Annotated in this window: 36 protein-coding genes (1 of these 36 running past the window's edge); 6 read left to right on the forward strand and 30 right to left on the reverse strand. The window is 41.4% G+C overall.

Annotated features, from left to right (window positions below; translation table 11 throughout):
• Positions 1–415: 415 nt before the first annotated feature.
• From FNH22_RS26145 to FNH22_RS26160, 4 genes are all read right to left on the reverse strand, one after another.
• Positions 416–637 carry a cold-shock protein gene (locus FNH22_RS26145; protein WP_143401468.1) on the reverse strand — a complete coding sequence of 74 codons (222 nt, stop codon included), beginning with the start codon at positions 635–637 and terminating at the stop codon, positions 416–418.
• A gap of 229 nt (positions 638–866) precedes the next feature.
• A complete protein-coding gene (locus FNH22_RS26150) occupies positions 867–2,561 on the reverse strand; it encodes a DEAD/DEAH box helicase (protein WP_143401469.1) in 1,695 nt (564 codons plus the stop codon).
• A 133-nt stretch (positions 2,562–2,694) separates the two neighbouring features.
• Positions 2,695–3,951: a DUF819 domain-containing protein gene (locus FNH22_RS26155; RefSeq protein ID WP_143401470.1), complete on the reverse strand. Its 1,257-nt coding sequence runs from the start codon at positions 3,949–3,951 to the stop codon at positions 2,695–2,697.
• A gap of 103 nt (positions 3,952–4,054) precedes the next feature.
• The gene (locus tag FNH22_RS26160; protein ID WP_143401471.1) at positions 4,055–4,708 is read right to left on the reverse strand and encodes a CoA pyrophosphatase; all 654 of its coding nucleotides are present in this window, start codon (positions 4,706–4,708) and stop codon (positions 4,055–4,057) included.
• 407 nt (positions 4,709–5,115) lie between these two features.
• Here FNH22_RS26160 and FNH22_RS26165 point away from each other — a divergent pair, with 407 nt between their 5' ends.
• Positions 5,116–5,430, forward strand: a complete 315-nt coding sequence (locus FNH22_RS26165; RefSeq protein ID WP_185154422.1) for a carboxypeptidase-like regulatory domain-containing protein — start codon at positions 5,116–5,118, stop codon at positions 5,428–5,430.
• Between the two features lie 19 nt (positions 5,431–5,449).
• Here FNH22_RS26165 and FNH22_RS26170 read toward each other — a convergent pair whose 3' ends face one another.
• Positions 5,450–6,451 (reverse strand): tetratricopeptide repeat protein, encoded by a 1,002-nt coding sequence (locus FNH22_RS26170; RefSeq protein WP_143401473.1) that lies wholly within the window; start codon positions 6,449–6,451, stop codon positions 5,450–5,452.
• Positions 6,452–6,645: 194 nt separating this feature from the next.
• On the opposite strand from FNH22_RS26170, the gene FNH22_RS26175 reads away from it, so the two are divergent.
• From FNH22_RS26175 to FNH22_RS26185, 3 genes are read left to right on the forward strand one after another with little or no spacing between them, the layout of a single operon-like run.
• Positions 6,646–6,978: a PadR family transcriptional regulator gene (locus tag FNH22_RS26175; protein WP_143401474.1), complete on the forward strand. Its 333-nt coding sequence runs from the start codon at positions 6,646–6,648 to the stop codon at positions 6,976–6,978.
• On the forward strand, positions 6,975–9,572 hold the full coding sequence (locus FNH22_RS26180; protein ID WP_143401475.1) for an ABC transporter permease: 2,598 nt from the start codon (positions 6,975–6,977) through the stop codon (positions 9,570–9,572). Before FNH22_RS26175 ends, FNH22_RS26180 begins: the two co-directional genes overlap by 4 nt.
• A gap of 5 nt (positions 9,573–9,577) precedes the next feature.
• Complete coding sequence (locus FNH22_RS26185) at positions 9,578–10,849, forward strand: carboxypeptidase-like regulatory domain-containing protein (RefSeq protein ID WP_143401476.1); 1,272 nt, start codon at positions 9,578–9,580, stop codon at positions 10,847–10,849.
• Between the two features lie 87 nt (positions 10,850–10,936).
• Here the strand turns inward: FNH22_RS26185 and FNH22_RS26190 are convergent, their stop codons facing one another.
• Both FNH22_RS26190 and FNH22_RS26195 read right to left on the reverse strand, forming a co-directional pair.
• A complete protein-coding gene (locus FNH22_RS26190) occupies positions 10,937–12,250 on the reverse strand; it encodes an AarF/ABC1/UbiB kinase family protein (protein WP_143401477.1) in 1,314 nt (437 codons plus the stop codon).
• Positions 12,251–12,258: 8 nt separating this feature from the next.
• On the reverse strand, positions 12,259–12,933 hold the full coding sequence (locus FNH22_RS26195; RefSeq protein WP_255518162.1) for a TetR family transcriptional regulator C-terminal domain-containing protein: 675 nt from the start codon (positions 12,931–12,933) through the stop codon (positions 12,259–12,261).
• 124 nt (positions 12,934–13,057) lie between these two features.
• Here FNH22_RS26195 and FNH22_RS26200 point away from each other — a divergent pair, with 124 nt between their 5' ends.
• Positions 13,058–13,747 carry an SIMPL domain-containing protein gene (locus FNH22_RS26200; RefSeq protein ID WP_143401478.1) on the forward strand — a complete coding sequence of 230 codons (690 nt, stop codon included), beginning with the start codon at positions 13,058–13,060 and terminating at the stop codon, positions 13,745–13,747.
• A 105-nt stretch (positions 13,748–13,852) separates the two neighbouring features.
• Here the strand turns inward: FNH22_RS26200 and FNH22_RS26205 are convergent, their stop codons facing one another.
• The 6 genes from FNH22_RS26205 to FNH22_RS26230 form a co-directional block, all read right to left on the reverse strand.
• Positions 13,853–18,358: a S8 family serine peptidase gene (locus FNH22_RS26205; protein ID WP_143401479.1), complete on the reverse strand. Its 4,506-nt coding sequence runs from the start codon at positions 18,356–18,358 to the stop codon at positions 13,853–13,855.
• A 90-nt stretch (positions 18,359–18,448) separates the two neighbouring features.
• Positions 18,449–20,680, reverse strand: a complete 2,232-nt coding sequence (locus FNH22_RS26210) for a TonB-dependent receptor domain-containing protein (RefSeq protein WP_143401480.1) — start codon at positions 20,678–20,680, stop codon at positions 18,449–18,451.
• Positions 20,681–20,702: 22 nt separating this feature from the next.
• On the reverse strand, positions 20,703–21,086 hold the full coding sequence (locus FNH22_RS26215) for a heavy-metal-associated domain-containing protein (RefSeq protein WP_143401481.1): 384 nt from the start codon (positions 21,084–21,086) through the stop codon (positions 20,703–20,705).
• Positions 21,087–21,152: 66 nt separating this feature from the next.
• Entirely contained in the window at positions 21,153–21,467 is a 315-nt protein-coding gene (locus tag FNH22_RS26220) for a hypothetical protein (protein ID WP_143401482.1), read from the reverse strand.
• 93 nt (positions 21,468–21,560) lie between these two features.
• Positions 21,561–22,076 carry a hypothetical protein gene (locus FNH22_RS26225; RefSeq protein WP_143401483.1) on the reverse strand — a complete coding sequence of 172 codons (516 nt, stop codon included), beginning with the start codon at positions 22,074–22,076 and terminating at the stop codon, positions 21,561–21,563.
• A gap of 136 nt (positions 22,077–22,212) precedes the next feature.
• On the reverse strand, positions 22,213–23,955 hold the full coding sequence (locus tag FNH22_RS26230) for a tetratricopeptide repeat protein (protein WP_185154423.1): 1,743 nt from the start codon (positions 23,953–23,955) through the stop codon (positions 22,213–22,215).
• Between the two features lie 260 nt (positions 23,956–24,215).
• On the opposite strand from FNH22_RS26230, the gene FNH22_RS26235 reads away from it, so the two are divergent.
• Positions 24,216–24,755, forward strand: a complete 540-nt coding sequence (locus FNH22_RS26235) for a DUF1697 domain-containing protein (protein WP_143401485.1) — start codon at positions 24,216–24,218, stop codon at positions 24,753–24,755.
• Positions 24,756–24,827: 72 nt separating this feature from the next.
• On the opposite strand, the gene FNH22_RS26240 is transcribed toward FNH22_RS26235, so the two are convergent.
• The 17 genes from FNH22_RS26240 to FNH22_RS26320 form a co-directional block, all read right to left on the reverse strand.
• On the reverse strand, positions 24,828–25,877 hold the full coding sequence (locus FNH22_RS26240; RefSeq protein WP_143401486.1) for a lactonase family protein: 1,050 nt from the start codon (positions 25,875–25,877) through the stop codon (positions 24,828–24,830).
• A 335-nt stretch (positions 25,878–26,212) separates the two neighbouring features.
• The gene (locus tag FNH22_RS26245; RefSeq protein WP_143401487.1) at positions 26,213–28,489 is read right to left on the reverse strand and encodes a glycoside hydrolase family 3 N-terminal domain-containing protein; all 2,277 of its coding nucleotides are present in this window, start codon (positions 28,487–28,489) and stop codon (positions 26,213–26,215) included.
• A gap of 489 nt (positions 28,490–28,978) precedes the next feature.
• Positions 28,979–30,334 (reverse strand): endo-1,4-beta-xylanase, encoded by a 1,356-nt coding sequence (locus tag FNH22_RS26250; protein ID WP_143401488.1) that lies wholly within the window; start codon positions 30,332–30,334, stop codon positions 28,979–28,981.
• Between the two features lie 275 nt (positions 30,335–30,609).
• Positions 30,610–32,181: a hypothetical protein gene (locus FNH22_RS26255; protein ID WP_143401489.1), complete on the reverse strand. Its 1,572-nt coding sequence runs from the start codon at positions 32,179–32,181 to the stop codon at positions 30,610–30,612.
• Positions 32,182–32,257: 76 nt separating this feature from the next.
• Positions 32,258–33,514, reverse strand: coding sequence for a glycan-binding surface protein (locus FNH22_RS26260; protein ID WP_143401490.1), 1,257 nt, complete (start codon positions 33,512–33,514; stop codon positions 32,258–32,260).
• Positions 33,515–33,525: 11 nt separating this feature from the next.
• Positions 33,526–35,244: a RagB/SusD family nutrient uptake outer membrane protein gene (locus FNH22_RS26265; protein ID WP_143401491.1), complete on the reverse strand. Its 1,719-nt coding sequence runs from the start codon at positions 35,242–35,244 to the stop codon at positions 33,526–33,528.
• Positions 35,245–35,260: 16 nt separating this feature from the next.
• Positions 35,261–38,509, reverse strand: coding sequence for a TonB-dependent receptor (locus tag FNH22_RS26270; protein WP_255518163.1), 3,249 nt, complete (start codon positions 38,507–38,509; stop codon positions 35,261–35,263).
• A gap of 82 nt (positions 38,510–38,591) precedes the next feature.
• Positions 38,592–41,240: a glycoside hydrolase family 3 C-terminal domain-containing protein gene (locus FNH22_RS26275; RefSeq protein ID WP_143401492.1), complete on the reverse strand. Its 2,649-nt coding sequence runs from the start codon at positions 41,238–41,240 to the stop codon at positions 38,592–38,594.
• Positions 41,241–41,827: 587 nt separating this feature from the next.
• Positions 41,828–45,931 carry a hybrid sensor histidine kinase/response regulator transcription factor gene (locus FNH22_RS26280; RefSeq protein WP_143401493.1) on the reverse strand — a complete coding sequence of 1,368 codons (4,104 nt, stop codon included), beginning with the start codon at positions 45,929–45,931 and terminating at the stop codon, positions 41,828–41,830.
• A 427-nt stretch (positions 45,932–46,358) separates the two neighbouring features.
• The gene (locus FNH22_RS26285) at positions 46,359–47,516 is read right to left on the reverse strand and encodes an ABC transporter substrate-binding protein (protein ID WP_143401494.1); all 1,158 of its coding nucleotides are present in this window, start codon (positions 47,514–47,516) and stop codon (positions 46,359–46,361) included.
• Positions 47,513–48,292 carry an enoyl-CoA hydratase/isomerase family protein gene (locus FNH22_RS26290; protein WP_143401495.1) on the reverse strand — a complete coding sequence of 260 codons (780 nt, stop codon included), beginning with the start codon at positions 48,290–48,292 and terminating at the stop codon, positions 47,513–47,515. The genes FNH22_RS26285 and FNH22_RS26290 overlap by 4 nt, the downstream gene beginning before the upstream one ends.
• A 16-nt stretch (positions 48,293–48,308) precedes the next feature.
• The gene (locus FNH22_RS26295) at positions 48,309–49,523 is read right to left on the reverse strand and encodes a CaiB/BaiF CoA-transferase family protein (RefSeq protein WP_143401496.1); all 1,215 of its coding nucleotides are present in this window, start codon (positions 49,521–49,523) and stop codon (positions 48,309–48,311) included.
• Between the two features lie 50 nt (positions 49,524–49,573).
• The gene (locus tag FNH22_RS26300) at positions 49,574–50,350 is read right to left on the reverse strand and encodes an SDR family NAD(P)-dependent oxidoreductase (RefSeq protein ID WP_143401497.1); all 777 of its coding nucleotides are present in this window, start codon (positions 50,348–50,350) and stop codon (positions 49,574–49,576) included.
• A 1-nt stretch (position 50,351) separates the two neighbouring features.
• Complete coding sequence (locus tag FNH22_RS26305) at positions 50,352–51,734, reverse strand: sugar porter family MFS transporter (RefSeq protein WP_143401498.1); 1,383 nt, start codon at positions 51,732–51,734, stop codon at positions 50,352–50,354.
• 16 nt (positions 51,735–51,750) lie between these two features.
• A complete protein-coding gene (locus FNH22_RS26310) occupies positions 51,751–53,187 on the reverse strand; it encodes a glycoside hydrolase family 47 protein (protein WP_143401499.1) in 1,437 nt (478 codons plus the stop codon).
• A 381-nt stretch (positions 53,188–53,568) separates the two neighbouring features.
• Complete coding sequence (locus FNH22_RS26315) at positions 53,569–56,661, reverse strand: cyclic peptide export ABC transporter (protein WP_143401500.1); 3,093 nt, start codon at positions 56,659–56,661, stop codon at positions 53,569–53,571.
• Between the two features lie 5 nt (positions 56,662–56,666).
• Positions 56,667–57,671: part of a thioesterase domain-containing protein coding region (locus FNH22_RS26320; RefSeq protein WP_143401501.1), annotated on the reverse strand (this coding region is incomplete at its 5' end). The annotated region continues 575 nt past the right edge of the window; the window shows 1,005 of its 1,580 annotated nt.

Below are 57,671 nucleotides of genomic sequence, written 5' to 3' on the forward strand. Positions count from 1 at the left end.
AAAAGCTATTTTCAGCAAAATCAATATGTTATTTTCTCAAAGATTATCTGAAATATCTTCAGGGGTGGCTAAACAACTCCTCAGTACATTCTATGTTTTATCTAAAATCAGATTTCTTAACCCAATGAATAATGCGGGTTAAGACTGTTATAAGTTCTTTCCCGCGTGAGATGAAATTGATTTAGTTCACGTCTAAAAAAGAAATAAGGTATACAAAAATAGCGACCTGTTTCACTCAAGCCAAATGGTTATAAAGTGAAACAGGTCGCTATTGGTAGTATCTGATTTTCAGATATAATGATTTTTTGAGAGCTCTTTTTTGATGATATAGAGAATTTAAAGAGGCCTCACACTCAGGTTTCCATACGACTTAAAACAACCTGAAAGGATAAAATTGTAGCATCTTTACATTTTTTTATGTTTTAGAGCTATCCTTTTCGTCTTTAGCAGGCGCTTCTTCGGGAGGTTCAGAAACGATATTTCCATTTTCATCAATATAGGCCATCATATCTGCCAAATCGCTACCTTTATCATTATTCTCCTGTCGTAACTTCTTACGCTCTTCTTTCGCCTTCTTCTTCATCTGCTTCTGTTTTTCCTTTTGCTTCTTGATAAAGCTATTTTGCGATCTTGCCATAGTATAAGTGGGTTAGTTAAAAAAAGATTTAAACCTGGGAAACAGGTAATGAGAGATCATTCTGATGCACATAAACCACCAACTGGCTTGTCAGTGGGATCTCATAAAGTGCAAGTATATCACTGCCACCCAATTGCAAATATACACCCTTGAAGTCAAAAAGCCCATCAAGGAACAATTTTCTTAACCTTTAATGGGTCATGGGTCAAAAAAAGCATGTGCCACTTAATTAACGTCTTCCTCGACGTGAACGGCTAAATTGCTGTCTGGGCTTTTGACGTTTATCTTTTTTCCGGCCGTGTGACTGGTGTTGCGAACGCTTACTACCGCCACCGCTGTCATCTCTATTTACACGTATACTACGGCCCTGGATCTCGATATCATCAAAATTATTAGCCATACCGGAAGCCTGACTCTTATCTACTTCAAAAAAAGAATAGCTTTTTTGCATGGTAACCTCACCAAAGAGTGTACGCTCTACTCCCGAAACGTCTGAGAGAAAATGAATAAGGTCACCTTTAGTCAGCCCATCCATCATACCTACATTGATAAAATATCGGAGCATGTTGCCATTTGACTGAGTATTGGATGAACCATGCTTCTCATTTAAATCCGCCGGTTCACTTGCCTGTGTAGACAAGTGATCCAGTTGTGTAGTGATCAATCGCTTAATGAGATCCTCTTTACTCAACCCTGCAAATTGCTTTTCTACTTCACTGGCCAGTATATCAGCCTGTGCATCAACGGTAGTATTTTGAATGAGGTTAGCCCAGTTCTGAACCCGAATAGAAGTCAATGCCTCTTTTGTTGGCACTTCTACACGTTCAAATTTCACCTTGATCTTACCTTCGAGTTCTGAAATGCGTCTACTCTCTCTTGGATTAATAAAAACCAGTGAGATACCTTTATTCCCCGCCCGACCGGTACGCCCACTTCTGTGGGTATAACTTTCCAACTGGTCAGGAAGCGTATGATGAAAGACATGGGTCAGGTCATTTACATCAATCCCTCTCGCCGCTACATCAGTGGCAATGAGTAACTGCATGGACCTGCTCTTAAAACGTTTCATTACTGCATCCCGCTGACCCTGTGAGAGATCTCCATGAAGTGCCTCGGCACCGTAACCTTTTTCAGTAAGTTCATCCGAAATCTGTTGTGTTTCCCTTTTTGTCCGGCAGAACATTATGCCACGCATGTCTGGCTGAATGTCCAAAAACCTCCGGAGTGCAGCCAGTTTATTGCTGCTTTTGGTCATCACATATTGATGGGTAATATCCTTGTTACTTTTTTCCCTGGCATTAATGCTTACCTCTTTAGGGTGCTGCATATACTTTTTTACGATCCTTCTAATTTCGGACGGCATAGTCGCCGAAAACAGCCAGGTCACACGGTCTTGCGGTGTATACGAAAGAATATCATCAATGTCCTCTTTAAAACCCATGTTGAGCATTTCATCGGCTTCATCCAGCACCACATATTGCACGTTTTCAAGACTAATGGCCTTTCGTTTAATCAGGTCAATCAAACGCCCTGGCGTTGCTACAACGATCTGTGTGGTTTTTTTCAGGGCTTTGATCTGGGTTACGATATTAGCCCCCCCATAGACGACTTCTACATTCAGCGCCTTATTATTGCTTGTAAAGTCTATCAACTGCTTAGCTGTCTGCTGACTTAGCTCACGGGTGGGTGACATTACCAGGGCCTGAACGGCTGTATCTGACGTATCGATCAAGTCAATCAAAGGCAGTCCGAATGCCGCCGTCTTACCTGTACCCGTCTGAGCCAGTCCTATAAAGTCAGTAGGATCTTCCTGCAGCAAGATAGGAATGGCCTTTGTTTGTATATCCGTAGGGCGTTCAAAACCAAGTTTTTCAAGGACTTCAAGGACTGACGATGAGAGACCTAAGGTGTGAAAATCTGTCAAAAAGTTTTTATTAAAATGAGTTGCAAAGTTAGAATAACAATTGTTGAATCATGCAGAGATTTAATAAATTATAGCATTGCATGAATTTCCGATCATCTAACCAGAAGCAACCCAAAGAAATACGACGTATTGACTATTGAGAAGCTACCTGCATAAGGAGTCCACATAACCATGCTCCATACGTACCTAATGCGTATCCCAAAACTGCTAATAATACACCCACAGGTGCTAAAGACGGGTGAAAGGCAGCGGCAATAACAGGCGCAGATGCCGCGCCACCGATATTTGCTTTGCTACCTACTGCCAAAAAGAAATAAGGAGCCTTAATAAGTTTTGCCACAATTACCAACAGCGTTACATGGATAGCCATCCAAATCAATCCGACCAGAAAAAAACCGGGGTTATCAAAAATGGCTAAAACATCCATCTTCATTCCAATGGTAGCTACAAGAATGAAGATAAAAAGTGAGCCCACTTTAGAAGCCCCTGCTCCTTCCAACGTCCTGAATCTGGTGAACGACAGGATAACACCCAGTGTGGTAGCTACGACTATAATCCAGAAAAAACCGCTGTCTAAACTAAACTTGCTAAGGTATGGCGCATTATCACGAATATAAGGAGCTACGATATCGGCTACAAAATGAGAGAACCCGGTAACACCAAAACCCACCCCGGCAATTAACATAAAATCAGTAGTACTGGGTATACGAGCAATACTTTTACTGTAAGCTTCTATCTTATCCTTTAATGAGGTTATGGATGTAGTGTCCGCTTTGAAAAAGCCGTCTATCTGCGCTGATTTCCCTATTCCTAATAATAAAATTGTCATCCATATTTCAGCTACCAAAATATCCACCGTAATACTCATGGAATACAACTCATCAGAGGGTTTAAAGACCTCATACATCGCTGCCTGGTTAGCCCCTCCGCCTATCCAGCTCCCGGCTATGGTTGACATTCCACGCCATACTTCATCCGGTCCGGCCCCGCCAACAAAATCGGCATTCATAAAAGAAACGATCCAGATCGCTAAAGGGCCTCCTATGATCACTCCAAAAGAAGCCGTAAAAAACATGATCAACGACTTGGGTCCCAGCCTTATAATCTCTTTGAGATCCACGCTGATGGTAAGCAGCACTAAACATGCTGGTAAAAGATAACGTGACGCCACAAAATACAATTGTGAGCTTTCTACATCTACCAGGCCAAAAGTGTTAAGAAGGGATGGTAAAAAATAACTAAGCAAAATGATAGGAACGTACTTATAAAATTTTTTCCAAAAAGGACTTTCACTGGCGGCGGTTTTAAAAATAGCCGCAAGCATTAACATCAGAATTCCGAAAATTACAGCGTCGTTAGTGAACAGTGGTTGCAGGTGTTCTTTCTCCATTTGATAGTAGTTGTAACTGGAAAAGTACTGAATCGAAGATAGAATTACCAAACAGAGACCTGGCTATTCGAAACACCTGATATTATTCATGTTCAGTACGTTGTTACACGGTGGCACCGGAATCCCTGACTACAGCAATGAACTCACTTAACATCATAGCTGTGGCCCCCCAAACAACTTTATCAAAGACATCAAAATAAGGTACTTCTTTAAGTACGTTATTTCCCACTAACAGATCCTTATGTTTTATAGTAGCATTAGAAAGCAGAAGCGACAAGGGAACCTCAATGAGCTCCTTTACCTCATAACTGTCCATGACAAACCTAGGCTCTATCTCGATAAAACTAACCGTAGGCACTACATTGAAATTACTGACAGGCACATACAATGAAGACAATGCCCCTAATAATTTGACATGGTCCGGAGCGATGCCCACTTCTTCCTGGGCTTCTCTCAAGGCAGTAAATTCAATATTAGGATCTGTTACTTCCATTTTACCCCCCGGAAAACTTATCTGTCCACTGTGCACACCGCCATAGTCATGTCGCAATGTAAGGGGTATATGCCATTCACCATCTTTCAAATAAAGTGCGATCAAAACACCTCCCAAGCGGGCAGATTTTATTTTTTCCTGGTCAATACTATACTTCATTCTGTGCAATGGCATCATTAGTCTGTGTGCATCCACCCCCGGAAGAGGTAGCATCAACCTGCTTTCTAATGCCTCGATAAGATCATGGGATTGTTTTAAAGACATATATTAAATTCACTGACGATATTTAAGAAATGAGTAGACCATTGCAGCTTCAAATTTACATGACCTGATCCTGTTTTATTAACGCGTCCTCACATTATCCTATTATAAGATCACTATTAATCAATCATTGTTTTTTTTCTTTCTTTGCTCAAACTCAACTAATATAATAATTACGTGTATCTCAGAATTCAAATATCCCGGACGAGCACTCTTTCGATTATTTAAATTACTAAAAATCAAATACTTAAATTGAAAATTATGTTCTGAATTATTATCAACTATTGGAAAATCCATTACAATTAAACTAACGAGAATTACATCCTTGTTACTTAAATGATATAATTAAGGAGCATTTTTCCTGTAGAATGCATAATTTGCTTACGTTTGCCAGTAAACCAACTATTCCCATGAAAAAAACGTGTGTTTTTTTTGTAGTCCTGTTGATCCTATCAAGCTCAATATCGCTGCACTCTAAAAGTGTTAATGTATGTGGTAAAATTACACATGCCAGTACTGAAGAAGGCATTCCCGGGGCCAATGTCGTCATTAAGGGCACTTCGTATGGCACCATAACGGATAAAGACGGGAATTATTCATTAGAAGTAGAATTTGGCCAAACACTTGTAATATCTTTCGTAGGTTACCGTACCGAAGAGGTTCTGGTAAAAGCATGCAGGATCGATGTTTCCCTTCGGGAAGATGTCATCAGCCTGGAAAAATGAGTTTCCGTTAAGGCATCGTTCAGAGGCAAGAAAAACTTAAAGACTCTTTTACAGTTAAGGACGCTGCTTCCTTACAGGCCTGGTCTTTTTTTCCATCTGCCCAAAAGGTTTCAGCTAAAAACAATCGCCCTTTATCTACATAAGGATCTAATTTCAAAGCCTGTTGTAATAAACGGGCGGCCTCATCATACTGACCCGATAAATAATAATACCAGGCTTTATTGCGATAAGCCCAGGCATTGGCAGGGTCAAGGGTGATACTTCTGTCTATGTCTTCACGGCCTTTTTCCAGTTCTCCCGTCAATAAGAGTATAAAACCCCTGTTATTTAAAAAATAGGCCTGCCCCGGCTCAAAATCAAGCGCTTTATTCACAAGATTGAGTGCTTCATTATAGCGCTCTCGTTCTATTTCGAGCAATGCCAGCGCATTATATGCATTTGGCTCAAAAGCATCTATTCCAAGGGCGTGATCAAGATCTTGCCTGCTCAAGTCAAATTCCTTTTGGTAGTAGCGTATAGTCCCCCGGTTTATCCATATTTCGGCATTTCCACTATCCAATGAAATGGCTTTATCGAAAGAACTCACCGCTTCATCATAGTTGCGCATCTTCGCATGTACCAGTCCTTTCATAAAATGAACGGACGACGAATCCGGTTGCTGCCGTTCTACAAATTCGAGATCATCCAACGCCCGGTATAATTCATTCAACTCGTAAAATGCATTTGAACGGTTCATGTAGGCGTCCAAATTGTCTGGTTCACAGATCATGGCCTTTTCGTACTCTAATACGGCTTTACTGTATTGACCCAGCTCATATAAGGTAATACCAAGATTGTTCAATGCAGCAGCGTAACATGGGTCAAGCTCAATTGCCTCACTGTAAAATCGCCTTGCTTCCTGGTAACTCTGTTGTTTCAACGCCTCGTTTCCACGGATCAAAAATCGTTGCTTTTGCGTATTAACATCATTGCCACAAGCTAACATGAATAAAAGCCCAAATACTATCACCCCATTCTTCATTCAGCAAATCTAATTGAGAATGATCACCTACCCTACTATGAGTCCTTAATTAAGCCTTTCCGTAAAATGAAAAAATTAGTTATCTATTTGCATAACAAATACAATATTCTTTAGCTATCTTAGTTATTAGTTATGCAAATAGATATATAATAGAATATACTTTTATATATCGCATTATATCATCAGTTAGTCATATGAAAGGAACAAATCTCGGTGAATTCGAAGAGCTGGTATTACTGGCCGTAGCTGCAATGCAACATGAGGCTTACAGCCTGGCCATTACCAAGGAGATCAATCGCATTACTGAACGTAATATTACCTTTGGGGTGGTACACTCAGCTTTGAACCGCCTGGAAACTAAAGGGTTTGTAGAATCGGAAATGGGTGGAGCAACGAAAGAACGCGGAGGACGAAGAAAGCGAATATTCAATATTTCTACAGAAGGAAAGAAGGCGTTGGTCATAGTGAGACAGCAACGTGAAACATTGTGGTCAATGATCCCCAAATTTGTTTTCGAAAAGTCATGAAAAAGGAAGACTGCACACCACCGGCCTGGGCGGATGCATTACTGGAATGGTATTGTTCTCCTGACCTTCTGGAAGACCTGCAGGGTGACCTATACGAGCGGTACCATCAGCATGTACAGGACTATGGGCCATTTCGAGCCGCCATACTTTACATATGGGGAGTGCTACGTTTTATCCGGCCCTACACGATAAGAAGAAGGAGTACGCACTCTAAATCTAAAGCAAACCCATTCTTTCTGATTCCCAGCTACTGCAAAACGGCTTATCGCAGTTTGAAGAGGCAGCAACTCAACACTTTGATCAACATTTTAGGCTTATCTCTGGGATTATACTCATTTATTTTAATCTGTCTTTTTGTGAACGACGAGTCGAAATACGATCGGTACCTCTCTAATGCCGACCGTATTTATAGAATTACATTCAGCTATACCTCCCTTTCTTCTGCCGAACATTCAGCCTGGGTAGGGCCGGAAGTCGGAGAAGCACTAAAAGCAAATTACCCTGAAATTGAGGCGCATGTAGCATTGGTCAATGAAAAAGTGACCGTAAAAAATGGAAAGCACTCTTTCAGAGAAGAATACTTTTATTATAGTACTCCCAGCTTTTTCGATGTGTTCCCATACGAATTCAGGTCTGATAGCAGGGCACAATCCTTCTTACCGGGTAGTGTTATGCTTACTGAAAAAACAGCCAAAAAATATTTCCAAAAGTCAGATCCTACCGGCCAATCGCTTGAGATAGAAAATAAGCTCTATAAAGTAGCCGGTGTTTTGAAAGATATTCCTACCCATACCGATCTGAAATTTGATGCCCTGGTCTTAATAAAGCCAGAAAATCTGAAGTCCATCTCATGGTGGACCTTTAACTACGTTCTTTTTAAAGAGAAAACCTCTCCCCAACATTTTCAGCCTAAACTAAATGCCACCTATCAACAAGTATCGGCTCCCGAATTTGAAGAGCTGGGAATAGAGGGTCGTTATCATATGGAGGCATTGCCCGATGTACACTTCGGTGAAAAGAAGCTCTACGACACACCAAAGAGCAGTAGGTTAAATCTGTACATTTTTTCTACTGTAGCGCTTTTGGTCTTGTTAACAGCGGCCATTAACTACATCAATACTTCCCTGGGCAGTGCTGCTAAAAGGCAAAATGAGGTCGGGGTCCGTAAATCTGTTGGTGCACAAAACGGACAACTTAAAACACAGTTTTTGTTTGAATCTTTCATTATATGCCTATCCAGCCTTCTCATAGCGATAGTATTGGCCATATATAGCCTGCCTCACCTAAACTTACTTACCCAAAAAAGCATTCCTTGGTACGAGGTGACGTCACCATCAATGCTAACATTTTTGCTGGGAGTTACACTGGCCATATCACTTATTTCAGGCAGTTACCCGGCCTTTTACTTGTCATCAGTGAAGCCGGCAGACATTTTAAAAGGTAAAATGTTACTGCCTGGCAAAACACTCTTACGCAAAACACTTGTGGTGGTGCAGTTTTCAATTTCCATTGCCCTTATTATCTCAACCTTACTCATTTTCAGGCAAATGGAATTAATCCAACGCACTTCTCATGGATATATAAAGGATCAGGTCATAGCTATTGATATCCCCAGGGAGCGTACATTGAACACCACGTTACACTCATTTAAACACCAGGTAGAGACTTATCCATTTGTAAAATCAGCCTCTATGGTGGGTTTCAATTCCTGGCCTACTGCTGACAGAGCTGTAGAAGTTTATGAAGTTAACTCCAATCAAAAATGGCAGTTGAAGCCATTGAATGAAATATATGTTGATCAGGACTATTTTGATGTGTTAGGTTTATCATTAAGCGACGGCAGGACATTTGAAACAAGAGAAGTGCGGGAAGCTGAGCCAGTCGTAATTGTGAACCGGGCCTTATCAGAAAGCCTGGCCTGGAAAGACCCGCTCCTGCAAGTAGTAAATGATGAAGATGGCTACGAATACCAGGTAATTGGGGTATTAGAAGACTTCCATTTCAATTCTGTCCATGGCAAGGTAGAACCTATGCTGATCTTTCCCGGTTTGGATTATCCTGAAAAGCTGATGATTAGCCTTGAAGCAGATGATATAATTCAGACGGTCGAACATATAGAGCAGCTATGGAAAGAGAGCATACCAGAACAGCCATTTGTTTTTGAGTTCCTCGATCAATACTTCCAACAGCAATACAGTCATGAAAACCGCCTTAAACAAGTGTTTTTATTCTTCATGCTGATGGCAATTAGCATCGCATGTTTGGGGCTATTTGGTTTGATGGCGCTGATCATGAATCAAAAACTAAAAGAAGTGAGTATTCGAAAAGTATTCGGAGCCGATAAAAAACAGCTGTTAGTCGCATTATCCAAAGACTACATCTTGCTTATTCTCATTGCAATAGGTATCGCAAGTCCGCTGACAGCCTGGATAATGGATCGCTGGTTGGATGGGTTTGCATACAAAACTGCTCTTTCGTGGGATGTATTTATGCTCACCGGCGCACTTGTCCTTACTATGGCCATGATCACCATGTCCTATCATGTGCTAAAGGCTTCTTTTACCAATCCATCCTCTATCTTAAAACATGAATAACGCAAATGAAAATACGTACTGACTTTAGCGTCATATCCATTCCTTTCGGCTTGCTCGTTATTTTAATGCTATATTCTCTGAAGGTTGCATCCCAAGACCGGCTAACCATACAAGGGATGGTAATAGATAAGGTTTCGAATGAACGACTTCCGTTCGCATCAATAGCTTTAAAAAATTTGCCTTTGTCCACGGTTGCTAACCTGAATGGTGAATTCACTTTTCATATTTCTCCTAAACACCGTGAAGATACTTTGATGATCTCAATGCTGGGATACAAACAAAAAGAGATCCTTTTAAATGTTTTAACCTTTAGGCAAAAACAACGATTCTCCCTGAGTCCGTCTGAAAAAGTCCTGGATGGCATTGTGATAAAGGATAGCCTTACCGCTAATGAAATCATAAAATTAGCCATCAAACGTATCCCTGTTAATTACCCGAGCTATCCCGTATCAATGCAAGCCTTTTATCGAGAGAGTCAGTCGGTCAATGGCAACTATGTTTCGCTTGTGGAATCCGCCATCACCATGTACAATGAAAACCGTTTCAAACGCAATACCTTTTCAGGAAAAACCCGTGTAAGAGTGGATGAGTTGAGAAGAAGCTTCAGCCATGTACATAAGTACAACGATTTTTGGGATACGGAAAACCTTTTGTTACACGCATTGAACCTTAACCCTGTCCCTAACAACTCCAAAGCTCTTGAAAAAGGAAATTATCAACGAGAGCCTAACACAACCATGGATGGAAAAACAGTTTATGTACTTCGGGATACCGTTATGAGAATTGGGATCATGCGTTTTTTCGTTGAATCGCATTCTTATGCCGTTATACGTATCACTAATTCGTACAACGCAGACAATATGCCTAAAGTGACATGGGAATATGACGATTATGACTCAATGGTCATTCATCCAAAGCACAGAAACCTGGTGATCAGCTTCAGGAAATACAATGAACGTTATCATTTGAATTATTTATCCATGGATCACGCTCATCATTATGTCATTAACGGAGAAAATCGTGATGTTTTTGGAATTAAGCAAGACATTATTATCAACCAGATCAACACGAAAAACCCGGTCAAAATCGATAGAAAGGTAAAAGCCAGGCTCAACAAAACCCTGGAAAGCCATCAATATGATTTTAACAGGGAGTTCTGGAGTTCTTACAATATGCTTAAAGAAACACCCCTGGAGAAGAAACTAGTAGAAGATCTTGAAAAAGAGGTTTCTCTTCAAGACCAGTTCGAGCAACAGAGTACTAAAGAGAAGCAATAATATGAATGAAGAGAAATGATGACGGACTATTCAATTTAATAGTAAGCTATCATTTCTCAACCTGTTTAAGCGCTCAAATTAAAACGGTTAAAGCAAAGCTTCTACCACTGGTCTCCCGGTATTTACTGTTGCTTTGATGTCATTTAAAAGATTATACAACCCAAAATACGTCCGGTTCACATAAAGTCCGTGCCTGTTCCCTCTGGCCGTCTTGGAATTACGGATCTCCTTCATTTTGGACACTCTGTCCCCTACTTCAAATATCTTTTGAAAATACGTATCATCCCCGAAATTAAACGCATTACTTCGAAATGGTCTACCTAATAGTTCGATCATCTCCGTAAAAATATCCATGAAGAAAGCTTTCTCTTTTTTAGTATCCTGCACACTTAAAAAGCCTAATTCCAGGAATAGTGCTTCCAGATCATATTCTGCGTCCAGAATATCACTTTCCATCAACTTGAAATACTGTCCATAGAAATCATCAGGGATGACTTTGACACATCCAAAATCAATAATCCCCAGTTGATTGTCCGGGGTTATAATGAAATTACCCGGATGAGGGTCAGCATGGACCTGCTTCAGCACATGGATCTGGAAGGCATAAAAATCCCATAAGGCCTGACCTATTTTATCTTTCTCTTTCTGAGATGGGTTCTGTGCCAACCACTCTTTAAGATGTACTCCCTCTATCCAATCCATGGTCAGTACGCGTTCACAACTGAACTCAGGATAGTATTTTGGAAAAGCTACATGTGCTATATGGGCACTTTTGGAGGTCAGATCTATGGATCTTTCAAGCTCCAGGCTATAATTGGTCTCTTCAATCAGCTTTTGTTCCACTTCTCCTATATACTGTTCGAGCTCAGAAGTATTGACTTTAAACATCCGTGCGGCGATGGGCCTTACCATCTTCAGATCAGAGCTAATACTATCTGATACTCCAGGGTATTGTATTTTTACAGCAAGTCTCTTTCCATTTAGAACGGCCTGATGTACTTGCCCAATGGATGCGGCATTAACTGCTTTTTTAGAAAATGAGTCGAATATATCCTCCGGAGATTTGCCAAAATAGTTTCGAAATGTTTGCACGACCAACGGATAAGACAAGGGAGGAGCGCTGTATTGTGAAAGCGCAAACTTATCCTGGTAAGCAGTGGGTAATACATTTTTATCCATGCTCAACATCTGAGCAACCTTTAAAGCGCTGCCTTTTAATTCACTGAGCGAATTATAAATATCTTCAGCATTTTCCGCATCCAGTTCATCTCTGTTGAGTTCAGGGTTAAGGAGTTTTTTACTGTAATGTTTGATGTAGTTACCGCCTACTTTGGCCCCGGTTTTAATAAATTTAGACGCACGTTGTACTTTGGAAGTAGGTATTCTTATCTGCTCTTTCATTTCTTCACTTACCTGCTTTGATATAAAAATTTAGCGAAATCCACCATCATATCCAGCGGACCCCGACCCATTAATTCTATGGAAAGGTTTACCGTTTTTTCTATGGCAGCATCTGTTTGTTGAAAATTAGTGGTATCATCCCTCAGCCAAAAGTTAACAATAAAAACAAGTTGTATCCATAAGGCATCATGGTATCTGTCAGACAATATCGGCCGTTTTATAATCTCTTCTGAATCCAGACCCTCTGCGATAAGGTCGTGGATATAATCCTGGTACTCCTCTTTAAAGCTTTTCAAAAAAGAAGGTGAAAGCTCAGGCTTTTTAACACCTTTAAAGGAGTACATGATATAGCTTCGGTCTTTTTTCAACACCTCCATTAAGGTATAGTAAAAGGCCAGTAGTTTCTCCCTGACAGTATATTCCTGGTAGGCATTATCGTTTTTAAGTATCTCTAATGTGTGTATCATGTACGCTTTCCATATATGGGTTTTTATAGTTTTGAAAGACCCAAAATATTTGTAGAACTCTTCTTCAGGAAGTTTAAGGCCTTTCATGAATTGAAAAACCGAAGCAGGTTCTGAACCATTTGTCAAAACATAGTCCTTATAAGTATCCATGATCTTATTTCGACTGTCTGGTTTCTTTGTTTTAGTCGTTTTACTTGTTGCTTTTACAGTAGCCATATTGATAAACTTGATTAAGTATATAACAGTTAAACGTCAGGGTGTTCTAAATGAAGTTAAAAAAAGGAAAAACTTTTATGGAAATTTGCAGCTCACAACATCCCAATTCTAAAAGAAAAGAATTATGAAAAAGATATTGATTTTAGCCTTCATCGCCGTTTCCTGTTTTTCCTATGGGCAGGAACAAACTTCAAAAAAGAAAATTGAGGTAAAAGGTAGTTCAGAGAAAGAAATTATTCCTGATGAGATCTATTTAAGGATCACGCTCAAAGAGTACAAAGAAGGAAGCAAGAAGGTAACCATGAACCGATTAGAAGAGGGGTTGGTGAAGGTAGCATCACAGCTTGGCCTTCCCGAAGAAAGTGTCAAAGTGGATAATATATATGGCTACAACTGGAACTGGAAAAAGAAAAAATCCGAGGAGTATTTGGCGACTAAAAGTTTTCAACTAAAGGTTAGCGATGTAAAGTCGATCAACGATCTGGTGGATAAGCTAGACCCCAAAGGTATTAATAGCATGAATGTGGCCAAGCTAAGTCATTCCAAACTGGAAGAGCTAAAGTATGAACTAAAAGCTGACGCGCTTAAAGCAGCCAAAGCCAAGGCTAAGTATCTGCTGGACGCCATTGATGAAAAGCTTGGGGGCGCTTTGGAAGTACAGGAAGTGGATTATGGATATCAACCACCGATATATGCCCGTAGCGCATCTTTTGATGAATTTGAGTCAAAGGCTGCGGGAGGTTATCAATCACAATTAGACTTTAAAACCATCACCATTAAAGCAGAGTTTAGGGTAGTTTTTGAAATTGAATAGGTGAAACAATATAAAAAAGGGTGGTCTTCAACGTTGAAGGCCACCCTTCTTTATTGCTGACATATCAGAGCAGTGGTTAACATAAACCTTGTTTAAGTTTTACGCTCAATGCATCACGATAAACCTTAATTGTACATTTCGGCTCACTAAAGGAAGGTTTAAAAAATAAATGCCCCTATCAAAATGGCTCACATCTAATACGGTGGTGTTCGCACCTGCTTGTACATGGTGAGAATAGATCCTCTTACCGTGCAATGACCAAATGGAAACGTCATCACCGGAAAATGTGATACTTCCCGACGTAATATTTAGTGAATGATCTGTCGGATTCGGGTATATCATCACATCATTTACTGACAATAGATCTAAAGACGTTACTTCAGTTATATTCAAATTGAATGTATCGTTCGCATTATCACAATGGTTGTCAAATGCCTCAATAGTAATATTGACTGTCCCTGGGCCAATAGGACGTAAGCTTAAAATATCTTCATTTAATGCTAATTCGACCAGGCCGGTTGGATCAGCATAAACATTCCACGTGAGCTTTTCATCAGAGACAAAAACATCCTTCAGATCAATCCTTATCTTCTCATCCGTTAGTGTCATAGTTGCATCATCCGTTGGATTAACTACAATTGATGGGTTTGAAGACCCATCTCCACATACCTCCAGAGTAACCGGAATTTTAATCACAGGTTTTTGCGGGTCATTTGAGTGTAGGGCCAAACTATCACTATATGTGGCTCCAAATAGCCCGTGCGCATCAAATGACAGTGTTATTTCCTGGCTCGACCCAGGGGTTATAATAGCTTTTTCGGGCTCAAAACTTAACCAGTCATTTGCACCCGGACTGACTCGGGCTACTCTTGGCCCCTGCAACAAACCAAGGTCCAAATCAATTTCATTACCAACTGCTAAAAGTCCGTTTATATCTTCCTGTGATGCTACAGGATAAATTTGGTAAAAGGATATTCCTTCAGTGCCTATTTCATCGATAAGTATTTTTGCAAAACGCTCCTTCCGGGTAATCACCACCAGAACATCTCCTTCTTCAACCGTCACTCCCCGTGAATATCCGACTACAGGCACAGGAGATGAGTCAAAATCAACTTGCCCCATGTTCAAAACGCCCCTACCCCAGGGAAAGATAAAGAAGTCTTCTATTTCGAGACTGAAATCAGCTTGATTTTCAATGACTACCTGGATTGAATTCTCAGGTGTCATTTTCCGAAGTCCAAAATTCCAACCTAAAAATCCACTTGTAACCCCATCCGTTATACTATGAGGTCCGGAGAAATTCTCACTATCCAGTTTCAGCTCGACTACTAAATCACTCCTTCCCTGGTTTGATACCACCAGAAGCTGTTCAGAAGTTTCTCCAGTATCTAGATTTTCAACAAAAGCATCCTCACTTAGCGTCAAGGCTGGCGGTATGAGGCCGTTTCCTGAAACAGGTAGCTGTATTAGCCCATTATTAGGGTCATTACTGGTAACGCACAGCGTGTCGCTTATACTTCCGGGAAACAACGGGTTGAAAGATATTCCAATTAAAGCACTTTGGGATGGATCCAGTGATACACGATCGACGTTCACCTTGTATTCTTCTTTTGTAAATATCAAATCTGTAATGTTCAATGTCTCATCGCCGGTGTTTTTAACAGTGAAAAACAAACTATCCGTGGTATTTATATACTTATCACCAAAATCCAGGTTTTCAGGTGTGATTTGAATATTTGGAGCGCTGGTGACAGTTAATGTTGTAGATAGGGTTACCAATGGATCAGATAGTGCATTACTGGAAATTATAATATCATTCAAATACATATCCGGATCGGTGTCTCTCGCATTAAACAATACATTGATGGATTCAGTCTGTCCTGTGGCAATTTCTCCATTTAATTTCTCTAAATATAAGTTTGGGTCTTTGTCGATCACCTCAATGAAAGCAGACATTATTGACCCTGTAGTGTTGTTGTCAATATATCTTGCATTTTCACCAGCATACCCTGCGTATAACAAGTAGTAAATTCTGGAGATATCCGAAAGGTTGCTAATTTCGTGATAATCGTTATCGGTGCTAGTGGCAAACTTATGATTGACCGTTCCATTGTCCTCAACAACGATCATATGATTGATAGAAGGATCCTCTGTGTCATAAACACGCTTCACAAAGGCTACATAAGACTTCTCTCCTTTTTCCATCCTCAAAACAGATGTATCCATTGAACCTCGCCTATCTGCCCCCAGGTTACCGGTTATTCTAAAATAATTTACGCCTTGCGCCAGGTCTGCTCCCAAAACAAATAATCCGGGGAATTTAGCCGTGAAGTAAGCCGCATCGTTAAAAGCTGAGCTGTTAGAAAGCTGGTTATTTGTATAAGGAATGAAGTCACCAAGGTTTGTACTTAATATATTGCCTCTGTCATACATGTCATTGCCGCCGTCGGAAATATTTGTTCCGGAGAAACCTCCTGAAAAAAGATATTTACCCGGAATCAAAGAAGTAATGTCTTCATAAAACCCGGAAAGAGCATTAAGGTCATCCTGCAACTTTGAAACTGACTCGGACAGGAGTTTATTTGATCCGGCCTTCGACAATAAAACCTCAGAATCAGTAGCTGTTTCCAGTGAATATTCAAGAATACCATCACCTGTATTTGTTATGTCAAATTGTTGTACTGATGTTTCGCCGGTAAAGAGAGAAACCTCCAGGTTAGGGGGGCTTACCTCAATATCCGATAGATCAGAAGTAATGACAGACACTACGTTAGAGATGGTAGAGGTATTGCCGAAAAAATCATCCGACCTTAAAGCAAAAAAGTATTGTGTTACCGGCATAAGGCCAGTAATCAGCCTTAATTCCATAGTCCCTGCTGACCTTGCGGCTTCAGTTGCTACTAACCGGGCCAATTCAAAGTTGTTGTCATCAATAGGAGTATTACTCATTCTGATTTCATAAGAACCGGATAAAACATTATCCTTATCGCCGGGAGCCGTCCAGGTAAGTTTCAGCCGATCCTGACTGATCTCAACCGCCGACAGGTCCGTAACTCTGTCAGGTGGGATCCCTACATCCGTTACTAAAGAGGCATAAGCATTTACACGACCAGCCCCCAAAAGTCCTGCAAAAGACGGATTACCGGCATCGATATTATCTGCATTTTCCATTAACCGGGAACGCACCTGATCCGGTGTAAACCCTGATCCTCCAAATTGTGATACAATCAAGGCCACTATGCCGGAAACATGCGGACAGGCCATTGAAGTACCTTGTAGGAATCCATAAGTATCATTGGGTAGTGTGCTTAAAACCCCTCGAGCATCATTAATCCCCAGGTTTACTACGCCTCCCGGAGCTGAAATATCGACCCAGGCCCCATAGTTTGAATAGCTTGCTTTAACATCGTTATGGTCAGTGGAAGCCACGGCCAAAACCGGATCATAATATGCAGGATAACATTCTTCGTCGGTATGACTATTCCCTGCTGCAAAAATAACAATGCCGCCCTGCATTGGCCCGACAGGATTTCCTTCAGCATCATACCCCGCATGGGCTATAAAGTAATCGATACCGTCTAATACAGATTGCTCATAAACTCCGGGCTCAGGATATCTCCAGCTATTTTGAGAAATAACTGCTCCATTATCCGCTGCATAAGCATAAGATTCTGCCCAACCGGTGGTACCAGGTGTATCGGTAAGTATCTGGCAGGACATAAGTCTGACACCATCGCCCGTGCCGCTCCCTCCTGCAATGCCACTAACTCCTATCCCGTTATTACTTACTGCGGCTATGGTACCGGCCACATGTGTCCCGTGCCTGTCCGGAAGAATATTACTTGTATTGTCGGCTAAATTGTACCCATGTATATCATCAATATAGCCATTACCATCATCATCAACACCTGCTACACCGTTTAACTCTGCGGTATTTGTCCACATGTTTTTGGCCAGGTCTATATGATCAACATCGATCCCCCGATCATGGATGGAAACAATTACCTGGTCGCTTCCTCTTTGTATTTCCCAGGCTTCCTGTAAATCAATATCCGCATCTACCGTACCTCCACTTTGACCGGTATTATGATAATGCCATTGTTCACGGTAACGCGGATCATCAGGAGTAGAATTCAACCCCGGGTAAGTATAACTCATACCTCCTCTGATATCCGTTTTTAACTGCGTAAAGTTATTTTTTGGTATGTAATCCAGTTGCTTCTCCCGAAGCTGTTCTACCCGTTGAAAGGACTTATTTTGTGCATAATCTACTATAAGTTGTTGGATACCCGGAGACTTATCAGCATCAAAGGTTATTTCATACCATAAATGTAAGCCAAACGCTCTGCGGCGTTTGGCATACTTTCCTCCATCAGAAAATATTCTCTTAAAAGTTAGCGCTCCACAACGTGCATTAAGGACATCAATGGAAGGCACCCCTACCTGTACATAATTATCCGCCGTGCGAGTGAATAAAGATTGAGATACTCGAGAAGCAAAACTCTCTCTAAATTTAACCCTGATCACATTTTTTACAGGATTCTGTTGAGCGAAGAGACCCGTTGTCAGCAATGCAAGAATTACAGATAATAATGAATGTTTGGGGGACATGAGTGGTTTAAAATTCAGAATTAATGACAATTATAAAGCACATCCTCTAATGCTACTGTTTCAACGTAAATTTAGTTTCGTTTTATCTTTTCATTCCATCTTATAACGAAAACCGACGTAAGTCATCCTGCCAAATACTGGCCCCCAAATCAATGAACTATCAAAGTAAGGGCTAAAGGGCTGATCAGCGGAAATAATAGGATCATCCTGCCGATAGTTGGCAAGGTTTTCCATACCCACGTAAAATGCCCAGCCTTTTTTCAACGTTTTAGTTACCTGCGCATTCATTAAGGCAAAATCCGGTGATTCGCCTTCTCTTTGAAATTCCTCCAGGTTTGATAAGGTCTGCGGTATACGCTGTACTCCTGTCCACTGTAAGGTCCAATCGAAGTCCCATGCGTTCTTGGTTTCATACGCCAGATTTATGAATGCGCGATCTTTGGGGACAAGAGGCTTTCTTAACAAACCCTGGGTATAATCAACCTTGACATCGAGCCAGCGATAAGCAAGACGGACATCCAGCCGTTTCACAGGCTGATAATCCAATTGTAATTGAACACTCGTGGAATAAGAATCGCCTTCCAGGCCTGTAAAAACAGCCTCCTGGGGGTCTCGGTCCAAATCCAGCACCACTTGTTCCGAAAAATCCGTATGGTATACATCAAATGACACAATTCCGTCACGATAGTTTAGCCTGAAATCATGGGAAACGTTCAACCCAAAGTTCCAGGCTTCGTCCTGTTGAAAGCCATAACCTACATTCGCTGTTTGGTTGTCAAATAAAAGCCGCCGTGATGAAGCCAGAATACTTGTATTTTCAGCAATAACATTGGCGGTTCTTCTGCCTTTACCAGCAGAAGCACGCACTACGGTACTCTCAATCGGGCTATACCGGAGATGCAATCGGGGGATGAAGAATAGTTCTTCGAACAGACTGTTATAGTCCGCTCTTATTCCGGCTATAAGCGTGAATTTTTCCTGTTCTTCAAATGTATATTCGAAAAAAGTACCGGTTACATGTTCCGTTCTGTCAAATTCCAATTCATCCAATGACTCATCATACGTATCCAGCAAGTATGACAAACCTGTTTTAAACTTATGTCGGGTATTAGAAAATACAGATTGATAGATGACATTACCGTACAGCGATTTTTGACGCGCCGTATAATCGACCAGTCCAAAGTAATTATCCAGTTCTTGTCGGGTCGCTGAAAATTGCATACCAACACTTTTGTAAGGTTTACCGGGAAAAACATACCCAAGTTTCCCCCAGGCCTCATAGCGCTCTGAGTTGATCTCTAACCCATAGTTGTTTGTAGTGTTTCTATCAACTGACTCTTCGAAATCGGTTTCACCACCTTGCTTACGGTCCCTCAAAAGTTTCACCCCAAACTGTCCCAGCCAGCCTTTCTCCCCACGATAAACCCAACGATTGATCATGTTCAGCTGATTGGAAATCGGAAAATCCATAAAACCATCGTCGTTGACATCATTTTCTATGGGTCGTAAACTGCCATGAAGTAACATAGTAGTCGCCCAGTTTTTTCCCACACGTTGGCTGGTATTCAGATTTAACTCTGTTCTACCAGATTGGTTATAATACCCATTAATAAATAATTTTTCACTTTCAAACGGCTTTTTAAGCTCTACATTAATCTGACCGGCTATACTCTCATATCCGTTGATTACCGACCCTACCCCTTTGGTTACCTGAATGCTTTGAATCCACGTACCCGGGATATAGCTAAAGCCATAATTTGTGGCTAACCCCCGAATACCCGGCATGTTTTCAACAGAGGTCATAACATTAGCTCCTGACAGCCCTAACATCTCAATTTGACGTGTTCCGGTAATGGCATCCGTAAAAGATACATCTACAGAGGGGTTTGTTTCAAAACTCTCCGACAGATTGCAACAAGCTGCTTTGAAAAGCTCATCTTCATCCATTTCAATGGTATTGATACCTTCCAGGTAGTTCAGACCACTTGTAGGCTTCCAGCCTTCCACTACTACTTCTTCCAAAAGTCCATCAGTTTTGAGCTTCACCTTAATATTGGACTGATCTGTAATGGTTAAGGTATCAGTCTTATAACCTACAAAACTTACGATTAACTCGGTAATATCAGGTCGCCTTGGAATAAGAAAGGCACCATTAGTTCCTGTAATCGTCCCCGTATTGGTACCTGACCACACTACCACAGCCCCGGGTACGGGCACTTCCTGGCCATCAGGCTCTTCACTCACTACTAAACCGGTCAATTGATCCTGCCCGTTGCCCGTTAGGTATACTAACGACGTTAATATCAACAATACTTTTTTCATAACTTATTCAGTATTGTTGATATCAATGCTTTAACCTTGACTCAGAAGTATGCGGATCATGGTCTCTAAAGAGACAACAAAATGGTAAATGTGTATATACCGAATCCTGTGCTTTAATGAGTTCCGTATCGTGCCCTACTTTGGCTATACTTTGATGGATCTGTTGCTCTGATATTTTATCCGGACGATAGGCAATAAAAAGGTTTTTGGTGGAAACATTCCAGTCCACCATTTTCACCCCCTTTTGTTCAATAAGGCTTTTCTCAATCCGCCTTTTGCACATAATACAGTTTCCGTAGACTTTAATACTATCTTCTACAACCTTGACCTTACTTTGCGCTGATACTTTACTACTATTAAAAGCTAATGCTGTTGTTACAGCTAAGATAATTCCTAAAATTTTCATTGGTTAATCGTTTAAAAGTTCAAAATCACTGTAGTGCCATATTAATGACAAGGAAATGAACCCGTATTAACCGTAAAATGTAAAAGAAGAGTGAAGGATATAAATAGGAGTTTTATCAGGGGGAGGCAAGTCATAGGCTATGCCAGCACTATCTTTGACTGCCTTATTGCTAATTGAAAAAGGTAAAAGTTGATAAGCAGGAATAAAAGGGAAAGGAGTTACATCATTGATTTTATGAAACGTTGACAACGAGTGCTCATCGTCTAACTGCAAAACTTCAGTTTCATCTGAGCAACAACCTTTCATGTCACGGTCCGCCTCACCTTCAAAGCACTTCTTAGCCTCTTTAGCAAAGTATGCCACACTTTTCACCTTTCCCATACAATGGTGCTCACTTTTAAAAACACCTATAGAGAGGATAACATATAGAAGGGAAAACAGTATGACAGTGACTTTTTTCAAGGATAATGGCAGCTATTCGCTTTTACAAGTGGCTACTTTCTTACGTCCGGTGCTCAGGTCATTTTGATTGATCCCAATGTTACCTCCTGCTATTACAATATCAGCATCGGTACCTGTCGCTCCTAAATGGACTTTAACACTTCCATCAAATTCCTGTAACATATCAAAAGTAAACGTACTTTCGTCTGATAAGGTTTTAACTACTGTTACACTCTCTCCATCAGAACCTTTGAGGTCATTTAAAAGAAATGCTATATCAGCATCAGGCACATTAATATCACCATAATGCAGGTGAACAGGGTGGAAAACGTTTCCGTCCGTCCCATTCAACATAACGTCTACTTCCACTGCGTTATCCGTGCGCTCTTTGAAAGTAACATTACCGGAGATAGGAAAATCAGACGTTTGAAGGAGGTCATAAACTATTTCTCTGCCGGTGTATAAATCCTCCTCATCCTGAGATGATTTATTATCACATGACCAAAGCCCCAGAGAACAAAAAATAACTAATACGCCAAAATTTTTCATACAATCAAAACGAATTTTAAGCTTTACCAGTTCATAAACTTACGGCTTTTTGACTAAAAAAAAGGTTTAAATAATGCTATGAGTTCGCTTGACTGATTTAAAGACTATGAATGTATGATATATCACATATTATCGATCAGGGGAAAAGGCGACTTATGCGTCGAGTGATTTGATCCAGTTCATTCGTGGCAGCCGCCATCATATCAATTATGCCGTCCCTGTCAGCTTCTTTTATAGTGCCTTTTTCAAGCGATAAAATATGTATGAGCCCTATTAATCTTGTCACAGGCGCACGTACCTGATGTGAATTAGAATAGGAATATCTAATCAGCTTTTCATTTTGAAGTTGAATCTCCTTTGTGCGTTCACTAACCGTCTTTTCAAGAGATAAATTCATTGTACGAATTTCTTCATTTGCCTGTCTCAATGCATCAGCCTGAGATTTGATTTTTTCGCTTTGATCAATTATTTCTCTGTTAAGTTCTTCCAGTGATCTATGAGCGTTTTTTTTATCTCTGTAAAGCCTGTATACAAAATAGGCCACACAAGCAATGATTAACAGTAGTGCAAGCGCCGAATACAAAATATAGTTTTGCAACTCTAATTTTGCATGACTTTCTTCCAGTCTCAGTGCCTTCAACAGATTATCTTTTTGAAGCAATTCGTTTTCTTGATTTATTCTGTCTAACTCATATCGGGACTCTATTTTTGCAATCTCCTTTATCTTGTTTTCATTCAACAAACTGTCATTATAGCTTTTATGCAGCAATAGATATTTTAATGCTTCCAGGCTCTTGTTAAGGCCATTATAGTACTCATAGATGAACCACGAGACTTCGGCTGCATCCTTTTTATTTCCAACCTGAGTGAAGATACCCAAACTCCGTTCCGCGAAAATTATGGACAGCTTGGCATTTTCTATTAATCTATAAAGTTTGGCCAGATAAAAATAAGAAGTAGCCGCACCATTATTTTCATTGATTTGCAACTTAATTGTCAAAGCTCTGTTAAAATATTTATGAGCAGAATCGAGTTCATTTTTAGCAAGAAACACTCTCCCGATTTCGTTTAACACGTCAGCCACACCCGTTCGGTTATTGATCTGTTGATGAATGCTTAACGACTTCCGGAATTCTTCGTAAGCAGATTCAATGGAATCCTTATTAAACAGTATCACTCCAATATTTTGATAATCAATAGCAATGCCTTTTTGATCATTAATTTCCAAATTAACTTCTAAAGATTCCCTATAATAACGCTGGGCCTCTTCATATTCACCCAGTTCTGACTTTAACCTACCCAGGTTCAGATATGTCCTGGACAATCCGTTTAAATTACCAGAGGATTTTTTAGCCTCAATCGCCTCTAAATAAGTTTTTAATGCCTCAACATAATTGCCCATACTTTGATAAATAAGACCAATATTATTGAGGGTCATGCCCACACCTTCATTCGTGCTTAACTGTCTTTTGATCTCAAGAGATTGTTGGTAATATTCCAGCGCCTTAGGATAGTCTCCCAGGTTACGGTATACAATACCGATATTATTAAGTGCCTTATGTTTTCCCCTCAGGTCACCAACACGCTCCATGATTTCCAAAAACCTTCCATAGTGAATGAGAGCAGTTTCATAATCAGATTGAGAATAAGCGATAATGCCAAAGCTGTTATGGCTGCTACCTATTCCGTGTTCATAATTAAGCTTAGTTGCCAGACCCATAGCTTTATCTGCATAGGATCGCGCCGAATCAATGGAGCTTCTATAATACTTGAATGCGAGTTTATTCAATACGATCACGCTCATTGTATCATTGTCCAACCCCTCGAGTACAATTTTTAAACTATCTATCTCCCTTGTTTGAGCATAGTTTGGATGCAACTTTGAAGACAATATCAACAGAACCATTACTACGCAACGCACAACAAACTCCGTTTACTCATTCTTTTGAAAATTTATTAAGACTAGAATATATTGAATTATGCGATAAATATAAACTTGTTCATTATGAATATTACGAGAGAATTATAAAAAAAAGGTTGTAAATTAAGCTTTAAAATAAATCTTACACAAGAAAGATAATGTAGCTTAAACATCGATTACTACATCACATTTTCCACAAAAAATGAACCTACTAAAGCATGGCCTACATTGCACTATTGAGAGGCATTAACGTTAGCGGCCAAAAAATTATTAAGATGGCCGAACTCAAGCTAAACTTCGAAAAATGGGGTTTTAAAAAGGTGAAAACTTACATACAAAGTGGGAACATTATTTTTAATGCCACAGACAACGATCCAAACCAGCTTGCGGTAATGATAGCAGAAAAAATTTTAGATACGTATGGGTTTGATGTAAGTGTAGTGGTGAAAAGCCCATCAGACCTTGCCAAAATTATCCACGAAAACCCCTTTGCCAATGATGCTGACAAAGAAACGCACAGAGTGTATTTCACACTCCTTGCTCAGCCCCCCTCTGAAGGTAATATTCAAAAACTGAGTGAATATGATTTCAGCCCGGAGCAATATATTTTACAAGGAACGGTAATCTACTTTTACTCTCCCAAAGCTTACGGAAAGGCCAAAATGAATAATAATTTTTTCGAAAACAAGCTAAAGGTTGCTGCCACCACGCGCAATTTCAAGACCCTGAACAAGCTGATTGATATGACCAGCGAATAGATCCAATACGCAAATATGTTGTCATAAATAACTTATAATCATATATTTATCAGCACTTACTTCAAATTCATATCAATCAGCTATAAGAATACAACTCGGAGAGAACACGGAATCAACGGTCTTTAAGTAAGTCATTTTACCAGAATTATTATTCAAGCCATACATACTTATTGTGTGGGAATCCATTCCTGCCACCACGAGCACTTTACCTTCCGGGTCAATAGTAAAATCCCTTGGGGTCTTATCCCTGATCTTTTCGATCGCCAGCAGATCTAATTTTCCGGAAGATGTTAACTCGAATAGTGTGATTGTATCACACCCCCGGTTAGACACATATAGAAATTTACCGTTGGGGTGTATTCGAATGGCTGCTCCGCTGGGAGTTGAGTTATAAGAAGGAGGCAGAGAGTTAACCCTATGAAGCAAAGTGGGATGATCAGCGGATATATTGAAGGTATAAATATCTCCTGTCAATTCACAAAACACAAATACGAGTGGTTTATCGGGATGCGCCACCATATGCCTGGGTCCTGAACCTGGATCCATATTCAGATCCCATTCCGGGACAGGCTTTAGTCCATTCGACGCCGTCAACGCGTAGGCTTTACAACTATCTATTCCCAAATCAACTACGTAAATCAAATCAGTTCGTACAACACAAATCATATGGGCGTGTGGACTTTCTTGCCTTGACAAGTTTGGCCCTACTCCCCGGTGCCTGACTTCATGACTTTCAGGTAGTATTGCCCCGAATGCATCAATAGGGAATACCAACACGTTCCCCGACCCATAGTTAGCCACCAGCAAACAGTTATTATGAACCGTTAAATGACACGCCAGGGAGCCCCGGAACTCCCGGGAGTTGATGAGTGTTAACCCTCCCTGGTCATCTACTTTATAGGCATATATTTTTGGGTTTTCATCAGAGAAAAGTTCTTCTGCAGCGTAAAGAAACCGGCCATTTTCTGAGCGTGTGATATAAGCCGGGTTACGCTGAAAGATAGTGCTCAGGGGCCTTAGTTCCTGCAGCCGCTCATCGATATCATAACATTGGATCCCCTTACCCCTACCTACTATTTCCTCTGATAATTTCTGAGTATAACTTCCGATATAGATTTTCATGACAACTATAAATAGATATACCTTAACCGATGATCATGTTTTGAACGTAACTAAGATGATAAGGCCCTCAAAGAATACCTAATACTTCCCAGAATAATTTGTGAATTCGCTCTGTTCTTCAGGACCAATTCATTGAACCAGAAATATAGACATGATCCTTGATTGACCACTTATCTTTTCTTTTTTAATGGTCCTTGAAGCAAAGTGTATCTAATCAGGGGTTTTGCTCCAAGGGCCTTTTAGGTTTCAAAAGTGAATACGTGAGCATTCAACACTCATTAGCATAATGAATGCCAGATATTTCTTTTTGCTGCTACAGAAAAATATCTCTTTATTCATTCTTGATAATTAAAGGTACTGCTCAGGTCAGCAATGAGGACCTCAAACTCGCCTGGTTCAGTTACCCATTCATTGTTGAGCCCGACAAAGGATAGATCTTTTTTCGTTAATGAAAAGGTTACTTCTTCTGTGGCATTGGGTTCCAGATAGATCTTCTTAAATCTTTTGAGCTTTTTATTACTTGGTGTGACAGAAGCATACTGATCTCTCAAATATAGTTCTACTGTGTGATGCCCGCCTACCTTTCCGGCGTTGGTGACTTTTACACTGGCTCTGATGGTGTCATTTTCAGACTGTATGAATTCTTTATTTAGCTTAAGGTCCGAATAGTTAAAAGTTGAGTAACTTAATCCATGACCGAAAGTCCATTGAGGCCTGTAGGCATCTTTACCAAATAAATTAGGAATATCCTCACTTATTGTTTCTGAAAATTTATGATCGTAAAGCAATACATCACCTGTTGCCCGAGGGTAAGTAAAGGGAAGCCTGCCAGCCGGGTTAAACCGGCCTGTTACCACTTCTACCAGGGCAGATGCTCCCTGGCTTCCCGGCCGGTATCCGTATAGGATGGCATCCATCTTCTCTTCAATGGACGCGATCACTCTTGGCCTTCCCTGCAGAAGTATTAAAACAATTGGTTTACCTGTTTTTTCTGCTGCTTTAGCCAGTTCAAGCTGTCTATCATCCAGTGTCAGATCGTCAATACCACCTGGGCTCTCGGCGTAGGCATTTTCTCCCAGGCACAAAACAATTGCATCAACCAAAGCTGCGTCTTCCAAAAGCCCCTGGGTATCATAGTTATCGTTATGATCAAAGTCTGAATGTGACCTTGAGATAATATTGGACCTGCCATAGGTATTTTCAAATGCCTCCACAACAGTCTGAGTAGATTCCGGGTACCTGCTTGCATCGTCTCCCTGCCATGTAAATGACCAGCTCCCATGCAAGGCCGGAAGGCTATTCGCACAAGGACCTGCGATCAGCAGTTTTTTATTGACGCTCAATGGAAGTACGTCAGACTCATTTTTAAGCAAGGTGATAGATTCAAGAGCAGCTTGTTTCGCTACTTGTGTATATTTTTTTTCTCCAAAGTTGTCTTGGCTGTTTTTTTCCGGAAAAGCATTTTCGAATAACCCCAGCTCGATTTTCAGTTTTAGAATCCTTCCTACCGCTTCGTCTATACGTGCGATGTCCACTTCTCCTTCTTTCACCAACTCCACCAGGTAATCATAAAAGCTATAATCATATGGGATCATGCTCATATCGACCCCCGCATTCACCGCTATTTTCACTGCTTCTTTGAGTGTAGCAGCTATTTTATGCCGGGTATGCAAACGCTTGATGTCCTCCCAGTCTGAAACAGCAAGCCCTTCAAAACCTAATTCTTCACGTAAGATCGTTTTCAGGAAATAAGAACTGGCATGTACCGGCACACCATTGACCTCTCCTGAATTAATCATTACCGTAGAGGTACCTGCTTCAACAGCGGCCTGAAAAGGAGGTAGAAAAATTTCTCTTAGCTGTCGTTCGGGAATGTAAGACGGTGTTCTGTCTTTTCCACTTCCCGGAACCGAATAGCCAATAAAATGCTTCATACATGAGGCTACTGCATCTATTTTATTGAGGTTATCTTTTTCATAGGCACTAATCATTTTCGCACCCATTTTGCTGGTCAGGTAAACATCCTCCCCGAAAGTTTCCTCAAACCGTGACCACAGCGGTTCTCTTCCCATTCCCAGCACCGGGTCAAAGTTCCATCGTATGCCGGAAGCCCTGGTTTCCAAGGCCGTGATATGAGCAGTTTCACCTGCCAGATCAAGGTTTCTCGTAGCAGCCATACCAATATTGTGAGGAAAGAGTGTACCCCCCCGGATATAGTTTGATCCATGAATGGCATCTATCCCATAAAGAACGGGTATGCTATTGGGCGTTTCTTTTGTGGCCAGCTCCTGGATCTGGCTCAGAATGTTGTGCCATTCATCCAATGTATAAGCTCCTCCTTTTACGTTGAGAATGGAGCCTACTTTCTTTTCTATGATGGCTTTTCTGAGTTTCTGTGGGTCTAATTGTGTTGAAGAGTTATCTTTTAAAATAACATCGATAGCCACTTGTGACATTTGTCCTACTTTCTCTTCCATGGACATCCTGGAAAGCAGTTCGGTAACTTTGTGATCTATCTCTGTTTCATTTGAACTTTTGGGTGGTTGCGCCTCTGCTTCAAGGAGTATAACCAGTCCTGAAAAAAATACGATGAGTGGAAAATGGTTTAGCATATCTGTTAATAATTAAGTAGTTCTAAAAATTGGATCCCAGAATTCATTTTATGATGTATTGATATTCGCAAACTCCCCTTTTATTTGCTTAAGCTCTTTCACATATTTCTCCACCAAAAAAATCGAAGGATGTGCACGTAATGTGTGAATACTATGAACAAAGGATAATCCCAGGGAACCTGGAATGGTCGCAAAACTTAGCATGATCAGAAAGGTGGAAGTCTGCTATTCATATAACACACTCCCATTTATCTCCGAAGAGGAGAAACTCATTTTGCTCCCTCTACCCACCGAATAGGCAGGACTAAGAGGGAGCAAAAGGAATCTCACCTTTAAAAAGTCAAGGTAGCCCGGAGAGAAATTGGTCTCTTTTAAAAAAGCCGATGTATTGGATTGAACCTTCATTCAACCCGGGTGGCGTAGGTTTCTATTGATTCCATTGATAAACCCCCAGCAGAAAATGTACTGAACACGAACACACCTTCCATATTATTCTAAACCTTCTAAAAATCCGGTATGCGCTCTTTTGAAGGAAAAGTCTGCATTGTACAGTAATGGCCAATCAGGGTGTCCCCAAAATTCCAGCAGCCAGGTCTCATCATCTTTCATTCCCCAGATGGTTATCCCAAACTTACTTTCCTCTGGTATGGCATTGTAGACTTCCACCACTTCCCTAACCTTATTTTGCTGATAGTTAGCACGTTGAATTGTTAAAACCTCAAGGTCATTGGCCGGATTGGCACGAACATCCAGCTCTGAAAAGTGCAATAGCAAACCGAGGTCCGTTACTTCTTTGGCAGCCGATTCGATCGCTTCCTTAGAGGGGTTATCATGGGAGATATGCATTTGATAGCCAAACCCATCTATGGGTACCCCGCGGTCCAGGAAGTCTTTCACCATATTCAAGGCTGCTGTTCGTTTTACCGGATGAGTAACCATGTTATAGTCATTATAAAAGATCAGCACGTCGGGATCCGCTTCCCGGGTCCACCTATAGCACTTTTCGATATAGTCGTCCCCCATTTTTTCTCTAAAAACAGAGTTTCTCAACACACCACCGACATCTTCAAACGCTTCGTTTACCACATCCCATGATTTCACTTTTCCCTTATACCGGGTCACAGTGGTTTTAATGTAGTCTTCTATCATAGTTTCAAACTCCTGATCCGTACCGCTGAATTCTTCTACCCAAGTCGGAGTAGCATTGTGCCAGATCAGCGCATGTCCGTGTACATCCAACCCATTTTCTACTGCCCAATTCACTGTTGCATCTGATTGGGTAAAGTCTAAGTTACCTTCAGAAGGATACATAATGTTCATTTTCATTTCATACTCACTGGTAATCTGATCGTATTCCCTCAATAAGATCTCCTGATGCTGACCATTGAGTTTGTTTACCTGTACCGCCATTCCGACAGAAAATTCTGCTGCGTCTTTGAGTGGTGAACCTGGCTCTGAGCCTGAGGCATTAATGGTGGTCACACTCACAACATTGGAATTGTCAGACACCAAATCCCTCGATATCGACCTTACCCTTACGTAGTAGGTAGTGGCAGGTTCAAGGTCGGAAACGGTGAACTCTGAAAAATTGTGTCTTATTCCCTGATAAGGCTCCACAAAATCTGTGAAGGCTTCATCTCTGGCCACATCTATTTGATAACCATCAGCTCCCTCTATAAAAGGCCAGTCAACAAAAAAGGAACTGGCAGTAACCTCAGTTGGAGCGGAAAGATTGGGAGCCATCAACACTGCTGGCTCGTCTGCACCATCACTTTCGCATGCTCCAAAAAGTATAGGTGATCCTATAGCCCCTATTACCAATAATCTAATAAGTATAATATGCATTTTAGTTTTTCAATAATTGTGGTTAGTAACTTTATTTTAAACTGTTGAGCTATTGATAAATAGTTGATTCAACCAATCAATTGTGACCTTTTTGCCTTTGAACCAGGCTTAAAATCGTCCACGTAGGCATCCCCTGACCAGGCCTGATCCCGGAACCGGTGCTCAATCACTTTGATCAACTCCCTTTTAGTCTGACAAAGGAATCTCAATATCCGCCCATTTCCCTTTTTTTATCGTGATCAAAATTGCTCACCGTGTCCGGGACCAGGTTGCTTTTAGAGATCAAATCCCATTCGATCGACATACACCGTACCGGACCAACCCTGGTCCTGGAACCAGATTTCAGTAATTTCAGCAGGACTTCCAAAGTCAGCTATTGGTATTTCAAAATCTACCCATTCACCTTCCTTTATCGTAACTAGCATGGTATTATCGACGTCGGATTTTACATTAAGGTTCAATTGCTTACCATCGGTCCCGTCACCTCCAAAAAGTGAAAATGCAAAGACCTGGGAGCCTGCTATGGACACCGGAGATTTACCCCACGTACCTAGCTGAGCACCTCCACCAAAACCACCTTCATAGGTCACTTTTATCGAATTTTCACCTTCTCTAGGGTTTTCTGTATTAGCAAAATCGGTAGTAGAACTCCAGCCGCCACCTTCGCTCATGGCCTCATCAATAGCGTCCACATACAGGGGTATCAACAAAGCGCCCAAACCGCTGGACGGAAGACTGATTGCCAAGCCTAAAGGGCCGCTAAAGCCATGTATCGTTGTGTAGTTGATCACACCGAGTGATGCAGCTTCCGGCAGATCAAAAACAATTGATCCGGCCGTGTGACTTGTAAAGTCAGCCGCCAGCATTGTACCATGGCCGGGCAACTGTAAAGAAGCTACTAAATCCAAATCACTCCCCGTAATGGTAACTTCGTCTATTCCCGGTTTCTGCGTTTCGGGAGCAATACTGGTTCCTGCGGGCAAAACAATGACAAGCTCGCCTGATGATTCCACATCCACTGGCGCTGCCTGCTTCAACGTGACCTTTCCCTGCACTGCCGTAGCAGGCACCGTCAGTTCAATAGCAGTCTCTGATTGTGCAGTAAACGAACCGCTGGTTATTGAAACGTCTTCAGAGAATATAACTTCGGTCACCAAATCCAGGTTTGCCCCCTCAATGGTGAGCGTAGATTCATGCCTTACCGCCGTTGGGTTCAATGCCGAGATCACCGGTACCAGTACTTCAAGTTGTGAATCGTGTGCAAAGACCAAAGGTTCGGTCCCTCCGGCGCTAAAGGTTATAAACCCGGTCTGTGCCGCCATCGGTACAGTGACTTTCAATTCGGAAGAAGATTGAGTAACAAAACTTTCCTTAAGCACTGTAATATCAGAAGAAAAAATGATGCTTTCCACCCAATTTAGTTTATCTCCGGTTACTGTAATCTCCGTGCCTGGTTTAGCAGAAGGGGTTACACTGCTTATAGTCACCGGAACTTCCAAATTGAGTATCGTTTTAGTCTCAATTTCTTGTGTAGATGTTCTCAATATGAGTGTACCGGGCTCTGCTTCCTGGGGAACAGTCACCAGAATTGACCCCGGGCTATGCTCTTTGAAGTCAGATACTTCAACTGACGGTCTAAAGAGAATAGAACTTACCTTATCAAGGTTCGTTCCGATAATGATAATATCTTCTCCGTGTCTCACACCGGAAGGACCAAAGCTTAGCACTGCCGTATCGGTACTTGCCGTATCGTCATCGCCACATGCAACCAGCATGAATTGTCCCATTACCATGAGTAACATGATAACACGAACATGTGATTTTATATAAGATATATTATTTTTCATTTTATCCTTTTTTTGTCGATGAGATTTGGATTGACCTAACGTTCAATCCAAATCTCTAAATGTTGAACCTTATCTATTATGGTTCTACAATTCGAATATTATCCACGTAAAATTCAACTTCGTTATCGCTATTTTCAGGTGACCCTAAAAGCCACATGCTAAGTGAACCTGCCGCTGCTTCTACGAAAGCCTGACCGTCCTCGTAAAACACACCTTGATCGTCGTCATGTTCCATGAAATATTGGAAATCTGTCAGTGGTATGACCACTGTCATCCATCCACCGTCTGTATCAAACTCGGCATTCTCTTCTGCCCATGGGCCCCATATAGCCCTTGCATTCAGATTGTTGGTCCATATTTCCTGGTTATTTTGAGAATGATCGGGTGTTGAAAAACAGATGTTCAGGTATCCACCAAACCATTTATTTACTTTCGCTTCAAATTTTAATACATGATCTCTGTAAGCACCGGAATAATCAGGATAGAAGTTCCCTGTTCTACCAGGGTCATCACCTCCCCAATAATGGAATAACATTGGTGAATTAGCAGGAGCTCCAGGTCCTTCATCTCTCACATTGGCTCCAATATTCCCTCTGAAGACATTATAGTTACCGTTGATCTCACCATCACCCGTTTCAGGAGCACCGATCCTCCAGCCATTGGGCTGCAAATCGTCAAAATCTAAGATAATGTTCCTACTATCCCACAAGTGAAAACCGGAAACCGTCTCTCCAAAGTTTGTTGAAATGGTTACCGGGCCTTCCGTAGCCTCACCTGGTACGGTAAATTCTATTCTTTCCTGTGAAACAGATACCAACTCCCCGGTAACACCTCCGGAATACGTGATCGTGACGGGTTCAAAAAAGAAATTACCGGTCACCACAAGATTCTCTCCCGATTGCGGCCATTCGTTCACAGCTGCTTGAATTTCAGGAGCGCTAATGGATACTTCAAACGGATGTTCAAGGGTATCACTTCTATCGTCAATCAGGTATAGAATATTGGTCACAACGTTTGGGGCGTTGCTGGGAACCTGAACCACAATACTATGATTGGTCACCCAGGTTGGGCTTATGATCGCCTCCTGGTCGTTGAACCAAATGTGCCTCGTTCCTCCCAGGTTACTTCCCATAATGACCACCTCACTACCCAAATTTGCCCTGACGAGTAATGAGTCCGACTGGTCCGGGTCAGTTACACGTACATACGAGATTACCGGCGGTCCATCGGGTTCTTCCAGGCCTACGCCGTTTTCGTCTTCACATGATATGAGAACGACCGTACACAGTAGGACAATTAATTTTCCATTTATATATTCAGCTATTTTCTTCATTTTCCTGGCATTTATTCAAACTCGTATTCTACCGGTTCAGCCTGTGGCCTTAAAAGAGGGTTCATAACAACCTCATTTCCAGGTATAGGCAGTGACATTCTATTAGCCGTGAATGTGACCTGAGGTTCGGTATTCTGATTAGCCGGATTGGCTGTTCCGGATTCTCCTGCTCTTACTAATTCATAACCATCGGGATCGTTTTCCATGTTATCATTCACATCGATCCTGAAGTATTGATCCGACCGGCTTTGCGCGTTTAGCAGGTCTAATGTGCCCTGTGGATCACGATAATACTGTCGCTTAATATCTAGCCATGCCATGGCCTCCAAACCAAACTCGATCCTTCTTTCATTGAACAGATCACGAAAGCTCATTTCATTGTCAGAAGGAGTTGCCAATCCCGCCCGGCTTCTTACGGCCAGGTAAGCGTCATATCCGGGGCCGGAGGAGAGCGAACCGTCTTGTCCCATCAAGGCTTCGGCGTAGATCAGGTAAACATCTGCCAATCGCAGCATGTAGACATCAAACGGAGAATCCTGGTTGGATACAATGAAACCATGATCCTCCACGTTTCCAACTACATGTTTTTTCAAATTTGTCAAAGTAGGCGCCTGATTTTCGATTTCGGTCCCATTTTCATCTCTACCTATGATCTGATAGGTATACCCACCATTCACAACATTGATATAATCATAGAAATCACCATTCTGCATGTAGATTGCTCTTCTTCTTGCATCTTCTGCAGATTCAGCATTCGCTTGCAGTGTATTAATAAAATCAACACTCATCGATTTGCCTCCCCCCCAGGCTTGGGGGTCACCTGTAATGATCGAATTTCTGGCGAACCGTGCTTGTTTGGCATTGCCGAACCCCCAGCCTGCATTTATAAATCGAAGCGCAAACAGAATTTCAGGATTCTGCTCATTTTCTATCAGAAACATACTTTCATAATCAGGGAAAAGGACCAATCCGCTATTATTGATAACGTCTGCTGCATATCCGGCCGCCGTAGTGAAGTCTTCCAGTGAGCCCACACTATTACCACCGGCAGCTCTCTGACCAAGTGTGACATGAAGCTTTGCCAGCATCCCTTTTGCAGCCCATTCTGTCACTCTTCCTCCGGCATCTGCTTCAGGCAGGTTTTCGGCAGCAAATACGAGATCCCTTCTAATGAATTCATAGACGCTTCCCAGGGTGTTTTTAGGTAAAAACAGGTCCTGGTTCGCTACTTTTTCTGCAGGGCTTTCAATAATGGGTACTTCACCCCAGTATTCTACCAGGTAATAATAGGCTGCCGCTCTGAAAAATCTCGCCTCACCCAAACCAGCATTAATGTCTGCGTCGCTTACACCATTTGAACCGGCAATGCCCGGCATATCATCTATAATGAGATTGGCAAAAGAAACCACATCATAGAGGCTTTGCCAACCATTCGCTATATGCGTATTGTTCTCATTAAATGATGCGTAAAAAAACTGCCCTTCCTCGTCCCAGTTATGGAACATATCACCGGCCATCAGATCTCCGACGCACCAGCTTAATACGTCATTAAATTCAAACCAGGGACGACCATAAAGCGCTGCAGTAGCCTGTCTGATCTCATCGGCATCATTATACCAGCCATCAACCGTAGGCTGGTCTTCCGGAACAAAATCCAGGAATTCTTCACCACAAGAAGTTAATTGTATGGCTAAAAAAACCGTCAAAATGATTCTTATATATTGTCTCATTTTTTTAAAGTATTTTTTACATGTCTAACTTTATTCCAACCGTATACACCCTGGGAGCAGGATATCTGCCCAAATCAATATTTTGAAGTCTAGGGTTTTGATCAAACGATCCAATCTGTGGGTCCAGGCCTGAATAATTCGAGAACGTGGCCACGTTTTGTATGTTCACATACACCTGTGCGCTCGATAGTCTTATTTTTTGCAACCACCCGGGAGGCAAAGTATAGCCCAGTCTGACGTTCTGTATCCTCACAAAAGAACCGTCTTCTATCCACCGGGTTGACATAAAATGGTTAAAGTTTTCTGCCCCGTTGTCAAACCTTGGTATGGTGGTATTCGGATCTACCAGTTCCACATCATTGATGTTATTGAGATCCGTACCTCCTTCCACTAACCGGGTCCTGGCCCGGTTAATAATCGTCGTGGACTGATTATCAAAGTTGTTCAGCATCTGTTCGTTTCTGGCCCTGGAGTAATTCAACACATCCCCACCTATTGCTCCCATCACAAAAACATCCAACACCAAAGGCCCGTATTCAAATGTATTGTTAAGTCCAAATGAAAAGTCAGGATTTGGATCTCCAATGATGGTCTGATCATTGTTATCAATAACTCCATCACCATTAAGGTCCTTCCACTTTATGTCTCCTAACCATAATCCGGTGGTTCTATCAATTTTGTTTACCGCAGGGTCTTCATCCGAAGGGATCTGAACGGCATGATTGACAATTTCTTCCGCAGAGGTAAAAAGGCCTTCCATGACAAATCCGAAAAATTGACCTATCGGACGCCCCGGAACCGTTGCACTGGCGGTCTGGAACCCCGTGTACCAGTATATAGGGTCAAAAAGTTGTACCCCTCCTAAATCAACTACTTCGTTACGATTGACGGAAATATTTCCCCTGGATGACCAATTGAATTTGCCGCTTTCAATGTTAGAGGTACTCAGCGCCACTTCAAATCCCATATTTTCCATTGTACCTAAATTGGCCTGGGGGCCTTCTACCTGTCCGCCGAAAGTGGCTGGTAAGTTCACTTGAAGTAACAAGTTATCCGTTTTCTTTTGGTAGGCTTCAACTTCCAGGTTTGCTCTTCCGTTAAACAACTCCAGGTCCATTCCTAAGTTGACCATGGTAGTAGACTCCCACTGTACATCACGGTTGGAGTATCGTGCATTGACCACCCCAGCTCCAAATTGAGTATTCAAAGGATTCAATGAGGACCCAAAAGCGTAGTTACCAATGTTTTCGTTACCTACCAGTCCCCACCCTAATCTGAATTTCAAATCAGTAACCACATCATTTTCGGGCATAAAAGCCTCATTGGACGCTCTCCATGCTACGGCAACCGAAGGGAACCATCCCCACCGGTTATTGGGTCCAAACCTTGAAGAACCATCTCTTCTCATGGTGGCTGTTACTAAATAGCGATCTCCATAATTATAATTGACCCTCGCAAAAGTAGAAGCCAATGAATTCCATGCTTTAAAACCTGTATTTGGAATATTTGATATATCCCCCTGATTGATCACAGGTATATCATTGGGAAGATTGGCCTTATAAGCCGTCAATCCTTCATAATTACTTCTCTGTGCTTCCGTTCCAACTAACACGGTAAAATCATGATCACCAAAACTCCTGTTATAGGTAGCGAAGGTCTTCCATAACCAGAATGAATTTTGATTGGAAAGTTGTGCCAGTTGGCTCGTATTATTGACAATTTGTCCCCACTCATAGGTTGGCAGGAAAGCACTACTATTAAGCGTTGAAAAATCAGTTGCTAATTCAGTCCTGACTTTCAGTCCTTCGATGACATTAAGTTCGGCATACAGGTTATTAACAAATCGATAATCTAATGCGGTGTTGTTCCGCAGCAAGGCCAAAGCCACAGGGTTGGCACCTACCTGGGCCGAAACATTCTGAGCGTCCGGCCCGGCAAATGATCCATCAAAGTTTCTAACCGGAATGTGCGGCGCCATTTGGGCAGCTTGAGCAATAACACCATCTCCACCGTCCTGAAGAACAATTCTTTCATCTTTACGGGCAATGGACATGCTGGTTCCAACGGTGAGACGATCACTTATTTTGGCGTCGATATTAAGCCTTAAGCTTAGACGCTCAAAATCAGACCCTATAACAATACCATCCTGAGCGAAATAACCTCCGGATAACATGTACTTCACTGCATCAGTACCTCCGCTAAAAGTTAATGTGTGGCTTTGGGTCGGAGCTGTTTGATAAATGGCTTCCTGCCAGTCTGTACCCTCACCCAAAATAGATGGATCTGCAAAACTTGGATTTGGCTGAACTGATGACACTTCTTGCGCTACTTCGTTATTGTATTCCGCATACTCTCTCATGTTCATCATATCAAAGGTCTTATACACTTCCTGAACCGCGTAAAAACCATGATAGCTTATTTTACCTTTTCCTTCTGCTCCTCTTTTGGTAGTAATGATTACCACACCGTTCGCCGCCCTGGAACCATAGATCGCAGTGGCCGAAGCGTCTTTCAGTACCTGTATACTCTCAATGTCATTGGGATTCAGAAATGCCATGGGATTGATGTTATCACTCTGTCCGCCAGAACCTCCGGCCCAGTCAAAGCCAGCCGAGCTTTGGGCCTGACCCCCAATTTGAACTCCATCAACGACATAAAGTGGCTCACTACTTCCTGTAACAGAAGTTGTTCCACGTATCCGCACTGAAACCGCAGCACCAGGCCTCCCGGAATTCTGTGCCACATGCACACCCGCAGCCCTACCTTGAAGCGCCTGATCAACGCTGGAAGTAATGGCGGTGGTCAATTCATCTCCTGAAACCGAGGCCACAGCTCCTGTCAAATCGCTTTTCCGCTGTGTTCCATAGCCTACAACAACTACTTCTTCCAGGGATTGGACATCAAATTCCATCGATACATCAATCTCAGACTTGCTTCCAATTGGAACTATTTGTGATTGAAACCCGATAAAACTAAAAGACAGTGAACTCGATGAAGGGTCCGGGACCTCTATGCTGTACTTCCCGTTGATGTCCGTAACTGTTCCGAGGGTTGTACCATAGATAACCACAGAAACACCTACCAGCGGTTCACCCGTATCTCCCTCTAAAACTGTTCCAGTCACAATTGCTCCGTCCTGTTGTAAATCCATTCCGAACTCTGAGGCGAGAACAGATTGGAGTTGAACACAACAGAACCCAATCAACAACACTACTATTGTAAGATAGTGTTTAGACTTGTTCCTTTCAAGTAATGGTTTTTTCATAATTTTTTAAGTAATGGTTTTCTCATAATAGATTGGATTTTATTTTAAACATGATCAAATCACGGAATAGAAGCCGTTTCTTTTAATTTACAATTATTTGTTTCATTAATGTTTGGGTATTCGGCGAATCTGCTATCCCTGAAAAACCAGGTTGTTTTCCACCAACAGATAAGAAGATCCTTCCGTCCGGAGCGACTCTCCGGCCTTTATCATCTATAATTTTCAGGTTTTCTTCAGGGATGCGGATTGTTACCTCCCGCGACTGCCCAGGTTCAAAGTATTCTTTTTGAAAGGCCACAAGTGTACGCTTTGCAGAGCCAGCCATGTCCGGAGTGGACAGGTAGACCTGTACCGTCTCCAGACCCGCAGTTTCGCTTGAATTTTCAATAGTGAGTGTAATAGCAGGACGCTCGTTGTCATCGTAAGTCATGTCTGCATACTTGAAACTTGAGTAGCTCAGTCCATGACCAAATGGAAATAGTGGTTCTCCGGTAAAGTACTTGTAGGTACGATCTTTCATGTCATATGACTTGAAATCCGGCAGGTCGTCCACCGATTTGTAAAAGGTGACCGGCAGTTTTCCGGATGGATTCACGTCCCCAAAAAGAATTTCTGCAAGGGCAACTCCGCCAAACTCGCCCGGATACCATGCCTCTACAATGGCCTGTGCTTTATCTGCCGCATAATTAACTGCCAGGGCACTACCATTTAACAACACCAGAACAACTGGTTTACCTGTCTTAAGAACTTCTTTCAACAACATTTTTTGTGAGGATGGCAATACAATATCAGACCGATCTCCCTTATCAAACCCTTCCATGACCACTGGCATCTCCTCTCCTTCTATATCAGGACTGAGTCCTAAACAAAGCACAGTTACATCAGCGTTTTGAACCAGTTCCAGAGCCGGAGTCAACAAGTCTTGCTCCAGTTCCGACCACAAGAGTTGGACCTGAGGGTCAGCGTGAAAATTGTAATAATCTATTCGGACTGACACGGCTTTACCCGCTTCCAAAGTAGTGTCATGGTACTTCATTCTGGGATGGTGGTCATCCTCGAAATCCAGCACTAACTCGTCATTTAAATAAAGTTTACCAGCATTGCAAGCCCTGAGGCCAATCCGGTATTTCCCGGACCCATCCGGAAGGATCTGGCCTGTCCACCTTACTGTGAACGTGTCTGATTTCATTTCGAATGGCCTGTTTACCCAAATAAAGTCAATTTGATCATCAATTCTTTCCATAACGGGGGCACCGGACCATTTGTCATTGTTGAAATACATCCCTTTCAAACCTTCATCTGTGCCTGAACGCAGGTTTTGACTTGGGACCGGCGCTAACAATGGCCACTCTTTGGTGATATTACATCCCTTGGCATATTTCACAGTGGCATTCGGAAGTCTGTCGCTTATGGCCTTAAAAGGGGTGTTGTATTCTACTGAGGTACCGTGATAATTGCCGAGCAGAGGCTCCACGGCATTTGCGTTCGGGCCGATAACAGCCACCGATTTAAGGGCTGAACTTAGTGGTAAGAGATTATTATCATTTTTGAGAAGGACAATGGATTCTCTTGCCACTTGTTTGGCTAATTCCTGGTGCTCCTTACTCCTTACTACTTCATAAGGTATCTTCGACCAGGGTACGAGTTCGGGGTCATCAAACATGCCAAGTTTGAACCGGGCGGCCATGAGCCTGGTTAATGCCTGGTCAACTTCACTCTCATCTATAAGCCGAGACAGTACCGCTTCGCTCAGGTTAGGGTCGTACGTGTTTCCACAATTGAGGTCTGTACCTGACTTAACGGCTAAGACAGAAGCTTCCGGCCCTGTTTTACTTACTCCATGTCGATCCGGGAAATAAAAATCATTGATGGCCCAACAGTCAGATACAACGTATCCATCAAACCCCCACTCTTTTCTAAGTATTGAATCAAGCAGCACATTGCTACCACAGCAAGCCAGGTCATTGGTCCTGTTATATGCGCACATGACAGAATGAACTTTGGCATCTTTCACTGCCTTCTCAAATGCGGGCAGATAGGTTTCATTTAAGTCTCTGGGGGTCGAAATGTAATTGTCCTCGTGCCTTGATTTTTCCGGGCCGCTATGCACCGCAAAATGCTTAGCTGTTGCCACCAGCTTCAGATAGTGGTCATCATCACCTTGCAATCCCTTGATATAAGCTACTCCCAGTTCTCCCGTCAGAAAAGGATCTTCTCCATAGGTTTCCTGTCCGCGGCCCCACCTGGGATCTCTGAATATGTTAATATTTGGCGTCCAGAACGTCAGCCCCTGATAAATACCTCTTTTATTTTCTTTGACAAAACGGTGATGTTTGGCCCGGGCTTCATCTGACACGGCTACCCCCATCTTATGGATCAGGTCCACATTCCAGGTAGCTCCCATGCCTATGGCCTGAGGAAAAACGGTTGATTCTCCTGCTCTTCCCACACCGTGCAGGCATTCATTCCACCAATTGTAACGGTGTAAACCAAGTCTCGGAATGGCAGGCGCATCATAACGCATCTGTCCAACCTTTTCCTGAAGGGTCATGTGGGATACCAGATCAATGGAACGGCTTTCCGGCGAAAGCTCCGGATTCTGAAAATCGTAAGAGTATTTTTCTGTGTGTGCACAACTTCCCAGTATCCAGACTGCCAAAAGACAGATCATGAGCTGGACATTAGAAACTCTTGCAAGGGATGTATATGGATATACTTTTAAGTTATTCATTAGCTAATGGTCTTAATAATCAACACAAGAAGCGCTACCAGAAGAAAAACTATGATAGACTCTAACCATATAAATTTCTTAGGCAGGCGATATTTTGTGTTCTTTGTTTTCACGATGAATTTATTTACCTGCAATAAAGCATCCCCGGAATTGAAGAAGTAGAAGTTTTGGAGCCTTTTGAATCAATTTTGTTGCAACCTCACAGGTAATGCATCATTTGAGCTATTCTGTGCAACAAAATTTTTATTGCTAATTATCTTCGACGTTTACTTCTTGATGATCAGTTGAGTATTATCCACCGTTTTAAACAGATAAACTCCCGATTACAAACATTCAAAAGCGATTTGAAGCCAGATGGTTTTTCATTGGATCGACGAAAGCCTCATCCGGCAGTTACATGAAGGTTATGGCAGGAAGGTCTTTCAGTTTTTGATTTTAGAGGCTTTTATGCTACTAAATTGGTGTTTGGCAAGAACAATGCAATCCACCTTTATAAGGATATTTAAAGCACCTGTGCACAATCTTTGAACTAAGCAGCTGGTAATTCTCAAAAAGTAGCCTGGCCTGAGTTCCGTAAACTGTCCCTTTTAAGTGAGTGGTCTTTCGCTCTTTGGTAAAACACCGTATTGTTCTTTGTAGCACTTGGAAAAATAGGATGGTGAAGAAAACCCAACCTTATAGCTGATCTCATTTATATTATAATCCCCATCTTGAATTAGTAGTTTTTTAGCCTGTTCCAACCGTATTCGCCTGATAAATTCATTCACATTTAATCCGGTAAGGGCCTTTACTTTTCGATACAATTGACTCCTGCTAAGTGCCACTTCCTCAGCGATACTTTCCACACTAAGTTGTGAGTCACTAATATGATTCTGTATGAATAAAAGTATTTTTTGCATAAAATCCCGATCTACCATAGTAGTATCAGGGGTACTATTCAGATCGCTTATGCTGTTGAGGTATTTTTCAAAAAGTACTTGCCTGCTTTTCAGCAGTTGTTTTATCTGTGCTTTCAACAGTACCATGTCAAAAGGCTTGGTAATATAGGCATCAGCTCCTTTATCCACTCCTGAGATGTGATCCTCAGGGGTACTTTTAGCAGTGAGCATAATTAATGGGATATGACTTGTTTTAATATCTGCTTTAATCTTTTCACAAAATTCAAAACCATCCATTTCAGGCATCATTACATCCGTAATAATTACATCAGGTAAATGATGCAGCGCCATCTCAAGTCCCTCTTGCCCATTTTTGGCCATTTCAACTTGATAATGTTCTTTAAGTTCATTCTTTACAAATCTTCTTAGCTCCACATTATCATCCACCAAAAGCACAGTACTTTTTTTTCTACCATCTATCACAGAAGCTTCTTCTAATGACGCATCTTCTGATGGTTTATCGGGCACCAAAAATTCTTTTCTTCCCGGATACTCACCCTTAACGATATCTTCTTCATTGAAGTGGTCTTTCCCAAGTGGAAAGTACAGATGAAAAGTGGTCCCTTTCCCTTCCTGACTTTCTACCTCCACCTTTCCTTTATGTAGTTCAATAAAACTTTTTACCACCTCCAGACCAATTCCCGTACCACTGAAATACCATTGGTTCATTGGTTCGACCTGGTAAAATCGCTCGAATATTTTTTCTAAATGATCTGATGCCAATCCCGGTCCGGTATCCGAGACAGACAGTTTGAGTGCTTCTATCTCTTCATGATCGACCAGAGGTAATAATTTACTGACTTCAGAGAGGTTAATAGTTATAAATCCCTTTTCAGGTGTTACTTTAAAAGCATTGGAAAGCAGATTAAATAGCATTTTTTCCACTAAGCCTGAATCTACCCAAGCCGAATAATTTTCCACATCTCCATGTACCATTAATTCGATTTCATTATTCTCTGCCTCTTCCTGAAAATATTTAGCTATCTCTTTGGTAAAACTTAGCAAATTGATCTTATGAACATGGATCTTAAGTTTATTCGAATTTAGTTTTCGGAAATCCATCAACTCATTCACCAAACGTTCAAGCCTTCTGGCGTTTCGTTGTACTGTATTTAGCTGCCTGTTAGCCGTAATCGGGAGATCTTTCATAGTTATTAACTCCGCCAGTGGGTTCAATATCAGTGTTAACGGCGTCCTGAACTCATGAGAAATGTTGGTAAAAAATTGAAGTTTTCTTTTTGTAAGCGCTTCGTCCTGCTTGCGTCTCTCCCGCTCGTTCAGCACTTCCTGACGCTCACGAACACGCATCCTTAGTATGGTATACAATGTATATAATCCACTGAGGAATAAAATAATATAGACCACCAATGCCCATTTGCTTTTATACCAGGCCGGAAGGATCTTTATTTTGAGCGTTGCATGTTTTTCAGACCATTTTCCATCATTTTTAGCCGCTTTTAGCCTGAATACGTATGATCCATCTTTTAATGAAGTGTATGTAGCACTTCGTTGGTCACCTACATAGTTCCAGTCTGATTCAAGCCCTTCTAAATAGTATGCAAATTGTATTTGCTCAGGGCGTGTAAAATTTATTCCTGTATATTCAATGGTGAAGACAGATTGATAAGCATCTAACACGATCTGATCCGTTGCTGAAAATGCTTTAGTCAGAGGGGATTCCGGCTCTCCGGGCTTTACCTCTTTATTGAATATCTTAAGCTTATCTAAGTAAGCGTTTATCTGAGTAGAGTCAATCCTGGGCTCATCATATTTGATTTTGTTTATTCCTTCCAGGCTCCCAAAAAGAAGTACGTTATCAGGCAAACTAAGAATCGCATTATAGTTAAAGTTATTGCTCGTAAGCTCGTCTTTCTCGGTGTAATGCACCACTCTGCCTTCTTCTTCATTCAGCTTTGCTATCCCCGATTTTCCGGTAACCCATAGGTTGTTTTGATTATCTTTAGCGATGGCGCAGATAGTGTTCAGGCCCAAACTTAAAACCTGGTTATGCCATACCAGTGAGTCTGTAACCTGATGATAGCTAAATAATCCTGCCCCATCAGTACCGATCCATATCTTTTTATTTTCATCCTCATAAAGAGAAAGGATATGATTGGAATTAGGGTGTAGGTCTTTATGCGAGAATTTCGTTTTAAAATTTTGAATAAGAGTATCTTTTCCTACAATAACCATCTCATAAAGACCTAAGGTAGATCCAATCCAAATGTCTCCGTCTTGGTCTATCAGAACATCACGTATGTCCTCTTTATCTATCCATTCTCTTTTTATCCCTTCGCTTAAAACCTGTTCTATTTTGTTTTCTTTTAAAATATACTTATGAATTCCTGCTCCAAAAGTACCCATCCAAATATTCCCCTCTTTATCTTCTGTAAGATCCAGAATTCGATTGGATCTTAAACCAGAATTATCTGTATTAAAGTTTTGAAATTTTCGTTCTCCTTCAGGCAGGAAAAAAATGCCTCCTTCCCATGTACCTACCCACAGATTCCGATCTTTATCCAGCAGCATAGTTTGAACAGAAATGTTTGTTAATCCCCTGTAGCCATTTTTTGGTGTCAGATGGACAAATTGATTCTCATTGATCATGTATTTATCCACACCCCCTCCATCCATACCAATCCAGACAATACTATCCCCATCCTGAATCAGACTATTAACAGAATTCGCTTTTAATGAATTGTATTTATAGATATCGTGTTGGATATGTTCAAACTTACTAAAGTCAGGGGCATACAAGCCCATTCCTTTATTATAATACCCAAGCCACAATCTGCCATCTTCATCTACTTCAATCGCCCAGATCGAATTGGTTTCTACCGACTTCTTATCGTATGGATCTTCAATGAATTTTGAGACCTGGTTTTTCTCCATATCCCATACGAGCAAACCATCGTTTTCGGTGGCACAAAGAACCTTGCTATCTGAATAGCGATCTATGTCCATTATCCGTTTGTTCGTAATCGGAAAATGCTTTACCTCGGGATTGAATGTATGATAACCTTCAATGGATATCAAACCCTGGTCTTCCGTACCTACCCAAACGGTACCTTCGATCACAAAAATGGACTGGATAGGGCCCTGAAGTAATCGATTTTCCAATGCAATCTTAGGGGTTTCAAGTAGTTCATTGGTTTCAGAAAAAATCCGTAAACCTACATTAGTAGCCACAAACAGGTTATCAAATCGATCCCTGGCTATGTCGCTTACATTAATGTTTTGGTAGTGTGGCGTGGCGTTAATATAATTGCCTTCCGTATTCGAGCTATCTAACCGAATGATACCATTTCCACTACTACCTAAATAGATGTTACCGGAATCATCCGCCAGAATTGAAAAGATTGACAAAAACTCCTGCGTCGGATTCTGATCATATTTAATCTTAATTCGTTGAAATTTCCTGGTTACCGGGTCGTATCGGCAGAGGCCTTTGTCGGTACCAATCCATATCCTTCCTTTGTGATCTTCTTCAAGAGAAATGATAAAATTGCTATTCACAGAACTGCTGTCATACCAATCGAATGTGTAAGGCTCATAGTTCATACCATCAAACCGATATAGCCCGGCACCAAAGGTCCCAATCCACAAGAACCCTTTATTATCGATCAGAAAATCATTTACCGGTCGGTTAGGAAATTCTTCTTCAAAAGATTGAAATGAAAAATCCTGCGCTGCCGATTGGAAGGTAACTAACCAAACACTGCATATACTAATTCGTATTAACCAACCACTCATTTAAAGCCCATTAGATGGTACTACCAGTCAAATATAAAGTATATATATTAGAGAGAAGATGGCAGCCTTAAGGCTTTTCATTGAAAATTGAAGCCAAAGAATTGCTTGGATAAATGAAAAATGTGGTGTTAATAGAAACAAAAGGATATTTACATTTTTGTAACTGTCTGATTTTCAGAACACAAAATCCCTACTTTACTACCTACCATAAAATTGTCCTCTCTTAAATTCAACCGGGCGGACGCGCTATACGGTTCTAGATCTTAGGATCGCCAGGCTAGACCTACGAGTAGTTGAGGTTGGGTCATAATCCATCCCGGAAGGAGGCCTCATTAATAGTTGTCACACGGAAACCCGAACGATATCTAAGTGAGTTTAACCTCCGATATGAATTTTCATAAAAAATTATTCAAAGATCTCTTCTTTATCAAAAAAAGGCTTTTTTACTTCTGCCAACACGGTGCTTTATCTCCTCATAAGCATCGTTAAGATGATAGAGCGTGGAAGGAATATCCTCTTCTTCCTTTAATAACCTGTGTATTGTATTGCCCAGATATTCCTGAAACACAGGCCAGTTTAAGAAACGGGGTCGGACATAGGCATGATCGAGACTATTTCTTGTATTGATAAAAAAGTCAGAGGTTAAGCTATTGGCCAGAGGATCTTCCCATGCTTTGATGTTTCCGGGTTGTCCCTGCGCCTGTGTATAGATGCCTTTCTGAACATGTTTACTACAGATCCAGGAAGCAAAATCAGCAGCCTCTTGTTTATTTTTACAGGTTGAAGATACCGCAATCCCTGCCCCACCTAATACCGACGTAATTCCCGGGGCATTTGAATAAACCAAACTATTTTTACGGAAACCCTCACGAGAATAATTGGTATAATTGAACGCTAAAGGAGTGTATACTATCTCATCATGTTCAGCCATATGATCATACAATTGGATAGGATTCCAATTCAGGCTTTCAGCATAGAATTCCTCACGCATTCTTCGCATTAATTCCAGCACTTCCGTACCTGTTTTCAAATTCACTAATTCGGAAGCATCGCGGATTGGTGCGCCAAACTGGGCGGTTAATGAAAGAAAGGTGCAAAGGCAATCTGTAGGGCATAACGCCATACCTACGAACTTGTTTTTTCGTTTTAGTCTGTCCGCCAGATCGAAAACATCCTGCCAACCGGTTGGAACCGGTACATCCATCAGGTCAGGCCTGTAACATGCACTTTGGAAAGCTGCATCAATCGGTAATGCCCACTGGTGGCCTTGATAATGATAGCTTTCAAAACTTGGCCCGGCAGACTGAAGTTGTAAATGAGTAAAAGTATGTGGGTCTACGTATTCCTCCAGTGCCAGAACACACCTTGATTGAGCGGCAACCCCGGAGTGGGGGTGATCGTTGATCAATAGATCAAATTTTCGAGCCAAATCTACCAGGGACTGATCTCCAAAGTCTTTTAAAGAGCGTATCTCCCAGTTTACTTTGATTCCCGTAATCTCATAATATTTATTTGATGAGGCCACCAGCGGTTCATATCCCCGGGGATGGTCCCATGTGATCCCTTTCAGGGTTATATCATTCATGTTTTCTTCTTCAGGCTGTTTTGATAGAATTCCTGCACTTTGGTCTGCCCTTCCCTGGATTGGTAAAAACGGCTAAGTGAGGCATTTTCAATACATAAGGCGGACAAGTCTACGCCTCCCACTCCTAGTTGGGTGAGTTGTTTTATCACTTCCAGTCTATCTGCCGGCTTACCCGTCAATTCTCTGACAAACTCTTTTGTCTTACTTTCAAATTCCTCCTTTGAATAGATATGATTAATTATCCCATGTTCATACATTTCCTCAGCCGTTACCGTGCGGCCTGTCATGATGAGTTCATTCGTAATATTGGTTCCTAGTTTTTTAGCTAGCCGTTGTGTACCGCCACCTCCGGGAATCAGGTTTAAATTGATCTCCGGCAGCCCCATTTTAGCATATTGTCGTGCCAGGATCATATCGCATGATAAAGCTATTTCAAAGCCCCCGCCGAACGCATAACCGTTGATCGCAGCGATTATAGGTTTTGTATTTCCTTCTATAGCAGCATATAATGAACGTCCTTTAGTCTGAAAGGCTTCAAATTGCTCTTTCGTTTGTTGAGCATACTCCTTAATATCCGCACCGGCCATAAAAGCCTTCCCGTTACCTGTAATCACACACACTGCCACATCTTCACTAGCTGCAACGTTCACGAGTCCCAATGCCTGGATAATCTCATGCATCATTTGACGATTCATGGCGTTAAGCTGGTCAGGACGATTGAATTTAATCAGCCCTACCCTATCTGCTACAACGTATTCAATAAATTCAAATTCCATATTTTTCTATGCCTGATTATTCGCGTTTGGTCGCTTTCTCAACACTCATCACATTACTATCAATAAATGATTTGATCTCTTCCCTGGTATAGCCCAGTTCTTCCAGAATTTCAGGACCATGTTCACCGGTCATGGGTGAAGGCCTGCGAATGCTCCCCGGTGTTTCACTCATGGTGAACGGGACGTTTGTTACCTTCAGCTTACCTGCTTTTGGGTGTTCTATTTCTACAAATGTGTTGTTGAAGCGGACCTGTGGATCTTTTTCCACCTCACCTTGCGCATTCACTTTTGCCACCCACAGGTCCAGCTCCAGCATGATGTCCAACCATTCTTTTGTTGTTTTTGTCACTGTTATAGCCTCTATAATACCGTGAATTTTATCCCGATCATCAAAGAGAACCTGGGGGTCATTGTATTGCATCAGTGTTTCATCTCCCAATGCTTCAACCAATTTAGGCCACGGGCTCATCGCAATGGTCAGGAACCCGTCTTTGGTTTCATACATACCGAACGGGGCTCCATTTCCCGGATGACCAATTTTTGACTCTGGCCTCTGAAAGGACGTACCTAAATTTTGAATTGTAAAATAATCCTGCATCTGAAAAGCAATGGCAGAAGACAACAGGTTAGTTTTAATCAGTTGGCCTTTACCTGTTTTCTCACGATAATATAGTGCCGCAAGAATAGCGTATACTGAGTTTAATGCATTTACCTGATCGCATAGGGCAGTACCAATGGCAACAGGCCCGTCTGATTTTTTACCGCTGGTCATGATAGCCCCGCTCACACTTTGTACCAACAGGTCCTGGCCCGGACGGGTAAGATAAGGTCCGTCATCTCCCCAGCCACTGGCAGAACAATAAATAATGGATGGATTGATCTTCCTGATGTCTTCATAGCCATAGCCTAATCGGTCCACCACTCCGGGTCGGAAATTTTCCAAGACGATATCCGCTTCTTCTGCCAGCTTATAGATGATCTCTTTGCCTTTGTCCGATTTCATATCAACGGCAAGTGAACGCTTGTTACGGTTCCATGCCATAAAACAAGGGGACTCATCGCCTGCAATCCATTCATTAAAAAAAGTCATTTGCCGATAGATATCACCCGTGCCATTCCGCTCGACTTTGATCACATCAGCTCCCATATCTCCTAACATTTGAGTGGCATAAGGTCCTTGTAATAGTTGAGAAAAATCTAATACCTTGATGCCTTCCAGCGCATATTTCATTCTACTAATTCATTTTAAATGTTACCGCATAAAGCTCACGCTTTTCTATTTCAATTTTCTATGTATCTGGGTAAAGCAGACAGTCCTCCATCTACTTTGATATCTTCACCTGTAATGAACCTAGACTCGTCAGAGGCCAGAAAAACAGCGGTCTGCGCCACCTCTTCGGTAGTGCCCAACCTTAGCATAGCTGCTTGATCAATACTGGCTTTCAAAAAACTTTCTCCTTCCTCTTTTTGCCTTCTTTCATTCATAGGAGTATTGATCGCTCCCGGAGAAATGGTATTGAAGCGTACGTTTTGATTGCCAAACTGCCCCGCTAACTGGACTGTCATCGCATTTATACCTCCCTTCGCCGCGGCATAGGCTGTCCAGTCATTCCAGCTTCGTGATGCCTGTAACGATGACAAGGATATTATACTTCCCGATCGTTTTTTAAGCATGTGGGGTAACACTGTCTTTATCCCTATGAATACACCTTTAAGGTTTACGTTCATCAATGTATCCCAATCTTCTTCCGGCATTTCAACAATATTTCCTTGCACGGCAATAGCAGCATTATTGACTAACACATCAATTTGTTTGAAACTATTCATAACAGCTTTCACTACATTTTCCATTTGAGAGCTATTATCCACCGAACATTCAAACGGGATCGTCTCACCCCCTTTTTTATTGATCAAAGAAGACTCAGTCTCACATTTTGATAGATTTATGTCGCACATAGCCACTTTGCAACCTTCTAATGCAAACATCTGACTAATAGCAAGTCCGATACCCTCAGCGGCACCGGTAACAACAGCAATTTTATCTTTTAGCCGTCTCATATCAGGATCTTTTAGATAACCAGTAATTTTCAATTTCTTCCAGTGTTTTGCCTTTGGTCTCAGGTATTACCTTAAGGGTGAGATAGACCGCGGGAAGTGTGCAGGCAGCAAAAAACCAAAAAGTTCCATGGGCTTTAAGGTTCTCTAAAAACCATGGGGTCATTTGACCCACGAACGCAGTGCCCACCCATAATGCCATTGTAGCTATGGACATAGCAATACCTCTTATTCTTAAAGGATATATCTCAGATAGTAATACCCAAATCACCGGTCCGTAAGAGAATGCAAAACAAGCAATGAAAGCCAGAATAAAAACCATCAAGAGATAAGTATTCGTTATTTCAAAGTAGAAGAGCGCGCCTACAATGATCAATGAAGAGATAATACCTATAACCCCCGTAAGGAGTAGTGTTTTCCTTCCCAGACTGTCTATTTTCCAAATAGCGATAAGGGTAAATAATACATTGACAATGCCAATAATAACCTGTCCGCCCAAAGCTTCTCCTATCTGCAAACCTGCCTCTTCCAGGATCTTTGGCCCATAATATATAATGGCATTAATACCACTTACCTGGGTCAAAAAAGCAAAGGCTATCCCCATGATCATAGCCACTTTAAAACCACCTGAGAAGGCCATTTTCAATCCGCCGGACTCCTTAGTTAAATTAGTTTCTATATCATTTATTTCCTTTTCTGCTTCTTCCGGGTCTACAAATCTCAATAAAACCTTCCGGGCCATTTCTTTTTGTCCATTCATCATTAACCATCGAGGGCTCTTAGGAACGGTAAAAAGCAGTACAAGAAAGGTCAGAGCCGGTAAAGTTTCACTGCCCAGCATAGCTCTCCATACTTCCGCTACCACAATTTTATTGATCAACCCGGTATTCCCTGCTAAAGCCTCAGATTGTGACAGGCCCAACAAGTAGGCATTTGAAAAATAGGCAAAGAGAATACCTATCGTAATAGCAAATTGATAAAGCGCTACTAATCTGCCTCGCTTACCGGCAGGAGCTATCTCGGAGATATATAACGGAGATAACATCGAGGCTATTCCAACACCTACCCCACCAATCAATCGATAAATAACCAATTGGTTAAAGTTTGCTGATAACATACATCCCAAAGCAGAAAGTCCAAAGAACAATCCTGACAGTATGAGTACTTCTTTCCTTCCAAACCGATCGCTAAGTATCCCGGCAACCAAAACACCTGCAATAGTCCCTACCAACGCTGAACTCACATACCAGCCCTCAAGAACGGTATCTAATGTAAATTGCCCGGTAACAAAACCAATAGTTCCGGAAATAACTGCTGTATCATACCCAAAAAGGAAACCCCCAAGGGATGCTATTACAGCTAGTCTGGTGACATATCCGCTTTTCATCAATATTCGTTTTTGATTAGTAGCCTAACCTGGTTTTAGCTAATTCAGGATCAAAGCTATCTTTTCTAAAAGTATGTGCCTCAGTATTGAAAACATGCTGATCGAAGTCAAATATATCTTTCCCTGCAAAAGCGATGTAAAAATATTTCAATGTTTCAGCAAAAAAATATGTCGCCAGATAATCATTCTCTTCCATGGTCCGGACATCTTTTATGGAATGATACGCCACTTCACTTCTACAACACGTATTGATGTCCACCCAGTATTTTGTGATCATATCAAGGTATTCAGCTTTTCCGGTGATCTGATGTAAGTAATAAGCAGATTCAATAATCTCGGGATTCAATTCGGAGTTGGCATATTCTACGGTGTCCGCTCCATAATGATAGCGGGTAGGAAGCAACCCATATTTGTCCCATAACCAATCCCAGGTCTGCTGATTTTTTTCTGCAGCATCAATCTGCCCACTTACCGCCTGAATAGCAGGGAAAAATGCATCATACAATGACACCGACCTTTTTAATATTTCTCCGGTGTGCATGTCAACAATGGTGTAGTATGCACGTCCTTCGTACTCGTCCAATAGGTATTCATTGATCTTTGCACTGCTATAATCCCAAATCTCCCTGATCTCAGGGTCAGGAAAGATCATCCAGCTTTTGTACATATACTCGTAATAGGCATCCACTCCAGCCTGCAGGTGGTGCCATTGCGTGCCGATCCACTCGCCTGTCTCGACATTGATATGTTCACCGGGAAGACCTATTTCGGATTTTCTCTCAAAAATTGCCTTCGTAGCCCTCTTAGCAGCCTGATAGTATTTGGGGTCTTCTGTGTAATAACTCAGTATACCAAATTCGAATAAATAGGTAGCGGCCTGGGCCACGTTGATGATATCCCCCTTACCTTCCCCTTTGTTGCCGGCTGTTTTGCCTGTGTGTAGGTTTATAGAGTGATAAGGGATACCCGTAGGCGAATCAAAAGCGGGTAAGATCCGGTCTCCAAAATCCCTCACTTTTTCCAGGATATTCGGATTCCTGGTATATTCATACATAGCTAACAGCCCACCGAGGATCCGGATGTTAACTTCAAAAACCTGCACATAGACGTCTTTATCCCAATTTTCTTTGAGCGCGTATTGTTCAATCTCATGGGCTTCTTCATCAAAACCCATCACTTTCAACGTACTGTAAGCATCGTATGGCGATATACCCAGGGTCTCATCATACCAGTTAAACCCTTTTTTAGAAAGAGGCAATAAAACATCATATCCCCAGGCATGTTGCTTATAACCTTTCCAGGAACGAAGCGTTTCCTCCTTAACCTGTTGAGCAAGTTCTTCCCTGGTTTTAACATTATCCATTCCTTCTGTTTTTTCTTTTTGCTTCTCGGAAGATGATTGGCAAGCAAGAAGAAAAGTGATAATAACGATTAGACTATAGCCTATTTTCATGTGATTGTTCTTTGTAAAAGCATAAAATTGTTCAAGGTGTTATTTCGAACGACGATCATTCATTGACCTGATCTCAACTGAAACCGATTGAATATCCCTTGATTAAGACTTCAGTAAAGTTATGAGTAATAGCTATTGATTATACGACCTTATTATACCATTAAGTGCATATTTATTATGGTATTGCGACATCACAAATGTATAGATCTATAAACCCTGAAATAAATCTGACACCACATAAATAATAGACTCATTGTTTTAATATAAAAGCATATAGAGTCATGTTAGCAAAGAAAATTATTCTTGCGCAAGGTCTACATGGGGAGATATAAGGAAAATCCCTAAGTTATTTTTTAAAAGCCGAAGGAAAAGATGCTGTACCTATTTTATCAGTTCGTGTTTTAGAGGCTGGTCTTTTGCTATATATTTTTCAAGCTTCCCATTATTCATTTTCAAGACCCTGTCCGCCAAATGAAAATAATGATCATCATGTGTTATTGCTAACACTATTTTACCTGTTCGCTTCATTTCTGGTAACAATGTGTTATAGAAAAATACACGATATTCCGGATCTTGATCGGCCGCCCATTCATCAAACAGAAAAATGGGGGCATCTTCCAGGTAGCATTGTAACAATGCCAATCGCTTTCTTTGACCGGTAGACAGGTTCACAGTACTATATCTATTTCCTTTTATGGTCACCTTTTGATCCAGATCGAGGAGTTTCAAATAGCTGAGCAACGCGTCTTTTTTTTCTATGAGGTTGATGTCGTAGAGCTTTTCAAAAACGTAAGGCGGGCTAAATACAGCAGAAAAATACTCGCCTAACGCAGCATTTTTTTGTGGTTTATCATTTATACGGATAGTGCCTTCCTGAACCTCGTATAATCCTGTAATAATTTTAGCCAATGTGGTTTTACCACTACCGTTACCTCCCACAATAAATATGATCTCACCTGCCTTAGCCTCAAAATCAATCGGACCAATAGAAAAGTGTCGTTCACCGTTTTTGTTTTCATATTCATATTTTACACCTTTCATGGTAAAGGATTTAATATGAGGAATAACTGGTTCCGTTACTTTCTGTAAATCGAGGTTAGCTGGTATTTCTGCCAAAAACTGCTGTATGCGATTCCATGATACTCTTAAATTCATGATAGAAGGCACAGAAGTCAATATACCGTTTATAGGACCTATCAGATAGAGTAATACGATGACAAAACTCATCAAGCTATACGACTTTATAGTAGGAAATACTTCCGGCATACCAAATGCCACCGCTCCCAGTAACACCACTAATAATGACTCAGCAACTAAAAATGCATTGACAAAACTTACGTCTGCGGTTGAGGACTTTTGCCTATACCTGTCGGCACTTTGGGAAACATCATCCTTGTATTGCAATTTCTTATTATGCCTTAGACTGATCTCTTTGTAGCCATCAACCATGCCACTTACCAACTGCATAAATGTGGTACGTTCATCGCGGGCTTTTTCAAAATACTGTTCCGTTCTTTGTGCTACTACTGCATATACCACTGCTAAGATGATAATCAACAGCACTGTCAATGCTGTTGCCCAAAAAGCAATAGAAGCGAGGTAAACGAAGGCACCTAATGCTGTAATTACACTTGTTATCAATAACATGACAATATTCGTAGATTCTCCTATAGTGTTAATATCATCATTCAAAACGGTATAGACCCGGCCCCTGCTAATCTTTTCAAATTTTTGATAGGAAGTTGAAAAGATTTTTTCGATCATCTTAACACGTAGATCAAATACAAGTCCACGAGCAAATCGGATCAACTTAACCTGAACGAATCGCCGTCCAAAAAGGTAGATTCCTAATATTAAAAGATAATAGAATGTCAGGTACTTCAGTTCAACTGCGGTCTGTAACGATGAAGTCACCATCACAATAATAACAACATTCGCCAGTCCTGATAAAATACTAAACAATATAACCTGTGGGGCTATTCGTTTATACTCATTAGCTTCTACATAAAGTAAACTGATCAAATACGTCAGGTAACTTAGAGCTACAGCTCCTGCGATGCTATACAGGAGTATTTCAAAACTCATCGGTGACCATACCAGCATGGCCACCCATGTAAAACCTGCCAAAGCCCGAGGCAGGATGTAAAGCCCAAAGATAAAAGGCGCCAGATTTACCAATGCCAAAAGGAAGCTTTTTATCTTATGCCTATTAAAGGCTTCAAAATTCCTTTGTCCCCGAATTGCTCCGATAATAATGTGGATCAGTAAGGCGATAACAATAAGGCTATAAAGAACTACTGCTATAGAGAAAATAGAGTACGTTCGATCTATATTGTCTGCCGGGTCTGAGCCATTGGAAGTTTCTTCTTTCTTAGCCAGGTAATTCATCAATACATTTGCAATCTCAGATGTATACGTACTATTAGCATTGGCTAATACGGCTACACCCAACTTCGGTCCGGGTCTAAAATTTATGTGTGAAGTAAAATTTGGATTCAGGCCAGCGTGGTAAATCTCACCCGTTCCATTCAGTGACACTTCCCAACCCGCAGCATAAGAGGACAAGCCATGTAACGTAACAGATTCATCTCTTTGATGAGTCTTCCGGATCAAATGGTGAAAGTTTCCCTTTTCATATAGCCCCATCTGAATTTGCAGCCATTTAGCCATGTCTTCGGCATTGGATATCACATAGCCGGCAGCATTGTTACCCCTGTATATGGGGGCCTGATACTGACGTGCAGTGAAAAAGCCTATCTTATGCCCTTCTGACATAAGTGCTCTATTTTTTGGACTTCCTATCGAAGTGTATCGAAGATCCAGCGGGTCTAATATATTAGCTTGCAAATATGATTCAAAGGGTTGCTTTGCTACTGTTTGGATGATTAAGGCTAATACATCATAGTTAATGGTAGCATACTCAAATTCTTGCCCCGGAATATGATTAAGTTCCTGTGCTTGTAATCTCCTAACAGTTTGCTCCAACGCATCAGAGGCATCTGTTTCAGGAATTTTTGCAATAGTATTCCAGGGAATACCGCTGGTATGATGGAGTAACTGCCTGATAGAAACGGCAACACCCTTACCATTATATCTAAATGTAAGCCAGGGAATATACTTTGAAACGCTATCATCTAAGGATGCGTTTGTTGTTGTTACCAAATGCATAGTTGCCAATGCGGTAAAGGCCTTACTACACGACCCCAGTTCAAACAACGTTTTAGAGGTAACTGATCTGGTACTTTCAACATCTTTAAATCCATAGCTTTTGATGTATGTATGTTTCCCATCGATTAAAACCAGGCTTAAGCCAGGAATGTCTCCTTCATACATCAGTGTTTTAACCTTCGCCTCCATTTTATCCCAACCTGGTATGGTTGTAACTTCTTTTGAAAAAGAAAAAAAGTTATAGAACAACAGCGGCAATGCTATAATCAGAGACTTTACAAGCAAACTGAACGGGGTGGATTTCATATATTTTATAGTGAAGGTAATGTTGGTTCCATTTGGTTTTCACTGGCGTCCGGGGAAAGGAAAAGTAGCAATTTATTTACCACCTGAAGTACATGTGGTAGTTTCATAATACTGAAATGATCTCCGTCCAGGGTTTCATGAAGCACTTTCTTTGTAAAGAATTGATTTAGCGAATCCACTTCGTCGTTCGATCCATCCACTCCGAGGTAAACCAATTGTGCGTCAAGTTTAAAGGAAGGCGATGGCCTTTTCACGGAACCCAGACTTCGGATCACATTGACTTGTTTAACGAAACCTGTCAGGTCCTCGTATTCGGTTTCCGGGAGCATCACCAGAACTTCATCAGGAAGTCGTTTTCTTAATTCTTCCGTTGTAACATGATTTTCATACAGCTCTGCCATAGCCTGCTTCCACAACTCTTCCATATTTTTGTATTCTTTATCATCCATCGCTAAACTCAAATGGTTTTGTAACAGGCTTTTTTCTGATGCGATAGAAAAATGCATATTTTCCTCATCCGCTGGCAGATAACTGTCGATAGCTATCAAAACATCTACTTTATCTCCATCCAATTCTAACTGTTTAACTATTTCTATACCTAGCACGCCACCAAGACTCCAGCCCAGCAGAGTATAAGGTCCGTTGGGTTGCACTTTTTTCATTCGTGCGATATAAGTTGATGCCATCTCAGACAGGCCAGGAGATTCCGGGGCAAGTTTATTAGCAGCGGGATATTTTAAGCCCCATATATTGATATCGTCTATTAGTGACGTCAGTTCACGATATCCATATAATTCTCCACTACCATCATGAATAATAAAAAGATTCTTCATTGATTTAGCCCTTTTCAGTAATATGGTAAACTCATCAAAGTCATCTCTGTACTTTTCAAATTTTGATAGTTGCTGACTGAACCCATGAATGGTGGGATATTGAAAAATGGTAGCAAGAGGAACGTCGAAGTTTAATTGTCTGGACACTTTGTTCACCATGGCTGTCGCTCTAAGTGA

Origin of the sequence: Fulvivirga sp. M361 (genome assembly GCF_007097395.1) — a bacterium.
Classification (GTDB): Bacteria; Bacteroidota; Bacteroidia; order Cytophagales; family Cyclobacteriaceae; genus Fulvivirga.

What these genes read in the sequence shown, in the direction of transcription:
- FNH22_RS26225 (WP_143401483.1), bottom strand. Translation starts at nt 22,076, where the DNA reads ATGAAAAATTTTGGCGTATTAGTTATTTTTTGTTCTCTGGGGCTTTGG.
- FNH22_RS26255 (WP_143401489.1), bottom strand. Translation starts at nt 32,181, where the DNA reads ATGAAAAATAATATATCTTATATAAAATCACATGTTCGTGTTATCATG.
- FNH22_RS26290 (WP_143401495.1), bottom strand. Translation starts at nt 48,292, where the DNA reads ATGGAATTTGAATTTATTGAATACGTTGTAGCAGATAGGGTAGGGCTG.
- FNH22_RS26235 (WP_143401485.1), top strand. Translation starts at nt 24,216, where the DNA reads ATGGCCTACATTGCACTATTGAGAGGCATTAACGTTAGCGGCCAAAAA.
- FNH22_RS26205 (WP_143401479.1), bottom strand. Translation starts at nt 18,358, where the DNA reads ATGTCCCCCAAACATTCATTATTATCTGTAATTCTTGCATTGCTGACA.
- FNH22_RS26310 (WP_143401499.1), bottom strand. Translation starts at nt 53,187, where the DNA reads ATGAAAATAGGCTATAGTCTAATCGTTATTATCACTTTTCTTCTTGCT.
- FNH22_RS26160 (WP_143401471.1), bottom strand. Translation starts at nt 4,708, where the DNA reads ATGTCTTTAAAACAATCCCATGATCTTATCGAGGCATTAGAAAGCAGG.
- FNH22_RS26220 (WP_143401482.1), bottom strand. Translation starts at nt 21,467, where the DNA reads ATGGGAAAGGTGAAAAGTGTGGCATACTTTGCTAAAGAGGCTAAGAAG.
- FNH22_RS26275 (WP_143401492.1), bottom strand. Translation starts at nt 41,240, where the DNA reads ATGAATAACTTAAAAGTATATCCATATACATCCCTTGCAAGAGTTTCT.
- FNH22_RS26165 (WP_185154422.1), top strand. Translation starts at nt 5,116, where the DNA reads ATGAAAAAAACGTGTGTTTTTTTTGTAGTCCTGTTGATCCTATCAAGC.
- FNH22_RS26280 (WP_143401493.1), bottom strand. Translation starts at nt 45,931, where the DNA reads ATGAGTGGTTGGTTAATACGAATTAGTATATGCAGTGTTTGGTTAGTT.
- FNH22_RS26175 (WP_143401474.1), top strand. Translation starts at nt 6,646, where the DNA reads ATGAAAGGAACAAATCTCGGTGAATTCGAAGAGCTGGTATTACTGGCC.
- FNH22_RS26215 (WP_143401481.1), bottom strand. Translation starts at nt 21,086, where the DNA reads ATGAAAATTTTAGGAATTATCTTAGCTGTAACAACAGCATTAGCTTTT.
- FNH22_RS26180 (WP_143401475.1), top strand. Translation starts at nt 6,975, where the DNA reads ATGAAAAAGGAAGACTGCACACCACCGGCCTGGGCGGATGCATTACTG.
- FNH22_RS26210 (WP_143401480.1), bottom strand. Translation starts at nt 20,680, where the DNA reads ATGAAAAAAGTATTGTTGATATTAACGTCGTTAGTATACCTAACGGGC.
- FNH22_RS26300 (WP_143401497.1), bottom strand. Translation starts at nt 50,350, where the DNA reads ATGAGACGGCTAAAAGATAAAATTGCTGTTGTTACCGGTGCCGCTGAG.
- FNH22_RS26315 (WP_143401500.1), bottom strand. Translation starts at nt 56,661, where the DNA reads ATGAAATCCACCCCGTTCAGTTTGCTTGTAAAGTCTCTGATTATAGCA.
- FNH22_RS26285 (WP_143401494.1), bottom strand. Translation starts at nt 47,516, where the DNA reads ATGAATGATATAACCCTGAAAGGGATCACATGGGACCATCCCCGGGGA.
- FNH22_RS26190 (WP_143401477.1), bottom strand. Translation starts at nt 12,250, where the DNA reads ATGAAAGAGCAGATAAGAATACCTACTTCCAAAGTACAACGTGCGTCT.
- FNH22_RS26195 (WP_255518162.1), bottom strand. Translation starts at nt 12,933, where the DNA reads ATGGCTACTGTAAAAGCAACAAGTAAAACGACTAAAACAAAGAAACCA.
- FNH22_RS26185 (WP_143401476.1), top strand. Translation starts at nt 9,578, where the DNA reads ATGAAAATACGTACTGACTTTAGCGTCATATCCATTCCTTTCGGCTTG.
- FNH22_RS26305 (WP_143401498.1), bottom strand. Translation starts at nt 51,734, where the DNA reads ATGAAAAGCGGATATGTCACCAGACTAGCTGTAATAGCATCCCTTGGG.
- FNH22_RS26200 (WP_143401478.1), top strand. Translation starts at nt 13,058, where the DNA reads ATGAAAAAGATATTGATTTTAGCCTTCATCGCCGTTTCCTGTTTTTCC.
- FNH22_RS26245 (WP_143401487.1), bottom strand. Translation starts at nt 28,489, where the DNA reads ATGCTAAACCATTTTCCACTCATCGTATTTTTTTCAGGACTGGTTATA.
- FNH22_RS26250 (WP_143401488.1), bottom strand. Translation starts at nt 30,334, where the DNA reads ATGCATATTATACTTATTAGATTATTGGTAATAGGGGCTATAGGATCA.
- FNH22_RS26265 (WP_143401491.1), bottom strand. Translation starts at nt 35,244, where the DNA reads ATGAGACAATATATAAGAATCATTTTGACGGTTTTTTTAGCCATACAA.
- FNH22_RS26240 (WP_143401486.1), bottom strand. Translation starts at nt 25,877, where the DNA reads ATGAAAATCTATATCGGAAGTTATACTCAGAAATTATCAGAGGAAATA.
- FNH22_RS26155 (WP_143401470.1), bottom strand. Translation starts at nt 3,951, where the DNA reads ATGGAGAAAGAACACCTGCAACCACTGTTCACTAACGACGCTGTAATT.
- FNH22_RS26170 (WP_143401473.1), bottom strand. Translation starts at nt 6,451, where the DNA reads ATGAAGAATGGGGTGATAGTATTTGGGCTTTTATTCATGTTAGCTTGT.
- FNH22_RS26260 (WP_143401490.1), bottom strand. Translation starts at nt 33,514, where the DNA reads ATGAAGAAAATAGCTGAATATATAAATGGAAAATTAATTGTCCTACTG.
- FNH22_RS26270 (WP_255518163.1), bottom strand. Translation starts at nt 38,509, where the DNA reads ATGAAAAAACCATTACTTGAAAGGAACAAGTCTAAACACTATCTTACA.
- FNH22_RS26295 (WP_143401496.1), bottom strand. Translation starts at nt 49,523, where the DNA reads ATGAAATATGCGCTGGAAGGCATCAAGGTATTAGATTTTTCTCAACTA.
- FNH22_RS26145 (WP_143401468.1), bottom strand. Translation starts at nt 637, where the DNA reads ATGGCAAGATCGCAAAATAGCTTTATCAAGAAGCAAAAGGAAAAACAG.